Genomic DNA, 55,320 nt, shown 5'->3' with positions numbered 1-55,320 from the left:
CGCGCCATGGCCGATCTTGAAATTCTTGGCGAGAAGATTGAGCGCGAAATCGAGCGGCACGCCGAGCACGGCGGTGAGCGAGCGCGTCAGCCAGGAGAAGTTCGACTTCAGCCAGTTCATCAGCGCGCTGACCCAGTCGGCGACGGGAATGACGGCATTGGCTGGGTAATTGACCGTCCAGGGCAGGCTTTCCTGCAGCAGGAAGACAACAAGCACGGCGGCGAGCGCGCAGGCCCAGATCACCAGCCAGGTCTGACCCTGCCGCGGCCTCACTGCGCTCGCGCTTGCCGTGACCGTCATGCGCCGGCTCCGGGACGTTCGATGCCAGCGAGAAGATCGATCACCGCCTGCGGCGTTACCTCGCCGATCGGCTTGCCGGTGCCGTTGACCACCGCGAAGGGCTTGCCGGCAGAGACGATATCTGCCGAGAAACTGGCGATCTTGGCATCCGGCGCGACCGTGCCGCCATGTTCAGCGCCGTCGCAGGCGCGCATCAGGCTCTTGGCCGAGATCACCTTGGCGCGGTCGACGTCGCGGGTGAATTCGGCGACATAATCCGTCGCCGGGTTGACCACCAGCTCTTCCGGCGTGCCGATCTGGATGACCTCGCCGTCCTTCATGATGGCGATCCGGTCGGCCAGCCGGATGGCCTCGTCGAAATCATGGGTGATGAAGACGATGGTCTTGTGCAGCATGGTCTGCAGCCGCATCAGCTCGTCCTGCATCTCACGGCGGATCAGCGGATCGAGCGCCGAGAATGGCTCGTCGAGGAACCAGATTTCCGGCTTGGTGGCGAGGCTGCGGGCGATGCCGACACGCTGCTGCTGGCCGCCGGAAAGCTCGCGTGGATAGAAATGCTCGCGGCCGCGCAGGCCGACCAACTCGATGACCTCGCGAGCCCGCTTTTCGCGCGTCGGCCGGTCCTGCCCCTGGATGCCCAAGGGAAAGGCGATGTTCTCCAGTACGTTGAGATGCGGCAGCAGGGCAAAATTCTGGAACACCATGCCCATGCGGTGGCGTCGCAGCTCGATCAGCGCGGCATCGGAAATCTTGAGCAGGTCCTTGCCTTCAAACTCGACCTTGCCGTGGGTCGGCTCGATCAGCCGCGACATGCAGCGCACCAGCGTCGACTTGCCTGATCCCGAAAGTCCCATGATGATGAAGATCTCGCCTTGCCGGATTTCGAGATCGACGGCGCGCACCGCGCCAACCAGTCCGGCAGCGGCGATGTCCGCCAGGCTGGCCTTGCCGTCGCGCCGGCGGATGAAATTGGCCGCGTCCGCCCCGAACAGCTTCCAGACATTGCGGCAGGCAAGCTTTATCGGGCGGGCATCGTTGCCCGCTTTCGCCGCGCGTTCAATCGTATCGGTCATGCAATCGTCCTTCTGGAATAGGGATCGAGACCCGGCCACGAATGGCCGGGCCGTCGGATTTCCAGTCAGACGGTCACTCGGCCCAGGCCTTCCAGTCCGCTTCGTGGGCGGCGATCCACGCGGCGGCGACGTCTTCCGGCGTCTTGCCTTCGAGATCGATCTCACCGCTCATCTTGTTGAGCTCGTCGGTGTCGACCGTGTAGTTTTTCGCGACCTTGTAGGCCACCGGCCATTTGTCGTTCATGCCGGCCCAGGAATATTTCCAGATCTCGCCATGCGGCTTGCCACAGTCGTATTTCGCATCGGGGTTCACGCCCCATTTCGGGTCGGTGTAGCACTCTACAGTATAGTCGGGGAATTCGATCCATTCGCCCTTGTATTTGGCCGGTGCCCAATGCGGCGAATAGATCCACAGCATGATCGGCGCCTTGCGCTGATAGGCCGAGTCCAGTTCGGCGAACATCGCTGCATCGGTGCCAGCATGGATGACGGTGAAGGGCAGTTTCAGCGCCTCGACGCGCTCGTCGTCAAAACCTTCCCATGTCACAGGGCCGCCGAGATAGCGCCCCTTCGGTGTTGTTTCCGCCGTCGAAAAGGCCTCGGCGCATTTCGGGTCCTTCAATGCCTCCCAGTTCGGCAGGCCCGGGCATTTCTCTTTCATATATTCGGGAAACCACCATTCCTCCTTGGCCTTGGGCCCGAGCTTGCCGAGGCGTTCGGTCTGGCCGGTTGCATCCGAGGCCTTCATCGCTTCGCCGGCCGTCGTGTCCCAGAACTCCATGCCGACATCGATGTCGCCATTGGTCAGGCCGGTGGTCAGGCTGGAGAGATAGTCGGCGGTCGGGTACTCGACGGTATAGCCGAGCTTTTCGAGGATGCCGCCGAGGATCTTGGCGTTCAGATTGACGCTGGTCCAGTCGAACAGCGCGATCTTGATCGGGTCGTTGGATTCCGGCGCCGCTGCTTGTGCCGGTAGTGTCAGCGCGCTTGCTGCGGCAAGCGCCAAGGCTCCCATTGATAGTTTCGAAATCATGCTCCGAAGTGACATGCTTGTTCTCCTGTCAAGCTCTGGTGGACGTTATCGTTCGTTCCCTTCTTGCGTCTTTTTTTGATTGTGTTGGAAAAGCTGGTCGTTGCGCAAGGCCGTCGGCGCCACAATGCTGCCGAAGCGGATGCAGGCGCAAAACGGCGTGGTGCCCAAATTGGTGAAGATGTGGCGGGACCGGCCGCGTCATGACTGCCGAACGATTGCTGCCGAGGCAGTGATCCACGGATCGATCGCCGGTCTTGAGGTGCAAACCATCAAAGTCCCATGATCTCGGCTGTTGGCTCTGTAATTTGCCAGAGCCACTTTCATGAGATGAAATTATATATACCAACGTTCACGTGGCGCAACGATTAACGCCGGTGCCAATTTCACGGCCCGTCTTTTTGCATGAACCCTTAGATCGGTTCGAAAAAAGCCAAGGTTGCCAGTCATCGGGTTACCAGCCGCGACGACAGGATATCGACACAATGCAGCAGACCAGAGCGCCTTATTTCCTCGCCAACCGCGGTATCGCCGTCGGCTTCTGACCCTTTCAACACCAGATCGTCTCCGAGGCTTGCATGACCTCTTCCTTGAACAGACTGCGCATTGCCGTGCTCTTTGGCGGACGTTCCGCCGAGCATGACGTTTCGGTGCTTTCAGCAACCAATGTCATGCGTGCGCTGCTGCCTGCCAAATACGATGCCGTCCCAATCTTCGTCACGCGCGAAGGACAGTGGCTGCTGAGCAGTTTTGAGGATGGTAAGCTCGCGAAACCTGCAGGCGGCACGGAAGTTTGCCTGCTTCCGGGTGGGCGCGGACGGATGATGGCGATCCCGGCCGACGGCACGTCCTATGATCTGCCAACGATCGACATCCTGTTTCCCGTCCTGCACGGCCCCCATGGCGAAGACGGCTCGGTACAGGGGGTGGCCGAGGTGGCTCTGGTGCCGCTCGCCGGCTGCGGCATCCTGGGTTCAGCAACCGCACTGGACAAGGATATCACCAAGCGGCTCCTGAAAGCGGCGGGTCTGCCAATCGCGCGCTCAGTGACGGTCTATGAAGGTGCGGCGCCTGCCCTCGCCATACTAGAAAGCGAACTCGGCCTGCCGTTCTTCATCAAACCTGCGCGTCAGGGATCGTCTGTCGGCGTCGGAAAGATCAATGCCAGCCAGGAATTCGATGGAGCGCTTGCTGAAGCCTTCCAGCACGATTGCAAGCTGTTGGCCGAGGAATTCGTTCATGGGCGCGAGATCGAATATAGCGTGTTGGAGGACCCGGCAGGCGACCTGTTCGTCTCGCGGCCAGGCGAGATCGTGCCGGCGGAAAGCCACGGTTTCTACAGCTACGATGCCAAATACATCGACGAGAAAGGCGCGGCGCTAAAAGTGCCGGCCGAACTGCCGCCCGAGGTCGAGGCAAGCATGCGGGATGTGGCTGCAAGGGCTTTCAGAGCCGTCGGCTGTGACGGGATGGCGCGCATCGACTTTTTCCTGACACCGGACATGCAATTCTTGGTCAATGAAATCAACACCATCCCCGGCTTCACCGATATCAGCATGTACTCCAAGGCAATGGCGGCAAGCGGCGTCAGCTATTCCGAAATCATCGACCGGCTCGTGGAACATGGATTGGCGCGGGCCGGCCGAGCAGCCTGAATGCAGCGAAGCGGCTTTCAGATCCGGCGGATGGAACGTTGGCCTGTGTCGTATCTCACGACATGATCAGGCCGCCATCGACATTGATGGTCTGCCCGGTGATGTAGGCCGCATCGTCGCTGGCGAGGAAGCTGACCAGGCCGGAGACGTCCTCGCCGCTGCCGGCGCGGCCCATCGGGATGTTCTCCACCCATTCGGCCATCAGCTCGCCGGGCTTGTAGTCGCCCATCAACTTGCCCCACGCGGCGTCGTTATAGGCCCACATATCGGTGTCGATGATGCCGGGGCAGATCGCGTTGACGGTGATCTTCTCCTTGGCCACTTCCTTGGCGAGGCTCTGGGTGATGCCGACGACGCCGAATTTCGAGGCGGCGTAATGCGGCGTGTAGATAAAACCCTGCCGCGCCTGGCCGGATGCCGTGTTGATCAGCCGGCCGCCGTCGCCATGCTTGCGGATGCGCGCGATCGCCTCCTGGCAGCACAGGAACACGCCCTTGGTGTTGACCGCCATCACCTTGTCCCATTCGGCCTCGGTCATCGCCTCGATCCTGGCGATGGTGATGACACCGGCATTCTGCACGGAGATGTCGATGCGGCCGAATTGTTGCTCGGCCAGGTCGTAAAGCGCGACGACCTCTTCCTTTTTGGTCACGTCCATGCGCATCCACGCGACCTTGGCGCCCGCAGTCTTCAGATCGGCGGCAACCTCTTCGACGCGCGCGTCGATGGCGCTGACGACGACCGCAGCACCTTCCGCCGCGAAGCGCCTGGCCATTGCCGCGCCAATGCCGCCGCTCGCGCCGGTGATGACCGCCGTTTTTCCCTGGAATCGCTTCTGCATTTTTTCTCCTACCAGCAGACGAAGCCGCCATCGACGATCAGGTCGATGCCGGTGACGAAACTCGCGGCGCGGCTGGCCAGGAACACGGTCGGGCCGACCATCTCTTCCGGCGCCGCCATGCGGCCCATCGGCGTGTCGCGCTCGAAGATCCTGACCTGGTCGGCGACCTCCGGTCGCTTGTTCATCGGGGTCAGCGTATAGCCGGGGCTGACGACGTTGACGCGTAGACCGCGATCGGCCCATTCCATGGCGAGGCTCTTCGACATGTGGATGACCGCGGCCTTCGACGAGTTGTAATGCGCCTGCGTCAGGCCGCGGTTGACAATCGAGCCCGACATCGAGGCGATGTTGATGATCGAGCCCTTGCGCCGCGTCAGCATGACACGGGCCTCGGCCTGGCAGGACAGGAACACGCCGCTGACATTGACGTCGTAGAGCTTCTGCCACTTTTCCAGCGACAGCGTCTCTGCCGGCTCAGCTCCGGCGATTCCGGCATTGTTGACGGCGACCGTCAGCGCGCCGAGCTCGGCCTCGGTACGCTCGATCGCAGCCGCCAGATCGGCCTCTGAGGTCACCGTTCCAGTCAGCACCAGTGCCTTGCGGCCGCGTGCTGTGATCTGGTGTGCGGTCTCCTCCAGCCCGCCTTTGGAGGCGTGGCCGAAGCAGGCTATGTCGGCGCCGGCCTCGGCCAGGCCGATGGCGATTGCTTGCCCGATGCCGCTGCCGGCGCCTGTCACAAGTGCCACGTCACCATGAAGATCGAATAGTTTCATCGTCGGTCCCTCTCCTCCAACCGCCGTCCTCCGGAAATAAAGGGGCGCCAACTCTGTTGCTGGCGCCCCGCGCGGTCTGGTGCCCGGGAGGATACCACCTGCTGCGCTTTGTTTCGATGGGCTGTCCTAGCTCGTGGCGAGTTCCATGACGGCGACATTGCTCGCGTCACTGCGGTCGAGAATGCCGCGCTGACGGCCGCGGCTCAGCACGAGCACGCGATGCGACAGGCCGAGCACTTCCTCGAGGTCGGAACTCACCACCACCACCGCCATGCCGGAACGGGCAAGGTCGGCGATGACATCGTAGATCGCGGCGCGGGCACCAACGTCGATGCCGCGCGTCGGCTCGTCCAGGATAAACACCTTGGGCGGGCGCGACACCCATTTGGCAATGATCACCTTCTGCTGGTTGCCGCCTGAAAGCTTGCTGACCGCCTGGTTCGGCCGGCCTTTGACGCCGAGCCGGCGAATACCGGCCTCGGCGAATTTCTGCACCGCCTTCGGGAACACCCAGCCATTCGGCGCGACATGGTCGAAATTGCCGATCGCCAGATTCTCGCCGATCGTCTGGTCGAGCACCACGCCTTGCGCCTTGCGGTCTTCCGGCACCAGCACGACGCCGGCCTTGATCGCCGCCGCCGGCCCATTGAGATGCACCGGCTTGCCGGCGACGCGCACCGAGCCCGATGAGATCGGATCGGCACCGGCGATCGCCCGCACCAGCTCCGTGCGGCCGGCACCGATCAGGCCGGCAATGCCGAGGATTTCGCCGGCCCGCACCGAAAAGCTGACATTTTGGAAACTGCGTTCCGGCGAGGACAGGTTCTCGACCTCGAGCAGCGTGTCGTTGCGGGGCGCCGACAAAGTCGGGAACATCCGCTCGACGCTGCGGCCGACCATCTGCTCGACAACGGTGCGCACCGGAATGTCGGCGCGCTCGTGCCGCGCGACGATGCGCCCGTCGCGCATCACCACCACACGGTCGGCGATTTGGGCGATTTCGTCCAGCCGGTGGCTGATATAGATGAAGGACATGCCTTCCGCCTTGAGCTTGCGGATTTGCTGGAACAGGAGCTCCGTTTCCTCGCCGCCAAGGGCGGCCGTCGGTTCATCGAAGATCAGCAGCTCGGCATTGAGCGTCAGCGCCTTGGCAATCTCGACCTGCTGCTGGGCGGCGATACGCAGCGTGCGCACCTTGCGCTCGGGCGAGACATCGAGCCCGAGGCGCTTCAACTGGGCTGATGCCCGTGCATTCATTGCCGCGCGGTCGATGCGGCCGCCGCGCATCGGCAGGCGCCCGACATAGACGTTTTCGGCGACCGACAGATCCGGCAGCAGCTTCAGCTCCTGGTGGATCATGCCGATGCCGGCGTCGATCGCCGCGGCAGGATTGGCGGGGGAATAAGCGTTCCCCCGCCAGGTGATGGTGCCGGCATCGGGCTTGGTCGACCCGGCGATGATGTTCGAGACGGTGGACTTGCCGGCGCCGTTTTCGCCAAGCAGCGCCACGACCTCGCCCGGCCGCACCTCGAAGCTCGCATCGGCCAGGACCTGCACCGGTCCGTAGCTTTTGCAGAGGCCGCTGACGACGAGACCCAGATTGGGGCTGTGCGTGTGGCGAGGTTCGGTGGACATTGTTGCGCTCGTCGACTGCCGGACTGGTCTAAATCAGGGATGCTTGGCGATGAACTGCTCGACATTGTCCTTGGTGGTCAGCGTCGCATCCTGCAGCTGTTCTGCGGGAATGGTCTCGCCGGCCACCAGCTTGATTGCCGCATCGACGGCAAGCCGGCCCATGCCCTGGGTCTGCTGCGTCGCCGTCACGTCGAAGACGCCGTCCTTCAGCGCCTTGAGCGCCGCCACGTCGCCGTCGAAGCCGGCAACCCAGACCTTGTGGCCGGGATTGGCGACCTTGACCGCCTGCGCCGCACCGAGCGCCAGCGCATCGGCCTGGCCGATGACGATCGACACGTCGGGATGCGACTGCAACAGATCCTGCGTCAGCTTGAAACCTTCGTCCTGGTGCCAGCCTTCGCTCCACAATTCGCCGACGACCTTGATGTCGGGATAGCCCTTCAGCGCTTCGCCGCAGCCCTTCGAGCGATCGACCTCGGGCGTCGTACCCTTCTGGCCGTGGATGATGATCAGCTCGCCCTTGCCGCCGGCCTGCTTGGCGATGTAGTCGCAAACCGCTTTCGCCGATGCCACGCTATTGGTGGCGATGAAGGTGTCGCCGGGCGCGCCGTCGGCGTTGCGGTCGACATTGATGACTGGGATGCTGGCAGCCTTGGCCGTCTTGGTCGGCACGGTGGCGGCGGTGGCGCCGGCCGGAATGTAGATCAGCGCATCGATATTCTGCGTGATCAGATCCTGCACCTGGCTGACCTGGGTCGCCGAATCGCCCTTGGCGTCGACGGTGACGACCTCGATGCCCTTTTCCTTGCCGTAGGCTTCGACGGACTGCTTGATCTGGTTGAAGAAGTCGGCCTGCAGATTGGCGACGGCGAGGCCGAGCTTCTTGGCTTCCTTGGCCGAGGCCATGTCGGACAGGCTAAGCAGCGGGATGATGGCCGCGGCGGCAAGCAGCAATGAACGTTTAGTCAGCATGTTATTCCTCCGTTGATGTTCAATCTGTCCTGCCCGCGCATCGCGGCGCCCCGTGGCCGAACAACTCCCAGTTTCGGATCACCGATCCGTTTTCGCCCGAATATCCGGGTGAATCTCATTGAGCCCAATTCTTCATTGTGCCCCATTTTTCATTGTGCTCTGCGCCGCCAGGTGTCGGTGGCCACCGCCAGCGCGATCACCACGCCGATAACCACTTGCTGGATGAAGGGCGAGACACCGAGCAGGTTCAGTCCGTTGCGCAGCACGCCGATGATGAGGACGCCGATGGCTGTGCCGCCGATCGAACCGACGCCGCCCGACAGGCTGGCGCCGCCGATAACCACCGCCGCGATGGTGTCGAGCTCGTAGCCAAGGCCGGAGCTCGGCTGGACGGAATCGAGCCGGGCGGCAAGCACGATGCCGGCGAGACCGGCCAGCACGGCGCAGATCGTATAGACCCAGTTTGTCAGCGACTTGACCGGTATGCCGGACAGCCGGGCGACTTCGGCGCTGCCGCCGATTGCGTAGAGGCTGCGGCCGGTGGCGCGATAATTCAGGAAGATCGCGAAAATGACGGCAAGCACGATCATCAGCCCGACGGTGACCGACAGGAAGCCGAAATGGCGGATGATCGACAGGCTGGTGAACCAGTCGGGAAAGCCGACGATCTGCGAGCCGTCGGTGATCATATTGGCGAGACCGCGCGCCACCGACATCATGGCCAGCGTGGCGATGAAGGGCGGCAGCTTGGTGACCGTCACCAGCAGGCCCGAAACCAGCCCGCAAAGGCCGGCGACGACGAGGGCTGCGGCGATGCCGGCCGGCAGGCCGAGATTGAGATAGTCCGGATGGGCGACGAAGCCCATCACCATGGAAGCCAGCGCCAGCACCGAGCCAACGGACAGGTCGATGCCGCCGATCAGGATGACCAGCGTCATGCCGATCGCCATGATGCCGAGTACGGTAACCTGGTCGAGCACGTTGAGGATGTTGCGGATGGTCAGGAACGTATCGGTGGTCAGCGAGAGCGCCAGGCACAGCAGGACCAGCCCGATCAGCGGGCCCATGGTTCCGGCAAAGACAGCCGAAAACTTTGCGCCCGTCGTGGCCTGCGTACCAGAGCCTGCTTTCAACTCGCTTGCGTCGTTGCTCACAGCCACTTCGTCTCCTCCACAGCAATCCGGCGCTGCATCACCGGGCCACTTTGTTCACCAGGCCCCTCCATGTGAACAATTTATCTTTAACATGCAATTTTGTTCAGCTAAACTGTTCGTCGGAAAATTGTCAAGGCCTGCCGTTTCATTCGACGACGGTTTGCGCTGTCCGCCGGTTTGCCTTACGCAAGGTCTCGGAAATCTTGGGCATTTCGAAGTCGCCGGATTGGAATATCATGAGCAGAGCCGGCGGCTGCGGCAAGGCAAACAGATGACGATCGTAGAGAACGAAAGAGCCTCGCGCTTTCCCGACGCCGAACTCAAGGCCCGCGCCGCCTGGCACTATTATGTCGAGGGTCTTACACAGGAGCGGATTTCCGAAATTCTCGGCGTCGGCCGCATCAAGGTACATCGCATTCTCTCCGCCGCCCGCGAAGAGGGTGTCGTCCAGTTTCGCATCCGCGACAGCGTCGTCGAATGCGTGGTTTTGGAGGAAAGCCTCAAGCAGAGGTTCGGGCTCAGCCAGGCTGTTGTGGTGCCGTCGGCTGCCGACCGAAGCAACGCACCGCTGATGATCGGCCACGCCGCCGCCGCCTATCTGGCCGACCATGTGAATGCCGGCGATGTCATTGCGCTGGGCTGGGGGCGGACGCTGAAATTCGCCATCAATGAGTTGCCAAGGCGGCCTATCGCCAGGACCACGGTGGTTTCGATGCTTGGCGGCCTGACCCATGCACAGCCGCTCAACCCGACAGAAAGCGCCTGGGATTTCGCCGAGAAGATCGGTGCGGAGTGCTTCCTGCTGCCGGTGCCGGTCTATGCCGACCGGCCGGAACAGCGCGACGCGTTCATGAGCCAGCGCAGCGTTCAGGACGTTGTCTTCCGTGCACGCCGGGCAAACATTGCCGTGCTCAGCGTCGGCTCGTTTTCCAACGACAGCCCGATCGCCAATTACGGCTTCATCAAGCCAAGCGAACTCGAGGAACTGCAGGCGGCCGGCGCCGTCGGCGATATTCTGTGTCATTTCATCGACGCCGAGGGCCGCCCGGTCGACCACGAGGTGAACCGCCGCGTCTGTGCCTATCCGCTGCAGGATCTGTCGGATATCCCGAGCATCATCCTGGTGTCGGGAGGGCAGGAAAAGATTGCCATCATGCGGGCAGCACTCGCCAACACCAAGGTATCGGTTCTGATCACCGACGAGGATGCGGCAAAGGGGCTGCTCAACCGCTAGTCGCGTTGAGAGCACTCAGCCGCACGTGGATATCGCGCGTCGCTTGATAGAGATCGCGGTAGATTGCCTTGCGGCCGCGATAGCCGGCAACAAGTCCATCGACCGGGTCGACATGCATGGTGGGAGCGGCAGCCATTGCCTTTGCGGCGGCTTCCGGCGAGGCAAACCAGCCGACCGCGGCGGCCGCCAGCATGGCGGCGCCGAGTGCGGCGGCTTCGTTGACCGGCGAAACCGAGATCGGCCGCTCGAGCACGCTTGCCATGATCTGCATGAGGAGTACGCAATTGGTGCCGCCGCCGGCGGCAATCATCGCCGCCTGTCCGCCGGCCTGGGCTTCCATGGCCTCGGTGGCAACGGCCTGCTCGAAGGCGATGCCTTCCAGGACAGCGCGGAAAAGATGCTCCGGCCGGTGGTCGAGCGACAGGCCGACAATGGCGCCACGCGCGGCACCATCCCAATAGGGGCTCATGACGCCGGCCCAATAGGGCATGACGAGCAGGCCCTCGCTGCCAGCGGCAACCTCCAGCGCCGCTTTCTCCAGTGCTGCCGCCGACGGCGAACCGGTCGTGCGGACAATCCAGTCGACCAGTTGCATGCCCGAACGCAGCACTGTCTCCAGCATGAAACCGGAACCGGTCGGCGAGACCAGCGTGCGAAAGGCGTCCGAGGTTTTCACCTTGCCGGAATAGCAGCCGCTGACCACGCCGGAGCCGAGCGAGAGATAGCTCTTGCCTTCGCCGTAGACGCCCATGCCGAGGCCCATCGCCTGGCCGTCCCCAGCGCCGGCAACGACCGGCGTGCCGGCCCTCAGGCCGGTCAGTTGCGCCGCGGTTGCGGAAAGCCCGCCGCAAATTGCGCCCGGCGCGACCAGGTCGGGCAATTGCTCCATCTGCAGTCCGGCGGCCGCAACGAGGCGGGGATGCCAGGTACCTCTCTCGACGTCGAGGAGCCCGAGCGGATCCGCACTTGCGGTGCAGGTGACCAATCGCCCGGTCAGCCGCTGGACGAAGAAACCGTGCACGTCGACCAGTGCCGCTGCCTGGTGAAGCACCTGAGGCTGGTGTTCGGCAAGCCAGGCGATGGCGTAGAGCGCCGGCGTCGGGTCCGGCGGCTTGCCGCTCCAGTCGCGGATCGCCTCGCGGCCGAGTTCGGCCGAAAGCCTGATAACCTGCGGCCGGGCGCGTTCGTCCAGCCACAGGATCGCCGGAATAAGTGGTTTGCCGGCGCTGTCGACCAGCGTGAAGGTCTCGCGCTGGTGGGCAATGGAGATCGCCGCCACGCGGAAAGCGCCGACCGCCTCAGTGACCTGCTTCAATGCGCCAAGCAGCGCCGTCCACCAATGTTCGGCGTCCTGCTCGAAATGGCTGGGCTTCGGATTTGAAAGCGGATAAGTCTCGCGCGCCTGGAACAGCTCCTCGCCGTCGCGGGTGAAGGCAATCGCCTTCACGGCCGTGGTCGAGGCGTCGATCCCGATTACGATATCGTCCATCAGGCGGAGATCCGGCGGGGTCAAGCCGCGTTGGTAGCGAACCGTCCGTCCGACTGATCGAGACGACGGCGGATCTGGGTTATCACCATCGAATCGTCGGGTACACAATTTTCATAGGTCAGGAAATCGCCGATCTTGAGCGGCTTGACCACCTTGGCCCGTTCGGCAAGGCCGAGCGGCAGCGCGCCCCGGGCGCGTGCATCTTCCCATGTCATGGCGAAGCCGCGATAGTCGTTCTCGCCGATCATGCCGAGCGACTGGCCGACGCCAAGATCGCTCTTGGCAACCGCCACCGCCTCGGCGACCGGACGGTCGAGCGGCTCCATGTCGGCCCGTTTGTAGACGACGGCGCGCGCCGCCGACAGCGGCACTTCCAGGCTGGTCAGATGATAGGGCCGGAAGATCGTGAAATAGGGGCCTTTGCCGACCTTGAGGTCGATCATGCGCTCCAGCACGCGCGGATGCTGGGTCTCGATGATGCAGAACACGCCGGGCGCCACGCCCTTGCCGATCGAATAATCGACCACGCCCTTGCGGTGCAGCACGCCGCCGTCCTCGCGCGGGCAGAGCACGCTGGCGAGCTCCTCCAGCGTTGCGGTTGGGCCGTGCATGCCCGGCACGTCGGGCACCAGGCCGGTGGCATTGGCGATCGCCACCATTTCGATGGCCGTCTTCGAGCCGTCGACGAATTCGACCAGCATGCGCGCATTCATGTTGCGCTCGGCCGCTTCTTTCTCGTAATCGGCCGGCATGGCGTCGATCTTCAGCGGATTGTTCTTGCCCTTGCCGGCGGCGATGATGTTGAAGCCGAGGCTTTTGGCAAAGCCGATGATCTCCAGCGTGCAGGCCGGCTCGTCGCCGGCGGCACCGGTATAGACGACGCCGGCCTTGCGTGCCTCGTCCTTGAGGAAGCGGCCGATCGTGATGTCGGCCTCGACATTGAGCATGACGATGTGCTTGCCGTTCTTCATCACTTCCAGCGCGAACAGCGTGCCGATATTGGGATTGCCCGTCGCGTCGATGATGACGTCGATCCGGCCAGCCGCCGCCAGCGCGTGCAAATCTTCGGTCACCGCAATCTTGCCGGCCTCGATGGCGCGGTCGATCGCCGCCGCATTGCCGGCCTGGACGATGTCGGAACGGTCGTGGCCAGCGAGCAGCGCCGCGTCGATCGCTGCCTGCGGCCTGACCTCGGAAATAGCGCCGATCCGCATGCCCGGCATCAGTGCCACCTGGACGACGATGTCGGTGCCCATCTGACCGGCGCCGGCAAGCCCGATGGTGATCGGCCCCTGCTGTTCAGCGCGCTGCAGAAGTTCCGCTGCAAATTGCGGATGGGACATGTCGCTTCCTCCAGTTCTTGACGCGCCGCAGCGTCCAAATCAACGTTTTGAACATTCCTATTTCCAAATGAAAAATATTTCAACCTGCAATTGGGACATTCCCGCTCTGGAATGGCCGATCGCTTGGGGTCAGCTGCCGGTCAGGGCACGACCTCTGCAGGTAGCCGGACGGCGCCGACCGATGCGGGTTGCTCGACGTTGCCTTGAGGTGGCGCGGTCTCTACCTCAGCTGCCGATCTCGAAGAAGGGCGCGCCGAGCAGGTCGGGAACGACATCGATGCCAAGTCCCGGCCCGTCCGGAATGCCCATGCGGCTGCCCGAGACCGGCGGCATATTGGATGCGGTGCGCACCGTCACCCATTCGTGGAAGGCGATGGCGTGCAGCCGGCGCTCCTCGGGCGTCGACAGCGACAGATGCGCCATGGCCGATGTGTCGATCTCGGCGCCGCCAGTGTCCTCGACGGTGATCATGAAGCCGAGATCGACGGCGAGGTCGCGGATTTGGCGCGTTTTGGTCACTCCTCCGAGCCGCGAGATCTTCAGCGTCAGCCCGTCGGCAGCGCCCTTGCGGTGGATGTCGAGCATGTCGTCCAGCGAGGCGACGGATTCGTCGAGCACCATCGGTTTGTCAAGCGAGCGGCGCACCGACATGCATTCGTCGATCGTCGTGCAGGGCTGTTCGAACGTGTAGTCGATGGTGCGCGTCGCATCCACGAACTGGCGTGCCTGGTAAGGCGTCCAGCCGGCATTGGCGTCGCAGAAGATGACGGTGCCCTTCGGCACCGCGGCGGCGACGGCTGTGACGCGTTCGATGTCGTCATGGACGTTGCCGCCGACCTTGACCTGCAGTCGATGAAAGCCGTCTTTGACGATGCGCTTGGCAAGTGCAGCCATCGCGTCGACCGTGCCATGGGTGACGACCTTGTAGAGTTCGGCCGTCTCGCTCTCGCGTCCGCCAAGCAACGTAACCAGCGGCACGTCGGCGGCGCGCGCCGCGAGATCCGAGCATGCCATGTCGAGCGCCGACTTGACGTAGGGATGGCCCTTGAACACCGTATCCATGAGCCTGTTGATCCCGGCAAGCCCGCGTGGGTCATGGCCCATGAGATGCGGCGCGATCTCGACGACGCCGGCGCGCGTGCCGGCGGCGAACGCCGGCGAGTAAAAATTGCCGAGCGGCGCCATCTCGCCCCAGCCGGTGAGCCCGCTATCTGCGGTGACGGCGACGATCACAGCGTCGAACGCATCGGCGACGCGCCCCTTCGACATCCGGTAAGGTCCGTCCACAAAGGGCTGCACGACATGGTAGGCTTTGATGGTTTTGATCTGCACGTCTTCTGTCCGTTGTCTGTGTTCCGGGATGACCGCCAAACTTGTCGGGCTCAGCCGCCTTTGGGCCGATTGCGCGTTAGGCCGGCACGATCCGCGCCGGCGCCCTTTGAGCCACGCTCTTCCAACTCGCGCGCATAGGCGAGCAGTTCCTCGAAATCCAAATCGATATGCTCCTTGGCGTGGCGCTGTGCAGCGCGCATGTCGCTGCCCTTGAGCAACTGCACATAGCTTTCGTGAGCGTCTTCGGCAGGCACCGGCTCGTTGCGCGCCCGCTGGTGCAGCGCAAAATACATCTGCAGCCGGCTGGCCAGCCGTTGCCAGGTCTCCAGCAGCACCGAATTGTCGGCCCATTCGTGGATCAGGCCATGCAGTTGCAGCGCCGTTTCGATCTGTCGCGTCGTGTCCAGTTCGCGCGTCGCCTGCTTCACCGCCGCATGCCGCCGGTCCATCTCGTCGAAGAAGCGCTGGTCGCGAAGCGGCCAGGTCCGCTCGATAGCGAATTCGTCCAGCACCTTGTTGAACGAATAGGCATCGTCGATGTCCTTGGCGGTCACCTCGATGACGAAGGTTCCGGCGTAGGGGATGCTGGTCAGGATGCCTTCCTGCACCAGTTCGCGCATCGCCTCGCGCAGCGGCGCACGGCTCACCCGCATCTGCTCGGAAATCCTAAGTTCGTTGAGCTTCTGCCCCGGTTCCAGCTGGCCGGTCAGGATCGCGCGCCGGAGCAGCGCCACGATCTCGGCCCGGCGTGTCGTATCCGCGATCGGACTGAAATCCAGCGTTGCCATCCGGCTGCTCCAGGAGACCAAAAGCAACACAGCAGATTGTCGACAATCTAGCAAGAGGTAATTGCGGGTACAGGTTCTCCGCTGGCCAGCTGCTTGCGGCAGACGGGTACGTCACGGCGCGCTCTACTTGCGCCTTCATGGCTCCTGCCAAGGTCGAGTGTGCCGATGAGGCCGATCTTGCCGACCCTGCTCAGCAAAAACGGCGCCCTCGGCGTGGGAGCCGAAGGCGCCGCGGGACCGGACCTGATGGGGGTTATCAGGTGGCCGGTTTCTGGGGTAGCGGCGAGACCGGCATTCCCGGACCGATCTTCTGCAGATTGCCGGTGATCACCTGGTCGCCTTCGGCTACGCCGCTCAAGATGGCCACCTGATCGCCATTGGTCGGTCCGAGCGAAACGATGCGCTGGTCGACGGTGTTGTCCTTGCCGACGACATAGAGGTATTTGCCGAGCTGGCCTGAGCCGAGTGCCGTCTGCGGTACCATCAGCGCATCGGGCTGCTCTTTGACGTGCAGCCGGACGCGGACATACTGGCCGGGCAGCAGGGTGAACTTGCCGTTGCCGACCGTCGCCCGTGCCGTGATCGTGCCGGTCGAGCGATCGATCGTGTTGTCCATGAAGGTAAGATCGCCCTTCTGGCGCGGTTCGGTTTCACCGGGAAGCAGGACGTCGACACTGATCGGTCCCGCGGCCCGAGCTTCCTCGATCTGGGTCAGGTCCGTTTCGCTCGGATTGAAGGTGACGTAGATCGGATCGAGCTGCACCAGCGAGTTGAGCACCGTGCCGGCAACGCTGACCAGCGTTCCGACGGAAGCCTGGCTGCGTCCGATGCGTCCCGCGAATGGAGCACGGATTTCGGTATAGCTCAAATTGAGCTCGGCGGTTCGCAAGGCGGCCTGGTTCACGGCGAGCGAGGCCTGAGCCTCGCGCAAGGTGCTGGTGCGCTGGTCGAACACGTCCTTGGCGAGATAGCCGCTCTTGGCGAGCTCGCTGCCGCGCCCGAGATTGGAGCGCGCATAGTCGAGTGTTGCCGTGTCGCGCTGGATAAGCGCCTTCGCCTGCTCCAGGGCAGCCTGGAAATCCTCCGGGGCGATCTTGTAGAGAAGGTCGCCCTTTGCAACATCGCCGCCGTCGGTGGCGACCTGCTCCTGCAGATAGCCCGGCACGCGCGCCTGCAGCGTAATGCTGCGGATCGGCTCTACCCGGGCGGCGTAGTCGAGATAGATCGGGATCGTCTTCTTGACGACGCTCACCACCGGCACCGGCATGACAAAGGCTTCCGGCTTGGGTGTCGCCGCCCCGGCCGTGCCGGCGTTGAGGCTGAGACTGCCCATGTCGAGCAAGTGAACGCTCGCTATCGAAATCGCCCCAAGGGCGACGGCCGTTCCCAGCGCGATTTTCCATTTACGCATGATCGATTCTCCAGTCCTATTCAGCCGCTTCGGCCAATGGCTCGAAGGCGGGTTCGGCGGTTGGTTGTTCAGTCGTTTCGGAGACCGGTTCGCTCTCGCTGCGGCGCTCGCGCAGCTGCTCGATCACCGCATAGAAGACCGGCACGAACACCAGCGACAGGATGGTCGCTGCGACCATGCCGCCAAAGACGGTGGTGCCGATCGACTGCCGGCTTGCGGCACCCGCACCTGTGGCGAACATCAGCGGCAGCACGCCGAGGATGAAGGCGAAGGCGGTCATCAGAATCGGCCGCAGCCGTAGCCGCGCCGCTTCCATCGCGGCGTCGACGATGCTGAGGCCTTCTTCGCGCCGGCGCCGGGCAAACTCGACGATCAGAATCGCGTTCTTTGCCGCCAGTCCGATCAGCATGACGAAGCCGATCTGCGAATAGACGTCGATCTGCATGCCGCGCAGCCACAGCACGACGAACGCACCGAACAATGCGAGCGGCACCGCCAGCAGCACCATGAACGGCATCGCCCAGCTCTCATATTGCGCGGCAAGAATGAGGAAGACGAAGACGATGGCGAGGCCGAAGACGACGGACGCAATCGATCCCGCCTTGAGCTCCTGATAGGTGATGCCGGTCCATTCGTAGCCGAAATCTCTCGGCAACGCCGTGGCAGCGGCACGTTCCATTGCCGCCACCGCCTGGCCGGACGAAAAGCCGGGGGCGGCGCCGCCATTGATCAGGGCCGACGCATTGTTGTTGTAGTGCGGCACGGTCTCGGGGCCGACGATGGGCACAAGCTTGCCCAGCGTGCTCAGCGGCACCATGCCACCCGACGCATTGCGGACATAGAGCCGCGAAATGTCGGCCGGACCGGCTCGAGAGTCCTTGTCGGCCTGGATCGTCACCCGGAAGGTGCGGCCAAACAGGTTGAAGTCGTTCACATAAAGCGAGCCGAGATAGATCTGCAGCGTGTTGAAGACGTCCGGCAGGTTGAGCCCGAGCAGCTTTGCCTTGGCGCGATCGAGATCGTAGTTGAACTGCGGCGTCGAGGTCGAGAACGACGAGAACAATTGCTGTGGGTTGAGCTCCGGCTGCTTGCGCGCCTCGGCAATCACAGCTTGCGTCGCATCGTTGAGCGCCACGCTGCCGCGGCCGGTCAGATCCTCGACCTGGAACTCGAAGCCACCGGTGGTGCCGATGCCCGGGATCGAAGGCGGGTCGAAGCTCAGCGCAAAAGCCTCCGGAATTTGCAGCAGCTTGTTGCGCACGTCGGCGACGAGCTTCGAGGCGCTCTGGTCGGGGCCGCGTTCGTCCCATGGCTTCAGGATGGCGAATTCGACCGCCGAGTTCGACTGCGCGGCACTGGTCAGGAAGTTCAAGCCGCTGATCGAGCCGACAATGTCGACGCCGGGCGTGTTCTGCAGGATATCGCGTGCCTTTTGCGCCACTGCATCGGTGCGTTCCAGCGAGGCCCCGTCGGGGAGCTGGATAACGACGAAGAAGTAGCCCTGGTCTTCGACCGGAAGGAAGGTCGAGGGCAGGCGCTGCCAGACGAAATAGGTCGCGACAAGTCCGGCCGCGAACAGGCCAAGCATGATCCAGCGCAGACGGATGAGAATGCGCACGCCATTCGCATACGCATGCGACAGCCGTTCGAAGCCCATGTTGAACCAGCGGAACAGCACGAACTGCGTTTCAGGCCGGTGGCGCAGGAACGCCGCGCTGAGCGCCGGAGTAAGCGTGAGCGAGACAAAGGCCGAGATGCCGAAGGAGATCGCGACCGTCAGGGCAAACTGGTTGTAGAGCCGGCCGGAAACGCCGGGGATGAAGGCAACCGGCACAAACACGGCCATCAGCACGGCGGTCGTGGCGATGATCGGTCCGGTGACCTCGGCCATCGCCGTACGCGTGGCAGCCAGCGGTTTGAGGCCGGCCTCGAGCTGGCGTTCGACATTCTCGACGACGACGATCGCGTCGTCGACGACGAGGCCGATCGCCAGCACCATGCCGAGCAGGCTGAGCATGTTCAGGGAGAAGCCGAACATGTACATGACGACTAATGTCGACACCAGCGACACCGGAATCGCGATCGTCGGGATGATCGTGGTGCGCCAGCTTTGCAGGAAGATGAACACCACCGCGACGACCAGGACCAGCGCCTCGCCGAGCGTGATCAGCACGTCATGCATAGACGCCGATACGAAACGTGTCGTATCGTAATGCATGGCATAGCTGACCCCCTTCGGGAAGCGGGCCGACAGCTCCTGCATCTTGTCCTTGACGCGCTGCTGCAGATCGAGCGCGTTGGAGCCCGGCATCTGGTAGACCGCGAGCACCACCGTCGGGTCCTTGCCGAAGAAGGCCGACGACGAATATTGCAGCGCGCCGAGCTCGATGCGCGCAACGTCGCGGAGCCGCACCAACGAGCCGTTGGCGGTATTGGCCCGCACGACGATGTCGCCGAACTCCTTGGGGTCGCTCAGCCTGCCGACGGCGTTGACCTGCATCTCGAAAGCGGTGCCGGCCGGAGCCGGCGATTGCCCGATCTTGCCGGCCGCCACCTGGACGTTCTGCTCGGCGACGGCGTTCTGCACGTCGACGGCGGTGATGCCGAGATTGGCGAGCTTGTCGGGATCGAGCCAAACGCGCATCGAATAGCGCCGCTCGCCGAAGATCTGCACGTCGCCGACGCCAGGCAGGCGCTTCAGCGGATCGACCACCTGCAGGTAGGCTAGGTTGCTCAAAGTGACCGGGTTGACGGAGCCGTCCGGGGAGGTGAGGTCGACGATCAGGACGAAGTTCGGGTTCTGTTTCTTGATCGTCACGCCGCCCTGGTTGACGATGGCCGGCAACGAGGAAGCCGCCTGCGAAACGCGGTTCTGGACGTCGACGGCGGCGGTGCTCAGGGAATAGCCGACCTCGAAAGTGATGGTGATCGTCGAGGAGCCGTCATTGGAGCTCGACGACGACATATAGGTCATGCCCTGGACGCCGTTGATCTGCTGTTCGAGCGGCGTCGTCACCGTGTCGGCGACAACCTGCGCGCTGGCGCCCGGGTAGTGGGCGCTGACCACGACCTGGGGCGGCGTGATGTCGGGAAACTGCGAGACGGGCAGCAGAAAATAACAAATGCCCCCGGCGAGCACCATGATGATGGCGATCGCCGACGCAAAGATCGGACGATGAATGAAGAAGTTTACCATGAGATGCACGCCTCGCCCGATGCTCTGGCCCGGCCAAAGGCCCTGGCCACCCTGGACAGTCGCCGGCTGCGCGTTGAGCCGGAATCTTCGAGAAAGCCGAAATCTTGCAGAGAGCGGCGCGGCGCGTTGCGGCGCTCGGCCTGCTCGTCCGCCAGCGCACGCAGCATCGCCTCGAAAGACCGCGGGTCGACGCGGTCGGCCTTCATCAGCATGCGGATCATCGGATCCTTCACGACTTCATCGATCGTCAGATCATTGCGCTGCGACATCGAAGCGGCTCCTGGTTTTTGGCGATCCGCGGCAGGCCGCGGATCGGGTGTTCTCTTGCTCGCCGGCCGAGGCCGTAAGGTGCGGTTCGTCCCCTTGCCGATTGGGCGGGGCTGATGGCCGGCACTTGCGAGTTTGACATGATGCAATGCGGGTGTTACAGGTAAGTAACATCTCTAACGTTACAGACCGGTAACACCCTAGTCAAGAGGTGCACCGAGGGAATTTCGGGAAACGCAATCACGGAGGTTTTGATGACAGACGGTGTTGTGGAGCGTGTTCGCCCCCGGGACAGGATCCTGGAGACGGCACGGGACATGTTTCACAAGCATGGCATTCGCGGCGTCGGCATCGACGCCATCACCGAGGCCGCCGGTACCAACAAGATGACGCTCTACCGGCATTTCGAGTCCAAGGACGACCTGATCATCGAATGTCTGCGGGCGACCGCCTGCAGCGCCAACGCGATGTGGGAAAAGTTCGAGGCTGAGAATCCGGGCGACAAACTGGCGCAACTGCACGCCTGGGTCCGGATGGCGGCCGATTGCCTGATGTCGGATCGTCGCGGTTGCGACATGGCCAACGCCGCCATCGAGCTGAGCGAGACCGATCATCCGGCAAGGCAAGTGATCAAGGAACTCAAGGAAGCGCAGCGCGAGCGGCTGGTCTCGCTGTGTCGCGATGCCGGCATCGGCCAGGCCGAACTTCTCGCCGACACGCTGTCGCTTCTGCTCGAGGGCGCCCGTGTCAGCCTGCAAAGCGTCGGCGCCGAAGGCCCGAGCGCGCAGTTCGTCCGCATGGCGGAAGGCCTGATCACTTCTTTCAGGGCCAGATAGTCTCGCAAGCGGCGAAACCATTGACAGCTCGTTGGTTACGAGCCGCGCCGCCGAGCGCTCTTTCGTCCCATTCGGATGTGTCGTCACCACACTTCTCCGTCTGCCGCCGCGCCATTCCTTGCGCGGCGTATTGCTTGTTGGTTGTGAGGGCAAGATAGGGCCGGCAGCGAATTGGTGAGAGTGACAAGTGTGACAGGATTCCGCCCGGAAATGCCGTGGCGATCTCAGCGAAGGCCCATCGATTCGCGGATCGGTACTCGTCCCGGTGATGGCCCCAGCCTTGGCCGATACCTCGGAGCTGGAACGAAAAAAGCCCGCTGCCGGGAGGAGGTGGCAGCGGGCTCGATTTCGAATACGGCACGGGAGGAGGTGTACCGCACTCAGCGTCGGCATCGCATCTGGGAGGAGTAGATGGCCGACACCTGCGAAAGTATCGATTGCCCAATGATTCGGCAACCACAAAAGTTGCATAGCTGATGTGCAGATTTGCGGTATCAACCGAATTTTAACGATCGAGGCCGAGCGAACACCGCCCTCGCGCGTCATCACTGCACCGGGACATTTTCCTTGAAGATCAGGCGCGGCTCGATGAATTTCCGCGTCAGATAGGGCGCCGACGAGGCGATCGAGCCGAGCAGGCGAATGACCGACTGTTCGGCGATCAGCCTGGCATTCTGGTCGATGACGACGTCGAGCAGATCGTCGACGAGATAGCCGCGCGTTTCGCGCGTCAGATCATGGCAGATGAACACCGGCTTTTTCTGCGGTCTGGCTTCGAGCAACGCTTTCGCCACGCCTGATCGTCCGGCGCCGATACAGTAGATGCCGAGCAGCTCCGGCTCGTTGTGCAGCGCCTTCATGGTCGCGGTGTAACTGACCTCCGGCTCGTCGTTGATCTCGACGGCACTGGTGACGGTCAGATTGGGGAACTCCTCGCCGAGCACCGAGCGAAAGCCCATTTCACGTTCCTCGTGGCCGCGATAGGAACGTGAGCCGACCACCATCGCCAGATGGCCTTGGCGGCCGCCGAGGAACCGTCCCATCAGCAGCGCCGCGGTACGGCCGGCCACCCGGTTGTCGATGCCGACATAGGCCGAGCGGGGCGCGCCGGGAACGTCGGACACCAGCGTGACCAGGCGGATGCCGGCCTCGACGATCTCGCGCAAGATGTTGCGCGTTCTCGGATGATCGATGGCGATGACGCCGACACCGTTCGCCTTGAGGGAGAGGTTTTCGACGGCCCCTTGTAAGGCGCTCGGCGAGATGCCGGCGAGCTTGTGGATGCGGCAGGAGGCGACCAGCGGCAGGCGCGCCGCATAATCCTCGATGTGCCTGGCCAGATCGGCCATGAAGGCATTGCTGCCGATCGGCAGGAAGAATTCGAGATGTGCCGGCCGTGAGGGCAACGCGACCTGGTCGACAACCGGCAGATAGCCGAGCTGCTTGGCCGCCTCCATTACGCGCTGCCGGTTGGCGGCACTCGCCCCCGGCCGGTTGTTGAGCACACGGTCGACCGTCGCGGTCGACAGGCCGCAGCTCCTGGCAATATCCGAAACGGTGGCTTTCATCTCGCAACCATGTGGCGATGCGATCCAGTGCCTCGGCGGTCAGCCGGCGGTCAGTCGTGCCGCTTTGTGCGCTCGACCAGCGCGTCGTGGATCTCCTTGTCCGACATGCCGGTGATGACGCGTTCGACTTCGGCGACGCTGGTCTTCTTCGGGTCGATATCGTCGGCGACCACCTTGCCGCGGCGCATGACGACGATGCGGTCGACCACCTGGAAGACGTGGTGGATGTTGTGGGCGATGAAGATGCAGGAATGGCCGGAATCGCGGGCGCTGCGCACGAAGCTTAGAACGCCTTGCGTTTCGGCGACGCCGAGATTGTTGGTCGGCTCGTCGAGGATGATGAGGTCGCTGTCGAAATGCATGGCGCGTGCAATCGCCACCGCCTGCCGCTCGCCGCCGGAGAGCGAGCCGATCGGCGTCGTCGGCGGAATGTTCTTCGAGATGCCGACCTGCTTGAGCAGGTCGCGGGCAACCACGTTCATCGCCTCCTGGTCCATGCGGTTGAGGAAACGCGGCGGCTTGATCGGCTCGCGTCCAAGGAACAGGTTGCGGGCGATCGACAGTTGCGTCACCAGCGCCGAGTCCTGGTAGATCGTCTCGATGCCGTGGGCGATGGCGTCGCTGGTGCTGCGCAAATTTACCCTCTTGCCGCGGATGAAGATGTCGCCGCTGGTCAGCGGGACCGCGCCCGACAGCACCTTGATCAGCGTCGACTTGCCGGCGCCATTGTCGCCGAGCAGTCCGACGATCTCCCTTTCGTTGACATGGAAATTGGCATCAACCAGCGCCTGAACGCGGCCATAGGACTTGCGGATGTTCGTCATGCGGATCAGCGGCTCGACCATCGTCTCAAGTCCCTGCCTGATGCCGGCGTTCCAGCCAGGAGTGGAGCGCCATCATGCCGAGGATGATAGCGCCGATGAAGATGTTGTAGGCAAGGCCCGGCACACCGATCAGCACGATGCCGTTGCGCATCACGCGCAGGATCAGGATACCGAGCACTGTGCCGATGATGGTGCCGCGCCCGCCGGTCAGCGCCGTACCGCCGATCACCACCATGGCGATGACTTCGAGCTCGTAGCCGGTGCCGCTGTTGGGGTTGGCCGCCGAGGTGCGCAGCGAGCTGATGACGCCGGCAAGCGAGGCCAGGATCGACGACAGGATGAACAGGCCGATCTTGACGCCGCTGACATTGACGCCGCGCGCCCTTGCGGCACTCGGGTTGCCGCCGGCCGCCTGGATCCAGTTGCCGGTCCGGCTCTGCGTCAGCACGTAGCCGAGCGCGACGGCGGCCGCGATGAACCAGAACAGCGACATATAGATACGGAACGGCCCGATGAAGAAATCGCCGACCAGGGCTTCCGCCAGCCAGCTGCCCTCGGCGCTCCAGGTCCGCTGCGGAAACCCGTTGGTGACGAACAAAGCGGTGCCGCGCACCACCAGCAGCATGCCCAGCGTCACCAGGAAGGACGGGATCTTGAGCTGCGTCACGAACCAGCCATTGACCAGCCCGATGAAGGCGGCAACCACCAGGGCAACGGCGAAGGCGGCTTCGAGCGAGGTGAGACCGCTGTTGAACAGCGTCCACATCAGGACCGGCGAGAAGCCGAACACCGAGCCGACCGAGAGGTCGAATTCGCCCGATGTCATCAGCAGTGTCATCGCCAGCGCGATCAGCCCGAGTTCGACCGTGAAGGCCAGCGTGTTCGAGATGTTCTGCGGCGACAGGAAGTCGTGATTGATGCCCCAGAACACGGCAATCTCGACGACAAGCAGCACGAAAGGCCCGAACTCTGGCCGCGCGATCGAGCGTTGGATAAGGGAACGATTTTCCACCTTGGACCCGCGATAGGATTGGAACTGGCCGAGACGGCAACCGGCTTCGGCGGAATGATGAGACAGTCACGGCCGCCGGAGCGGCCGTGACCAACTCGATCGCGGATTTATTTGCCGGACAGGATCTTGTCGTAGACTGCCGCGGTGTCCTTCTCGTAGAGCGCGCCGGTGATCACGTCGAAGCCGGGCGGAATGCCGCTCGCCGCCATGTTGGCGAGCGAGAGCGCGACGTAGCTGGTCGCCTGCGGATCCTGCCACTGGCCGGCATTGACGTAGCCGTTCAGCACTTCCTGGGTGGTATCGAGCGAGTTGCCCCAGCCGACAACCGGGATTTCGCCCGGCTTGACGCCGACCTGGTCGAACACTCGCTTGATCGAACCGGTGACAAGGTCGCCGAGACCGATGACCGCCTTGACCTTGGCCCTGTTGGCGGTGAGGTAATCGACCATGCGGTTGATCACTTCGGCCTGGTCGAGCGTCGCTTCGGTGATTTCATAGGTGATGCCGAGCGGCTCGAAGACGCTCTTGATGCCTTCCTCTTCCTGGACGCCATAGGTGGCGCCGGGAATTTCGACCGGCATCCAGACGAAGTCGCCCTTCTTCACCAGGCCCTTGTCGACCAGATACTGCGCCCAATGCTTGCCAAAGGTGACGTTGTCGCCGCCGACATAGGCGTTGAAATCCGCCTTCGGGTCGGGCGTGTTGAAGTTGATGATCGGGATGTTCGCCGCCCGCGCTTCCTTGACGATCTCGACAAGGCTGCCCGGATCGGGGCTGGTGGTGGTGATGCCGTCGGCCTTGGCGGCGATTGCGGCGCGAACGGCTTCCTGCTGCGACGCCACGTCACCATTGTGGAACGAGGTGTTGACGGTATTGCCGGTGTCCGTCGCCCATTGCTTGGCGCCGGCAAGGAAGTAGGTCCAGACCGGATCGGCCGGGCCGCCATGCGAAATCCAGTAGAATGTCTTGGCCTGTGCCGCGGCCGGAATGGCCAGCGCCACCACCAAGCCAAGTACAAGCAGTCTTAGCCTCGTCAGCATTTGATTTCCTCCCATTTGAACCGAACTCCTCCTCCCACGACGATCGCGGCGAAAAACCGTGCGCGGCAAAAACCGCGATCGTATTCTGCCAGCGTCGACCTGGGTGCATCAGAGCATCCCCTTTTTCGATCGATGGCAAGCCTTCATCTGCCAGTGGTAGTTGGCGCATCCGCAGGCGCCATCAGCCCTACCATCAGATTGCATCAGTTTGCGTGATATTTTCCAGGCAGGCGATTCCTGGACTGCGTCGGCCGGATTGCTCCCGGCGCCCATCTACTCCAAATGACCATGACGTCCCTTGTCGTGGGCGCTGCGGGCCCGTTTGATACCGAAGACCTCAGGTTCCGGGTGTCAAGATCAGCCCTTGATCCAGGCGGGGTCGCGAAAATTGTCCCATGTGGCACCGATGCCTGCATCGACCGGAATGGCAGCGCCTGTAATGCCATTGGCTATGGGCGAGGCAACGAACGCAATCGCCGCTGCTATGTCACGCGGTGTCAGCACCCGGCCGAGCGGATGCCGCTCGGCGTAGGAGGCGAGGATCTCGTCGCCATTCGGCAGCGCTGCCAGCCGTCCGGCCAGCAGCGGCGTATCGGTCACGCTCGGGCAGACGCAATTGACCGTGACCCGGTCCCGCGCCAGGTCGAGCGCCGCCGCGCGGGCAAGGTTGAGCAGCGCTCCCTTCGACACGCAGTAGGAGAACATGCCGTGCTCGGCCTGCAGCCCATCGAGGCTGGAGAGCAGCACGATGGCGCCGCTCTTTTGCTTGCGCATGCCCTTGGCCGCCTCGCGCACCACCAGGAATGAGCCTCGCACGTTGACGCCCATCACCTGCTCGAAATCCTCGACCGAGGTCTCGAACACCGGCCCGCCGGCGCCGAGCACGCCGGCACAGGCCACGGCGACATCGATTTCGCCAAGCTGCTTGCGCGTCGCCGCAAAGGCATCGGCGACGGTCTTCTCATGACCGGCATCGCCTTCGAAGGCGATCGCTTTCCGACCGATGTGCTTGACCTGCCTGGCGGTGTCTGCAGCAGCGCCCGCGGTCCAGTCGAGGATCGCGACATCGGCGCCGAGATCGGCCAGTGTCAGCGCCGTCTCGCGGCCTATGCCCGAGCCGCCGCCGGTGATGAAGGCGACCTTGCCTTGATAGGAAAGTCCGGGAAACGGTTCGCGCGGGCTCATGCGCCGGCCTTCGTTGCCATTTTGATCGTGCCTTTGTAGGTCGGGGCGCCGCCGCCCGGCACTTTCAGCCGCCACAGGCGCCCGGCATAGGACGGTTTGTCGCTCGATGCCAGCACGCTGGCGTCGGTCACCCACAGCGTCTCGCCATCGAAGGCGAGATTGGTCGGCGCGCCGCCGCACTTGATGAAGCCCTTGATGGCGCCGTCGCGGGCGACGACATGGATGCCGCCGCCGACCAGATCCGTGACCAGCAGCGAACCGTCGGCGGCGATCGTCATGCCGTCGAGGATCGGGTTATCCCCCGGCATGCGGCCGAGATCCTCGATGCTGCCGTCGCCCTTCAGTCGCCTGACACGGCCGGTGTAAGATTCGTCCCAGACGATCGAGCCGTCGGCCTCGACGACGATGCCGTTCGGAAACACCGGTTCTGGGAAGGCCACCTTGATCGTCGCCTTGCCGTCCGGCGCCAGCGCAAAAATGTAGCTCGGGTCGGGACTGGCGGGATTATAGGTGCCGGGGTCGGTCCAGACCAGCGTACCATCCGGCGCAAAGACCAGATCGTTCGGGCCATTGAGTTTGACGCCCTCGACCTCGGTCACCAGAATTTCCGGCCCGGCGCCCGGCCGCACCCGCTGGATCGATGGCACGGTCATCTCAGGCGCGCGCCACGGACCGACGGTGCCGCCGTTCTGGCAGACATAGAGCGCGCCGTCGGAGCCAAGCACGCAGGAGTTCGGCGCGCCGGTGACATAGGCGAATTGCCTTGCCTTGTCGTCCTTGCCAACGATGGTCAGCTGGCTGCGGTAGCTTTCGACGAAGACCAGGCTGCCGTCCGGCATCACGGTCGGCCCTTCCGGCCATCCGAGATTGTCCGTCACCAGTTCCGGCGAAAGATCGTTCTTCATTTCACGGCCCCTGCGGTTAGTCCGCGCACGATGTAGCGCTGGACGAAAAGCGAGAAGAGGAGGATCGGGATGACAGTGACGACGCCGACCGTCGCGGCGATGTTCCAGTCGATCGGTCGCTGCGCGCTGACCAGGGTCGCGGCACCCAGCGATATGGTCTGGAAGGCACGGCTGTCGATGACGTAGAGTGCGACCAGGAACTCGTTCCAGATGAACAGCGCGCCGAACAGCGCTGCCGTCACCAGGCCCGGCCGCACGATCGGCAGCATGACGTGCCACAGCACACCGACGCGCGTGCAGCCGTCGATCATCGCCGCTTCATCGATCTCGCTCGGGATTTCGTCGAAGAAGCCGATCATGATCCACACCACGAGCGGCAGCGAAAAGGCGATATAGGGCAGGATCAGGCCCGGATAACTGTCCTGCAGGCCGGCCGTCTTGACCATCAGAAACAGCGGAATGGCGACCGCGATCGGCGGCATGAAGCGCATCGACAGGATGGTGCTTGCCAGCTGCTCGCTACGCTTGAAGCGCAGCCTTGAAAACGCATAGGCCGCCGGCGTGCCGATCAGAATCGCGGCTGCGGTTGCGATGCCGACCACGATGATGGAGTTGAGGGTGAAGGCCAGCATCCCCTGGCTGAACAGCACCTCATTGTAGTTCTTGACGATCTGCGTCCAGTTGAGGTTGAGCGTCGGTGGCACCTGCGCCAGGATCTCGATGCGCTTCTTGGTAGACAGCACCGCCAGATAGAGGAAGGGCGCGGCGCCGAAGATGCCGAGCACAATGAGGAAGAGGTAGGCGATGACCCGGCCCGGGCGGATACTCATCGCGAGTTCCCGGGCCGGATCTGGACGTATCTGAGCATCACTGTCGTGCCGACGGCGAGGATCAGAAGCATCATGTAGGCGACCGCCGCGGCATAGCCGTAATTCTGGAACTGGAAGCCGTTCTGGAACGAGAAAAAGGACAGCGTCGTCGTGCTGCGCGCTGGCCCGCCATAGCTCAGCCCGTAGATCAGGTCGAACGAACGGAAAGCATCGACGGCGCGGAACACGGCGGCGAAGACGATGGCCGGCGTCAGCATCGGCAGCGTGATGCGCCGGAAGGTGACGAATGGGCCGGCGCCGTCGACCTGGGCGGCTTCGAAGACGTCCTGCGACAGCGCCTGCAGGCGCGCAAAGACGATGATGAAGACGAATGGCGTCCATTGCCAGCAGTCGACGAGGATCACCGTGACCATCGACATGCCGACCGAGCCCAGCCAGTCGGGTGGCGTCAGTCCGATCTGCTTTATCGCCCAGTTGACCAGCCCCCAGTCCGGATTGAGCAGGGCGCGCCACATCACCCCGACGATGATCGGCGTCATCAGCATCGGCAGCAACAGGATGCCGCGCACGATCCAGGCGCCCTTCAGCTGCAGGTTGAAGAACATCGCCAGTGCGACGCCGAGCACGACCTGGATGGAAACCGAGAAAAACACCATGATGGCGCTGTTCATGGCGGCGTTCCAAAACAGCGGATCGACCAGCAGGGCACGGTAATTGGCGAGGCCGACGAAATTGCCAGTGCCGGTCGCGGCGGTCAAATCTGTAAGCGACAGGCGCAGGCTGTGGAACAGCGGATAAATGCTGAAGACGATCAGGTAAAGCAGGCACGGGCCGAGGAGCAGCCACACGGCTCTCCCCGGCTCGTCACGTGTGCCGAAGACGAATTTCGTCTGGGTGGCGGCGGTTGTCGCAAGGCTCATCGAAAATCACATCCACAGCGATCCGCGCGGGCACCGATCAGGCAAGGTGGCCTGCCTTCCGCAAGATCGCCTCCCACTGGGTCTGCACTTTTTCACAGGCAGTCTTGGCATCTTGCGTGCCGATCAGCGCCGCGTTGAACTCGACGTTCATGACATCGTTGAGTTGAAAGAATTCCGGGATCAGCGACGTCGGTATGGTGTCGGCCGTCTCGATCGCCGTCAGCGCGTCCTTGAGGTAGGGGAACTTCGCCACCAGCTCGGGATCTGTGAAAGCCGAGGTGCGGTTCGCATCGATGTTGTATTTCTCGATGGAATAGCGGTTCACCGCCTTGCTGGTGATCCAGGTCAGCGCCAGCCAGGCGGCGTCCTTCTTCGCCGGGTCGATATTCTTCGGGATGCCGACCCCCCAGCCGCCTTGGATTGCCCGCGGCGACTTGCCGTCGCCGGAAGGAACCGGGGTGGTCGCGGTGGTCTCGGCGACCATGGAATTCTCGCTGTTCAGGATCGGCCCGGCAATTGTAGACCAGAAGATCATCTGCGCGATCTTGCCGGTGGAGAAGCCGTCGACGTTTTCGGCAAAGCCGTATTTGGTCACATTCTTCGGCGCATAGGGCAGCAGGTCGATCAGCATCTGCAAGGCGCCGATGCCTTCCTTGGAATTGACCTGCGGCTTAAAATTCTTCTCCTTGGCGCTGCCGGTCATCAGCACGCCGCCAGTGGTGATGAAGCGAGTGTACCAGTCGACCGCGGCGAGCGAGAAATCGTTGGCGCCGATGAAGGAGCAACCGGCCACGTCGTCGGTGTTGAGCTTCTCGGCGGCAGCCTTGAACTCGTCCCAGGTCTTGGCCGGCTGCAGGCCTGCCGCGTCGAACAGGTCCTTGCGATAGAAATAGATGACCGACCCGGAATGCAGGCCGGGTATGCCGTAGACGTCCTTGCCTTTGCCAACCGTGCCGGAGGCCATGTCGAAAATGCCGACATTCTTCATCGCCGCCGGGATGAGATCGGCGAAATCCCAGTCCGGCGGCGTTTTTGCGGGATCGTCGATATAGGCGTTGAGCTGCTCGTAATAGCCGCCGCCGACCTGCTGGGTCGTCAGGAACCCAAGATACTCGATCAATTCGAACGAGGATTTGTCTGCCTTGAGGTTCTGCAATGTCTTTTCGATCAGCGCGCCGAGTGCCGGCGAGGTGATCTCCAGTTCCATGCCGGTCTCCTCGACGAATTTCGGCAGCATGTCGGCGAGCGCGCGATGGTCGTTCTCATCGCCGGTCATCAGGATGTTGATTTTGGTGCCGGCGAACTTCTTCATGTCGAAACCGGCGGCGTAGAGCGGCACGGTGCCGCCAAGTCCTCCAAACGCCGTTGCCAGGCCCAGCATGCCGGCGCGCTGCATCAGGTCGCGGCGCGTCAGGCCGCCTGTATCCACGGCGGCGTTTTCGCCGGGCCGCGGGTGATCCGTCTGCTCTTTTCCGCTCATGTCTCACTCCCCAGTTTCTTCTTTGTTCTGCCGACGGGACTGCATCGGTCCGGACGGCAGATTGCATCCGGCGATCTAAATAGTCAATCGATTGCTTAATGATCGCTCAAACGATTGCTTGAACAAACACGTCGTGTTATCGATGCCGTGCTCTATGGGTGAAAATTGTCTCGGGCGCAGGCGCTTGACAGCTGTCGCGCACGGCCTCTACACGCTGGCAAACAACAATGTGCCAGGCGACTGAATGGCGGCCTTCCAGCGCATCCGAAGCCCGAACCGACAGGGAGGTCGTCGATGAGCCTGGGAAGCGTTGTCGTGACAGGTGCGGGCGACGGCATAGGACGCGCCATAGCGATCCGATTGGCCGCCGACGGCTGGAATGTCGTCGGCCTCGAACTTGACCGGGCGGCAGCCGAGGCGCTTGGCAAGACGCTTGGCAACGGCCATCATGCGGTGTGCGGCGACGCATCCGACCGCTCGGTGCTGAAAGCCGCCCGCGAGGCGGCGGAACAACTCGCGCCGTTGCGCGGATGGGTCAACAATGTCGGCATCGCCTTGATGGGCAATCTGCATGAACCCAATGAGCCCGAGGTCGAGCGTTTGTTCGCCGTCAACCTGATGTCGCATTTCTGGGGCTCGTCCGAAGCCATCCGGACGTGGGTTCGAGACCGGGCGACCGGTTCGATCGTCAATGTCTCCTCGGTGCATGGCCGCTCGGCCTTCAACATGTGGGCGGCCTATGATGTGGCCAAGGCCGGCATCGATGCGCTGACCCGCTATATCGCGGTCGAATACGGGCCGATCGGCATCCGCGCCAATGCGGTCGCGCCCGGCGCCGTCCGTACGGCGCTGGTGCAACGCGTGATCCGCGACAGCCCCGACAGCGCGGTGGCTGAAAAGGAAATGTCGATTCAGCATCCGCTCGAGCGCATCGGCGAGCCGGAGGAGATCGCGGCCGCCGTCTCGTGGCTGATTTCGTCCGAGGCCTCGTTCGTCACCGGCCAGTCGCTGGCCGTCGATGGCGGCTTGACCTCGCGCTGCTACCGCTATGCGCCCGACGCGCAACTGCTCGCCATGTACGGAAAGGGCTGAAGCCTTTGAAGCCAATCAGCCCGCCGGGGCGCGCCACGCTGAAGGACATTGCCCGCACTGTCGGCGTCGACGTTTCCACCGTTTCCAAGGTGCTCAACGACGGCGGCATCAGCGTGCGGCCGCAGACGCGCCAAGCAATCATCGACGAGGCAAGCCGGGTCAACTATCGCCCACATGCGCTTGCTCGCAACCTGCGCACCCAGCGCACCGGCGCACTCGGCATTCTGCTGCCCGACCTCACCAATCCAATCTATGCCGAGACGGTGCATGGTGCGATGCGCCAGGCCGAACGGTCCGGCTACGTCATGCTCATTGCCGAGGTTGCGGACGAGCGCACCTCCGCCGCCGCCTATATGCGGTTGGTCAGCGAACGCCGCATCGACGGGCTGATCATCGCCGTCAGCGCCGAAACCAGCGAGATGATCGCTGCCATCGAGAACAATCCGGTGCCGCACGTCTTCGTCAACCGCCGTTCCAGCATCGGCCGCAGCGTCACCGTCGACGACCAGGCTTCGGGACGGCTTGCCGCGCAGACCCTGATCGAGGCCGGCCATCGGCGCCTCGGCTTCATCGGCGCGTTGCCCGAACTCGACACCTCGCGACGCCGGCGCCATGGCTTCGTCGAAGTCTGCCAGGCTGCCGGCCTGCCGGCCGTCGTCGAAATCGCCGGCCCGGTCTCGCGCCGCGGTGGCTACGATGCCTTGCACAGGCTGCTCGATGAGGCGCAACGCCCGACCGGCGTCTTCGCCTTCAACATGCTGGTCGGCATCGGTGCGCTGGCGGCGGCCCGTGTGCGCGGCGTGCGCGTGCCGGACGATCTTTCGGTGGTCACGCTCGACGGCGAGGACGCCATCTTTACCGCGCCGCCGCTGACCGCCATCATTACCCCGCTCGCCGAAATGGGCGCGCGCGCCGTCGTCGAGCTCGAAGCCATGATCCAGGGGCGCGAACCGCAGGATGTCGTCATCGATATCCCGCCGAAGCTGGTTTACCGCGAATCCGTGGCGCCGCCGCCTCGCTAAAGCGGTTCATCGTTTCACGGAAACGCCGAACCGCTCTATCTCTTTGTTTCTACGCAATTCCGGACGGAAAACCGTTTCACACCTTTCCTGGAATTGCGCTAAAGCCTTCGCGGCTCAAGCCGTCGCCGGACCGGCGACGATGCCGCGGTCGTGCAGGCTTCCGATCTCGCCGTCGCTCAACCCCAGTTCGGTCAGGATCTCGTCGGTGTGCTCGCCAAGTACGGGCGCGCGGACTGCAGGAAGCCGTTCCACCGAGGAGAAATCCAGTGGCGAAGTCGGCGTCAGCAGCGATCCGAGACCGGGGTGATCGACCTTTGCGAACATCGGGTTGTCCGTCGAGCAGCGCGGATCCTCGACCAACAATTGCCGGAATGTCTGGTAAGGCCCCCACGAGACGCCGGATGCCGTGAAGATGCGCCGCACGTCGGCGAAGCTCCGTGCCGAAAACCACGGCGCCAGTAGGGCGGCGATCGCCTCGCGCGCCGCATAACGCCCGCCTTCGCTGTCGAGGTCGGCGCCGCTTGTTGCCGCGAGCTTTGCCGTGTCCAGCCCGGTCGCCTGCAGCAGTACGGCCCATTGCCGGCCGGTCAGCGCCATCACCATGACGCGGCGGTCGTCGGCGGTGAGGAAATCCCGCCCGAACGCACCATAGAGATAGTTGCCGTCCTTTTCGGCACTGCCTCCAAGTTCGGCCTGCGCCAGCCGACCGAGATTGCCGGTCATGGCCAGCGCTACGTCCGATAGCGCCAGTTTCACCAATGACCCGTTGCCGGTGCGGCTGCGGTGGCGGTCGGCGGCAAGCACGCCCACCGCCGCCATCTCGCCCATCGCGATGTCCCAGGCCGGCAGCACGCTATTGGTAGGCTCCGTGGCGCCGCGCGCGCCGGTGATTTCGGCAAAGCCGGTTGCCGCGTTGACGGTATAGTCGACCTCGCTGGTTCCATCATTGTTGCCGGTCAGCGCGATCATGATGACGTCGTTGCGCCGGTGCTTCAGGGCCTCGTAGGAGAGGGCGCCGCGCGCCGCAAAATTGGTCAGGAAGATGCCGTTGCCCGGCCCCGGTCTCGCGATCAGACTGGCCACGACGTCCTGCCCTTCGGGCGACTGCAGGTTGATCTGGATCGAACGCTTGCCCTTGTTCATGCCGGCCCAGAACAGGCTCTGGCCGTTGTCCGCCACTGGCCACCGGCCATGGTCGAGCCCACCGCCGATCTGGTCGTAGCGGATCACGTCGGCCCCCAATTGTGCCAGCGTCATGCCGCCGAGCGGTGCCGCCACGAAGGCCGAGCCCTCGACGATGCTAAGGCCGGCGAGAATGCCGCCGCTCATGCGAACAGCCCCACTGATCGCCAGTCGAGCACGTCGGAAATCCCGCCATCGGAAGCGGTCGCCCGCACCAGTGAGCGCAAATGCACCAGCCCACCGCCGCCGGGCAGAGGCTCGCAGTGCCCGATGCCGATTTCGGAGTGCAGCGTGTCGCCCTCGTGCACCGGCCCCAGATGATCGCAGTCCTGCCAGCCCAAAATGGTTACCAGCGACGGCAGTGCACGGGTCAACTGTGCCGCTGCCAGCCCGATCGTATGGCCGCCATAGACGAGGCGCTGCCCCGTCTGGGTGCGGTCATGGTGGATCGTCGCCAGGTTCATCGTCAGCCGCGCCAGCTCCGGCGCGCTGCTCACCACATCGCCGCCGGCAAGGCGATGGATGGTGCCGGCGCTGAGATCGTTGAAATGCGGGCCAGGCACCGCCTTGCGGTAAGCGTCGAGGTTCCATCCGCCGATCGCCGCCGGCGCTCCCATGAACTCGGATCGCGGCGGATCGGTTTCGCCCTGCGCGGCACCATCCCCTGCCTGTCTGGCCGGTAGTAGCGCGCACCGGCAGAAATCGAGTACCGGTCGGTCCTCCTGATCGCTGGTGGCGATCCGCATGGTGACCAGGCCGCGCGACGCACGCCCCGGCCTGGCGGCGGCGGACCGCAGCCCGATGATGGTGGTAACGGTCTTCAAACTGTCGCCGATCGCCGGCGCCCGGCGAAAGATCAGACCGCGGTAGAAGAGGTTGGCGATCGCCCGCTGCGTCACCAGCGTCGACTGGCCGATCGCCACGTCCCAGGCCAGCGCCGGCGCGGCAAAAGGCTGCTTTAGTCCGGTCACGGATGCCGACAGTGCCGCATCGAAGGCCAGCCTCAGCCTGCCGCCGACGATTGCATGGTGGGCAGCGGCAAGGCCATCGCTCAGCCGCATCACCGGCGCTCCGTCGAAGCGGTCGCCGATGCGGAGATCCTCGTAGAACGGACCGTCGATGCCTGTTGCGGGGGGAGACGTGCTCACGCTGCTGATCCTTCGTCAGCTTCGGCCCGGATCAGAAGGATGCGCTGCCAGCGGCCGCACCACCACCTTCAGCCAGGGGTAGAACGGCAGCGACGCGATCGCCTCATGCAGCGCGGTCGCGTCGGGCGCCTCCCAGATGCCGAAATTCGCCCATCGGCCCGGCTGACGCCACAGCCGGCGCACGATGCCGGCCGCGGCCAGTTCCTTGGCGCGACGGCCTTCTGCCGCGATCAGCTCCGCCTTTTGCAGGGGGTCGCCGTCGGGCGGGAAATTTACCTCTATTTCGACCAGAAATTCCATCTCTGGTCCCCTCCAGCCGAATGGGCGCCGACATGCGCCAGGATTTCGCCGAGATCCGGCGCCGGTGAGTCCAGCACCTCCATTGTCGCCCGCTCCACGGCATCGCTTATGTCGGCCTTAAGCTGGTCGAGACCGCCCGGCGCCAATATTTTTTCGCCGGCCAGCCGCTCTGCCAGGATGTCGATCGGGTCACGCTTCAGCCAGGCATCGAGCTCGCCGGCCGGCCGATAGGTCGCCGGGTCCGAACGTGAATGGCCGGAATAGCGATAGGTCTTCATTTCGATCAGTGTCGGCCCTTCGCCGCGGCGGGCGCGGGCGACGGCGGTCGCCATCGCCTCCGCCACCTTGTCGACATCCTGCCCGTCGGCGACGACGCCCGGCATATTGTAGCTCGCTGCACGTATGGCGATGTCCTCGACCGGGGTCGACAGCTGGATACGGGTGTATTCGCCGTAGAGATTGTTCTCGCAGACGAAGACCACCGGCAGCTTGCGGATCGCCGCGAAATTGAGCGACTCGTGGAAGGCGCCGATATTGGCCGAGCCGTCGCCGAAAATGGATACGGCGATGCGGTCCTTGCCGCGGGCGCGTGCCGCCATCGCCGCGCCGCAGGCGATCGGCAGGCCGGCGCCGACAATGGCGGCGGTCGGCAGCAGCCCGACCTCTGGCTCGACCAGATGCATGGAACCGCCGAGGCCACCGGCACAACCGATGACGCGGCCGCAGATCTCGCCGATAACCGCCGTTGGCGACACGCCGAGCGCCAACGCGTGGCCATGGCCGCGATAGGTGCAGGTCACGATGTCGTCGGGATCGATCGAGCGCGCGATGCCGACCGAGACGGCCTCCTGTCCACAGGCAAGATGTGTGCTGCCGCGGACATGTCCTTCGGCGAAGAGTTTCTGGATGCGCTCCTCGACCGCGCGGATCTCGACCATGCGCGTGAGCTGCTCCAGCCTGTTCTTCAAGGCCTCGCGCCGCACGATCGGCACATTCGAATTGGAGAGCGTCATGCTGCGTTCCTCCACCACGGCAGGGGTGGCTTGTTGGTCGAGACAAGCGTCGCGATCTGCTCGGCCACATAGGCCGGGCTCGGCAGGAAACGGGCTTCCAGCGCGCCGCTATAAGGTACGGGCGCTTCGGGAAGAGTGATACGATGCGGCGGCGCCTTCAGCCGGCCGAACGCTTCGATGGCGATCGACGAGACGACATCGCCGCCCCAGCCGCTGCCGGCCGGCGCCTCCTCGAGTGTCACCAGGCGGCCTGTGCGCGCAACCGATTCGGCAACACTCCGGCGGTCCCATGGCCACAGCGTCAGAAGGTCGACGACCTCGATATTGGCGTGGCTGGTTTCCGCTGCCGCGAGCGCCACCCGCCGCATCGCGCCGCAGGTGACGAGCGTCACGTCGCTGCCGGGCCGCGCGATCTCGGCCTGGCCGAGCGGAATGCGGTAGTTGCGGTCGAATTCGTATTCCTCGCGCTCGGCGTAAAGCACGCGCGGTTCGAGCACCACCACCGGATCCGGATCTTCGATCGCCGACCGCAGCAGGCCATAGGTCGTGCGCGCATTGCTGGTCACCGCGACCTTGAGGCCGGGCGTGCCGCGGAACCAGTGGTCGAGCATCTGCGAATGCTGGCAGCCAAACCCCTGGCCGGCGCCGGCTGACGCGCGCACGACGAGCGGCGTCGTCAGTCGGCCGCGCGACAGATAGCGCATCGTTGCCGCCTGCGTCGTCAACTGGTCGAGCGCGACGCCGATGAATTCGATGAACATCATCTCGACCACCGGCTTCAGGCCGCAGACGGCAGCACCGACCGCGGCACCCATGAACGCCATTTCCGAAATCGGTGTGTCGATCACCCGTTCGGGGCCGTGCGTGGCAAGCAGCCCCTCGGTCACCTTGAACGGACCGCCGGCGGCGGCGATGTCTTCACCCATGACGATGACGCTGGGGTCATCCGTCATTGCATCGTCAAGCGCCCGCAGAACCGCTTGCCGTATCCAGATTTTAGCCAAGGTTCAGACCTCCCAATGCACTGCTCGGATCGTCGATAGCGTCGGCGAAATCATCGCAGCGGAAAAGATTTGGAAACGTTTTTATCGGCACTGGCGTCATTCCGGTTTGTAGCTGCCGAAGACTTGGGCACTTTCGATGAGCTCGACGCGGAAGCCGTCCGGGTCGATCAGGTAAACCGCCTTGCCGCCCTTGTTCGGCCCGATCGTCGGTGTCACCGGCGGCGACACGGATTTGACGCCCATCGCCGTCAGTTTTTCGTAGAACGACATGAGGTCATCGACGTTGAAGGCGATGTGGCCATTGCCGACATTGCCGTTATGCATGTCGACGGGAATCTGCTCGACATTGCGGTATTCCAGAAGCTCGAGGCAGACGTCGGTACCGGGCAGGCGCAGGATGGCGCTGTGCAGGTCGACTTCTGGATAGCCGACCAATTCGCCGATATAGGGCGCACGCGGGTTCCATTGGAACGCCAGCTCGAATCCGAGCACGTCGCGATAGAACGCGATCGAGCGGTCGAGCGAGCGCACGGTGAAGCCGGTGTGATGGGCTTTCGTGATCCTGGCCATTCCGTCTGCGCTCCTTTGGTCAGGCGTTCAGATAGCCGTCGTCGCACATGACGACATGGCCGGTGACCAGTTCCGAGGCGTCGCTGGCGAGGAACACCGCCGTGCCGATCAGTTCGCGCGGCAAGCCGAGTCGCGGCCGCGGCATACGCGCCTTGATGAAATCGGCGGTGATCGAGCTTGTCGCTCCCGCCGCCCTGGTCAGCGGCGATTCCATCAGTGTCGGCCCGATGCCGTTGACCCTGACGCCGCGGTCGCGCCACTCGAGCGCCAGTGCGCGGGTGACCTGCAGGACGCCGCCCTTCGACGCGAGATAGGCGCTCGCCCAGGGATAGGCTTTGAACGAGCCGATCGAGGCGATGTTGATGATCGAGCCCTTGTTCTGGCCGAGCATCACTCCGCCAAAGGCCTGGCAGCAGAAATACGTGCCCTTCAGGTTGAGGTCGAGGATGAAGTTGAATTTGTCCTCGGGGAACTCCTCGGCCGGGCTGCGGAAGGCCGAGCCGGCGCTGTTGACCAGTATGTCGACATGGCCGTGACCGCGCTTGACCGCCTCGGCCAAGGCGAAGCACTGGTCGCGCTTGGTGACATCGAGGCTGGCGACCTCGGCTTTGCCACCCTGTTCGGCGATCGTTGCGCGCGTCGCTTCGGCGCCGGCCATGTTGATGTCGGCAACGATGACGGTGACGCCCAATTGCGCGTAGCCGATCGCGATCGCGGCACCCAGCCCGCTGCCGCCGCCGGTGACGACGGCGACGCGGCCGGAGAGGTCGAAGAGGCCCGCTGCATAATTGGCGGGAACGGTCTGGTCGTCGGTCATCGCTATGCCCGTGTCTAGGCCGCTCCACGGCGGCTTTGGTCAGTCGAGAATGTGGTCGGGATCCTGGTGCGGCTGGCTCAGCGCCCATTCCCGGTTGATCATGTCGCCGAAGCCGGGTTTGGCAGGAAGCGGCTTCATCAGCCCGCCCTTGATGATTTCCGGTTGCACCAGGCTGTCCGCATAGGGGTCGACGCCGCTCCACGGCACGCCCCATTCGACCGGCTTGTCGGAAAAGCCCCAGGCGCTGAACACCTGGCTGTGCACATGCGCGAACATGTGCGGACCGAAATCGACGCCCGCGGCAAGGCACTCGTCGATGATGGCGCGGCCGCCGGTAATCCCACCCATGCAGGTCAGGTCGACGCGCACGCGGTCGACGGAGCCGGCCATGATCAGCGCTTCGGGATAGTAGGAGCCGCCCTGTTCGTCGCCTTGCCAGATCGGCATCGGCACGCGTTTGCGCAGTTCGGCGAGCTTCCTGGCGTTTCCCGGCGGGAAGATGTCTTCGATGCAGCCCATATTGAGATCGGCGAGGCGGTTGGCGTAGGCGGCAGCGGCGTCGACATCGGAGAACATCCAGACCAGATCGGTGCCGAGCCAGGCGTCCGGCGCGTTCTTGCGCGCGGCGCGCAGCCGCGCTTCGGATTCATCCAGCGTGACGCCCATTGGCGCCTTGAACCGGCGCCAGCCCGCGGCATAGAGCCCTTTCACCTGCTCGCCGATCTGCTGCGGGTTCATCAGCGCCGGCGGGTAGCCGACGATCGCGGTTGCCGGCATTGGCGCGGTCGTTCCGCCGAGGAACTCGGCGATCGACTTGTCGGCTATCTTTGCTGCCGCGTCCCATGCGGCGAGGTCGACCTGCGACAGCGCGCGCAAGCCGACGCCAGCGCTGTGCGAACCGTAGCTGCGCCCCTTGGCTGTCTTGAAGGTCTTCACGCGGTCGCCAACGTCGGTACCGATATAAACTGGGGCGATGCTCTTGCGGATCTGCTCGGCGCAGGCGCCATCCCGCGTCAGCGTGAACGACCAGCCCTCATGGCCGGACTGCGTGCGCAGCCGCACTACGACGAATTCCCTTTGCTTCATCACCCAGTCGCCAAAGATCACCGGCGCCGGCAATTGGCCCTGTATGGCGGCGACGCTGATATCGACGATAGTTGAAGGACCAGGCATTCCATCCCCTCCCAAGGACCCCGGCCGACCCGGGAAAGCGGAGCAACCATAGCCCCGCGAGGCGGTTTGGTCAACCGATTGATCTGGTCTGGTCAAACGATTGACATAGATTCTCGAATTGCCTAGTCTCGCGCCACAATTTCTGGTGCGGGACCGCTTTTGTCGGCAGTCGCCAACGGTGCGAAATGCGCTCCTGCATCGCCCGCGCCTGGCTGCTTGCAGGCCGTTGCGCAGGGAAGGGTGTTGATGGGATCGATCAGCCTGCAGAAGGTCGGCAAGCTCTATGGCGCCGTTTCGGCGGTCCATGGCGTCGACCTTGAGGTCGAGGACGGCGAGTTCGTCGTCTTCGTCGGCCCGTCCGGCTGCGGCAAGTCGACATTATTGCGCATGATCGCTGGGCTGGAATCCATCACCACCGGCAAGATCAGCATCAATGGCAAGGTGATGAACGAGGTGTCGCCGCGCGATCGCGACATTGCCATGGTCTTCCAGAACTATGCGCTCTACCCGCAAATGACGGTGCACGAGAACATCGCCTTCGCGCTGCAGTTGCGTAAATTTGCCAGGGCCGAGATCGACCGCCGCGTCAGCGAAGCGGCGCGCATTCTCGACCTCACCGATCTGCTTGAGCGTAAGCCGCGCGAGCTCTCCGGCGGCCAGCGGCAGCGTGTCGCCATGGGCCGCGCCATTGTGCGCGATCCGGAGGCCTTTTTGCTCGACGAGCCGCTCTCCAATCTTGACGCGAAATTGCGCGTCCAGCTACGCGCCGAGCTCAGCCGCCTGCATGCGCGGCTCGGCGTCACCACAATCCATGTCACCCACGACCAGGTCGAAGCGATGACGCTCGGCAGCCGCGTCGCCGTCTTTTCGCGCGGCGCGCTGCAGCAGTACGACACGCCGCACGCGCTCTATCACGCGCCGTCCAACATTTTCGTTGCCGGTTTCATCGGCAGCCCGGCGATGAATTTCCTGGAGGCAACGGTAGTCGATGCCGGGCGCGGCAAGATGGTCGTGTCCATCGGCGACGGTCGGCTGGTTGTGACACCGAAGTCGGATGCCCACGACCTCCCGGCCGGCAGAACATTGCTGGTCGGCCTCCGGCCGGAGCACCTGTCATGGCGGCCTGCAGGCGAAGCTTCGGCCAGCGGGGGGGCAGCAAGCTGTCTGGCCGGCCGTGTCGAGCTGGTCGAACAGCTCGAACCTGAATCCTTCATCGCGGTGGCTCCAGCCAATCCCCAGGTCGTCATCCGCACCGCTGATGATTATTCGATCGGCACTCCCGCCGATCCGGCCGAGCTGGTGCGCCGGGATGCCCGCCTGATCGTGCTTCGCGTCAGCGCCGACAAGGTGCCGCGCCGCGACACGATGCTGGAACTCGTCATCGATGGTAGCCGCGCGCATCTCTTCGACGGCACCACGGGCAAGGCGCTGTGATGAGAACGCGTGCCGCCTCGAATTTCACCGAAGTCTTTGCGCTCGATCTTGGCGGGGGTCTTGTCGTCTGGCAACGAAGAAGTGGGTGTTTTCAAGCGCCCATCCGCCGCGAAGCCTGGCTGCCAGCCGGCGGACTTCCTTCAACCCTCGCCTTGCGGACGGAGAACTGACGATGCGTTCCACACTCAAGATGCCCAAGGTCGGCGATGCCGTCGATGAAGTCGTCATCAGCGAAATCCAGGCCAGCATCGGTGCCAAGATCACCGAGGGGCAAACCCTCTTCACGGTGGAGACCGACAAAACCCAGGTCGAAGTTCCCGCACCCTTCGCCGGAACCGTCATCGAGATATTGATCGCTGTCGGCGATGACGTGAGGACCGGCGCCCCGACCCTGGTGCTCGAGGTCTGACATGCCGAGGGTTCATTCGGCCCGCGACGAAAGGTTTGGCTCGTATCTCGACGACTACGAGATCGGCGACGTGTTCAAGCACTGGCCGGGCAAGACCGTTACCGAGGCCGATGACCACCTTTTTTGCCTGCTGACCATGGCGGCCAGCCCGCTCCACATTGACCGCCATTTCGCCGTGACCGAAATGGCGCAAGGCCGCAATGTCGTCGTCGGCACCTATGTCTACTCGCTGCTTCTCGGCATGAGCGTACCCGACATTTCCGGACGCGCGGTCGCCAATCTCGGCCTTAGCGAGCTGCGCCATCTCGCTCCGTTGTTCCATGGCGATACGCTCTATGGCGAGACCGAAATACTGGCGCAGCGTCCATCCGCCTCCAGGCAGGGCGAGGGGGTTTTGACCGTTCGCACGGATGGGTTCAACCAGGACCGGCTCAAAGTCTGCACATTCACGCGCTCGGTCCTGCTGCCGCTGCGCCCCGGGAAGGACGCGTGATGGACAAGCCGGCTCCGCCAGCGACCAAGACCGTGCCGAAGGCCGAAGCGTCGGGGCCGCTCGACGGCGTCCGCGTCATCGAGCTGGCCACCGTCGTAGCCGGGCCGGGTGCCGGCCGTTATCTTGCTGATTTCGGCGCGGAGGTCATCAAGGTCGAGGGGCCGGGCGGCGATCCGACCCGCCGCATGGGGTGGACCGGTCCGGGGGAAACGGATTCCTATTTCTGGAAACTGGTCAACCGAAACAAGCAGGTCATTGCGCTCGACCTCAAGACCGATACCGGCAAGGAAAATCTCTGGTCGCTGCTGCTCGACGCCAACGTACTGATCGAGAACATGCGGCCGGGCAAGCTCGAGGCGCTGGGTTTTGCGCCGGACGAACTGCTGCGCCGCAATCCCAGGCTGGTGATCCTGCGCATCACCGGTTTCGGCCAGGATGGTCCCTATGCCATGCATCCGGGCTTCGCCACGATTGCCGAGGCGATGAGTGGGTTTTCCGGGCTCCTCGGCGAGGCCGGGGGCCCGCCGCTTCTGCCGCCGATCGCCATGACCGACGAAGTCACCGCCCTTGTCGGCGCCTTTGCGGCACTGGCGGCGCTGCGTCATGCCGAGCGGACAGGCGAAGGCCAGACAGTCGACGTCAATCTGCTCAACTCGATGTTCCAGATCATGGGGCCGTTACCGTCCGCCTATGCCCATCTCGGCTATCTGCAGCCGCGGCTCGGCTCCGGCATCCCCTACACCGTCCCGCGCGGCACCTATCGCTGCGCCGATGGCGTGTGGGTGGCGATTTCGAGCTCGTCCGATTCAGTCGCCCGCCGCGTCCTGGCCTTGATCGGTCACGGTGACGATCCCCGCTTTGCCGGCTTCCAGGCCCGCAGCCAGAACCGCGAGGCATTGGAGGCCTATGTCGCCGCCTGGGTCGCCGGCCGGCCATCCGAGGAGGTGCTGCGCGAGTTCCGCCGCGTCGATGCGGCAATCGCCAAGGTCCTCGACATGAAGGACATCTTTGACGACGAGCATTTCCGCGCCCGCGGTATGATCGCCGAAGTGGACGGCGTGGTGATGCAGAATGTCGTTGCCGGCATGTCGAAGACACCCGGCCGCCTGCGTCATCAGGGCCGTCCGTTCGACGCCGATACCGAGGCGGTGCTCGCCCGCTTCGCTGGGGGTCGGGGAGCCGCAAAGAAGCCGACGCAGAAGACCTGAACCACTTCAGTCCGGCGCGAGATTTCGGCGCAGCAATTTGCCGTTGGCGCTGCGCGGCAGGCTCGGCACGAAGAACACCTGTTTCGGCCGTTTGTAGGCGGCGAGCCTTTGCCCCGCCAGGGCGACGATATCTTCGGCGCTGACGCTGACGCCTGCCTTGCGCACGACATAGGCCGCGATGACCGAGACATCGTCGCGCACCCGGTGTTCGGCAACGGCGATCTCGGCGACGCCGGGGCAGGGCGCAAGCGCTGCCTCGACTTCCAGCGGCGAGACGCGGAAGTCGCCAGCATTCATCATGTCGCGTTCGATTTTCAGTTTCGCGACATGGAAAACCCGGATTCTGGCGGCGACAATACGCGACGTGGCGCGCGTTTCCGGCGTGTCCGTCGGAACCGTTTCACGGAGCTTGAACGCGCCTGAGACTGTCAGGCCGGAGACGTTGGGGAAGGTACGCGCGGCAATCCAGTCGCTCGGCTTCCAGCCCGATTCGCGCGCCCAGAACATGCGCCGTCGAAACACCATGACGGTTGGTTTCGTCATCGACGACATTGCCAGTCCCTGGCATGCCAGTTGCTTCAAGGCGGTGGACGCGGAAATGCGCCAGCGCGGCTATTCGCTTTACCTGATGAGCACCAACGGCCGCGCCACCGAGGAGGCGGCGGCGATCGGCATGCTGCAGCATGGGCGGGCCGACGGCATGATCATGACCATTAACAACGAACAGGATGCGCGCACCATCAAGCGCTTGAAGGAGTTGCGGATTCCATCAGCACTGCTCGATCGCGACGTTCCGCTCGAGATCGACGCGGTGCTGACCGAGCACGCCACCGGGTTACGGCAGGCGACAAGCTATCTGATCGAACTCGGGCACCGTCGCATTGCCATCATCACGGCCGGCAGCGACATCAGGCCGGGCCGTGAACGGGTGCGCGCTTCGTCGAGGCGTTCCAGCGCAGCGGCCTGCCGGTGACGCAGGATCTGATCCGCTCGCAAAGCCTCTCGGTGGACTTCGGTTTCCGCGAGGCCACCGCCCTGTTGCAGATGAAGGAGCGTCCAACCGCCATCATCGCCGCCGGCAACCGCATTCTGGTCGGCGTGCTGCGCGCCATCCAGCAGCAAGGCGTTTCGGTCCCGGGCGATATCTCGCTGATTGGCTGCGACAGGTCGGACGTCGCGTTGCTTTATCCCTGCCCGATCACGCTCATCGACCGGGCCGTCGAGGAGATCGGCCGCACCGCGGCACAGCTTCTGCTGGAGCGGCTCGGCGGCCAGAGCGAGCGGCCGGCGCAACGCATCGCCTTTCCGACCCATCTGATCCTCGGCGGCTCCTGCTTGCCCGTCCCGAAATAGAGGCGGTTCACGGCCTGGTTACTGCCGAATTGGATCGTTCTCTATTCAGATCAGGTCGGCTCTGGCGAGGTCGCGCATCAGATGGCTGGCGCCATAGGTCCAGTGCGGGCAGTCGGGTGACAGCCGCACGCGGTTGACCAAGGCGCCGAACTTCTCCGACGAGATGGTGACGATGTCGCCGACCTTGTGGGTAAAACCCTTGCCTTTTTCGCCGCGATCCTTCGACGGCACGAACATCGTGCCGAGATAGAGCGCGAGCCCGTCCGGGTACTGGTGGTGCGGCCCCATGGCGGCTGCGACCAGCTCTTCCGGCGAACGGCTGATCTCGGCCATCGAACTGGCGCCCTCCAGCGAGAACCCGTCCTCGCCCTCGACCTTCAGCCGTACGACCGCCTTCTTCACGTCGCCGATGGAAAATGTCTCGTCGAACAGCCGGATAAAGGGGCCAAGTGCTGCCGAAGCGTTGTTGTCCTTGGCTTTGCCGAGCAGGAGCGCCGAGCGTCCCTCGACGTCGCGCAGATTGACGTCGTTGCCGATCGTCGCCCCGACAATCCTGCCGCTGCTGGCGGCAATCATGGCGATCTCCGGCTCCGGATTGTTCCATGTCGAAACCGGATGCAGGCCAACATCGGCGCCGAAGCCGACCGAGGCCATCGGCTGGCATTTGGTGAAGATCTCGGCATCGGGCCCGATGCCGACTTCCAGATATTGCGACCAGGCGCCGCGCGCGATCAGCTTGGCCTTGATCTCCATCGCTTCCGGCGAGCCGGGTTTGAGCTTCGACAGATCGTGGCCGATCAGCCCGGCGATGTCGGCTCGAATGGCGTCCGCCTTCTCCGCCGAGCCGCGCGCCTGTTCCTCGATGACGCGCTCGAGCAGGCTGACGACAAAGGTAACGCCAGACGCCTTGATCGCCTGCAGGTCGACGGGGGACAGCAGGTACGGCGTTCCCGGATCGCGCGCTGTCTCGAAACTGTTGGCGGCAATGGCTTCGAGCGGGCCGATCGGCCGCCCCTTGGCCGAGCGGACGTGTCCTGCCGGATCCGGCAATTCGCAAATGTCGCGTACGGTCGGTGCCACATTTGACGTGATGTCGAAGACCGTGCCGTCGCGCACCGTGACCACCAGCGGATGGGAAGCATCGCTCGTCCGGGCGCGGCCTACGAAGAGGCCCTCGGCGGGCAAATGTGTGGCGTTCGTCATGACTTACGTTTCCTGTTGTCTTGTCCTTTGGCCGCGGCACTTTCAACAAATTCCCGCCAAACGTCTATCCCGCTTCCAGGGTGAGCTTTGTCAATTCTTTCCAGCGGTCTTCGCATCGCTGGACCTTGATCGAGCCTGACGTGCGCCAATGGCCATGGAAAACGCTCTTTCAAAATAATGAAACCGTCGCTAGGGTTTTCACTTACTGAAATCTCCAGGTGACGCTTGCGCTTACGGTTTTCCGATCCAATCTGGCAAAAGCCGCGGACAGCAACCGCGTTCCAGTCGCTTTTTCCAGCCGGCCGACGCGTCGATGTCGTCATCGTCGGCGGCGGCATCATGGGGCTGTCGACGGCCTTGCACGCCGCCCGGCTCGGTCTTGCCGTCCAGGTGGTGGACGCCGGCGAAATCGGCAATGGCGCATCCGGCCTGAACGGCGGTCAGGTCATTCCCGGCCTGAAATACGATCCGGACTGGCTGCTGGAGCATTTTGGTCTGGAGCGCGGCGAAGCGCTCGTCAACTTTGCCGCCTCGACCGCTGACACCGTCTTCGAATTGATCCGCGACGAAGGACTGGCGGTGCCGTTCGTCCGTAATGGCTGGATCCAGGCGGCGCATACCGAGACCGCGCTAAAAGCGGCGGCAAACCGGGATCGGCAGTGGCGCGCCCGCGGCGCCGATGTCCGGCTGCTGAGCGCGACGGAGATTGCGACGATGACCGGCGCGCAAGGCTATCTCGGCGGCTGGCTCGATCGCCGCGCCGGTGTCATCGATCCGCTCGCCTACACGTCGGAACTGGCGCGCGTCGCTGCCGCGGCGGGCGTGAAGATCGCCGAACGCCAGAACGTGATGCAGATCAGCAAGGATGCTGGCATTTGGCACGTTTCGGCGGAAAGCGGCGCCGAACTGAAGGCCAAGGTGGTCGTTCTGGCGACCAACGCCTATACCGGCGGCCTGCTCCCCGGCCTCGCCGAGACGATCGTTCCGCTGCATTCCTTCCAGATCGCGACAGCGCCGCTATCGTCCAATCTCGCTGCGGCGATCCTGCCGGAAGGGCAGGCGGTTTCGGATTCGCGCCGCATCCTCGTCTATTACCGCAAGAGTGCCGACGGCCGGCTGGTGCTCGGCGGGCGCGGCCGCATGGCTTTGCCGAACGGCCCGGCCGACTGGGCGCATCTTGAACGCGCTCTGCTGCGGCTTTATCCGGCGCTGTCAGACATTGCCATTGAAAAGCGGTGGTTCGGCAGGGTGGCAATGACGCCGGACCATCTCCCGCATATCCACGAGCCAGAGAAGGGTCTCCTGGCGGTCGTCGGCTGCCAGGGCCGCGGCATCGGCCTGATGACCGCGCTTGGCGAGCGCATCGCCTCCTATCTGTCGAGCGGCGACACCAGGCAATTGCCGTTCCCGATATCGCCGATCCGGCCGATCCCTTTTCACGCGTTTCGGCAGGTCGGCGTTGCCGCGACCATCGCCTGGTACCGGATGCTGGACGCGTTCGAACGCTGACTTTCATTCCCAAACGTGAAACAGCTTGACAGTTTCACCAATATGAAAAAAGCTTAGTCGATTTCAAATTTCGACGGACAGTCAATGTCGACCATTGCCGCAACGCAGCCGCTGCCGGAAACCCGGTCTTCGCCGGGCTTCCGCTTCGCTATGCTGCTGCCCGGCGGGCTGGTCACCTTTCTGCTGATCCTTTTCGCCCTTGGCTTGGTGTTCTTCCTCGCCTTCCGCGGCAATGACGGCTCGCTGCTGGGGGCCGGTTTTACGCTTGCGAATTTCGTCACTGTGGCCACCGATCCGCTGTACTGGACGGTGACGCTGCGCTCGCTGGGCGTCGCCGGCCTGGTCACGCTGGCAACCGTCGTCACCGCCTATCCCGTTGCGTATTATCTCGCTTTCCATGCCGGGCGGCGGCGTGGGCTGCTGCTGTTCCTGCTGACCCTGCCGTTCTGGACCAGCTATCTTCTGCGCGTCTTCGCCTGGAAGATCGTGCTTGCCTATAATGGCGTGCTGAACTCGGCGCTGATTGAAAGCGGCATCTGGTCGGAGCCGACATTGGCCTTCCTCAATACGCCGACAGCAGTCGTTGTCACGCTCGCCCACGCTTATGCGCCGTTCGCTATCCTGCCCATCTATGTGGCGCTGGACACCATCCCGAGATCGCTGCTCGAAGCCGCTTCCGATCTCGGCGCAAAACCGTTCACCAGCTTCCGCCGCATCGTGCTGCCAAATTCGATGCCTGGCGTGCTGGCCGCGGCCCTCGTCGTTTTTGTGCCGACGGTCGGCGACTACGTCACGCCGGCGCTGGTCGGCGGCCCGGCCAGCACCATGATCGGCACGCTTATCCAGGCCGAGTTCGGCAAGGCCAATGACTGGCCGTTCGGCGCCGCACTCGCCGTCGCCGTCATGCTGGTCATTCTCGCCGTGGTGCTGGTGGTGCGCTTCGCCGACCGCCGATACGGCAGCCGCACATGAACGGGACGCGTATCGATGCAAGGCAGGGCGGCGGCTGGCTGGGAGCCTACGTCCTTGCCTATCTGGTGTTCCTGTATCTGCCGATATTGCTGATCCCGCTGTTTTCCTTCAACAATTCCGTCCAGGCGGCATTTCCCCTGCAAGGCTTTACGCTTGAATGGTACGGCACGCTGTTAGGCAATTCGGCGCTGTCCGGTGCGCTCGCCAACAGCCTCGTCATCGGCGCCATTGCCGCCACCGGCGCCACGCTCTGTGGCATTACCGTGTCCTATATGGACCTCTACGGCCGCTCGCCGCTGGCCGCCACGATCAGTGCCATTGCCCGGCTGCCGATCCTGATCCCAGGCGTCATCGTCGGCATATCGCTGCTCATCCTGGTCAACCTCGCCGGCTTTGGGCCGTCGCGCATTGCCATTGTGCTCGGCCACATATTGATGGCGCTGCCGACGACGGTGGTGGTCATGCGCAGCCGCTTCGCCGCCATTCCGAAGACCATCCGTGAGGCAGCACTCGACCTCGGCGCCTCCGACTGGACGACCTTCAGGCGGGTGATGCTGCCACTCAGCCTGCCCGCCATGATTTCGGCGTTCATGCTGGCCTTCCTGACCTCGTTCGACGAGTTCATCGTCGCCTTCTTCCTCGCCGGCACCGAGCCGACGCTGCCGCTTTATATCTGGAGCCAGCTGCGCTTTCCGAAATCGCTGCCGACCGTCATGGCGCTGGGCACGGCAATCCTGGCCGTGTCCTTCGTCATCGCCGCACTCGCCGAAATCCTGCGCCATCGCGGGCATGCCGCCGCTCAGCGGCCAGCGCCCGCCAGCCCGTCAAAACCAGAAGAAACCGAAAGAGGAGAACTGCAATGGCATTCGACCTGAAATCGATAACGACAAAGACAGCGAAAACCGGACTGGCCGCCTTCGCGCTGGCGCTTGCGTCGACTGTCGCCTTTGCCGGCGACAAGCTGCAATATTTCACCTGGTCGGGCTATGAACTGCCCGACTTCAACAAGAGCTTCCTCGCCGCGCACCCGGATGGTGTAGAAGCCTCGATGTTCGGCGACGACGATGACGCTTTCACCAAGGTCAAGGCTGGCTTCCGCCCCGATGTCGCGCACCCATGCTATGACAAGGTGGCGCGCTGGAACAAGGAAGGCCTGCTGCAGCCGATCGACACCAAGCGCATCAAGAACTGGGATTCGATCTTCCCGGTCTTCAAGAACCTGCCCGACCTGCAGGCCGGCGACGGCAAGGTCTGGATGGTGCCATGGGACTGGGGCAACACCTCGATTCTCTACCGCACCGATCTGGTGAAGAACCCGGAAGCGAGCTGGAGCCTGCTCTGGGACAAGCAATATGCCGGGCGCATGGCGACCATCGATGCCGTCCACGACACGCCGGTGGTGGCGGCCCTTCTTGCCGGCGTCAATCCATTCGACATGACGGCGGAACAGATGGACAAGGTTGCGGAGAAACTGCGCGAGCAGCGCCCGCTGCTCTCGAACTATACCACGGACATGACATCGGTTGAACAGGCGCTGGCGAGCGGGCAGTTGGTCGCCGCCATGACCTGGAATGCCTCGGCCACGTCGCTGAAGAAGCAAGGCGTGCCTGTCGAGTTCATGAAGCCGAAGGAAGGCATGCTGACCTGGGCTTGCGGTTTCGTCATGCTCAAGGACGCAAAGAACGTCGACCTCGCCTATGACTTCATCAACAGCCGGCTGGAAACGGACTCGGGCAAATACCTGATCCAGGCCTATGGGTATGGCAGCTCGACCAGCTCGGCTTTCGCTGCCGTGCCGAAGGAGGAGCTGGAGAAATTGCAGCTGCCGTCCGATCCGGAAGTGATGCTGAAGACCACCATCTTCACCGGGCCGATGAAACAGAATGATGAACTCGCCAAGATGTTCGAGAAGGTCAAGGCGGGCGGCTGAGCCTGCTTCTTCCTTCTCCCCTTGTGGGAGAAGGTGTCGCCGAAGGCGACGGATGAGGGGTGTTCCAGATGGCACCGACGGCACTCCGCCCAACACCCCTCATCCGTTTCGGCGCTTCGCGCCTATCCACCTCCTCCCACAAGGGGAGAAGGGGAAACCTTACCAAACAAGGACGAACGAATGGACATGCTGGACGAAGCGGCTGAGAAGCCGAAGGACGACGCCGACGTCAGGGTCGGCCGGCGCGTGCGGGCGCTAAGGCTGGAGCGTAATCTCTCGCTGGCCGAACTTGCAGCCAAAGCCGGCGTCTCGATCGGAGCGCTGAGCCAGATCGAGCGCGGCATGTCGTCATTGCGGGTCCGAGTGATCTGGCCGCTCGCCGCCGCCCTCGACATCGAGCCGTCCGCGCTGATCGCCGACGGCAACGACGCCGGCAACGATCTTTATTGTGTGCGCGCCAACAGCCGGCGGCAGATCCCGGTCAAGTCGGAAGGCATTGCCAAGGCACTGCTGTCGCCGCCGGCCGCTACGCTGACCGGCATGCTGGTGACGGTGGAGGCCGGTGGCGGCACCGCCGAAGCCTACGCCCATGCAGGCCATGAATTCGGGTTCGTCCTTTCGGGCGAGGTCGAGCTGGTGGTCGATTCGACCAGATACGGCCTGAAGGCCGGCGACAGCTTCGCCTTCAAGAGCACCTTGCTGCATGCCTTCCGCAATCCGGGCAGCGAGCGCTGCCAGATCCTGTGGGTCAACACGACCAAACCGTCCGAGGTTCGCGATGGCGCCTGATCCGCTCGTCCGGCTGGACAAGGTCTCCAAGATATTCCCCGGCGGCATCGTCGGGCTCGACGCCGTCGATCTCGATATTTCGCGCGGCGAGTTCCTGACCCTGCTCGGACCATCCGGCTGCGGCAAGACCACCAGCCTGCGGGTCATCGCCGGCTTCGAAAGCCCGTCGAGCGGCAAGGTTCTGCTCGAAGGCCGCGACATCAGCGCGCTCAGGCCCTTCGACCGTCCGGTCAATACCGTATTCCAGGACTACGCGCTGTTCCCGCACATGAACGTCGCCGAAAATGTCGGCTTCGGCCTGTCGCTGCGCAAGCTCGCCGGTGCCGAACAGGCGAAGCGCGTCGGCGCAGCGCTCGACATGGTCGGCCTTGCCGAGAAGCTCGGCGCCCGCGTGTCCGAATTGTCGGGTGGCCAGCGCCAGCGCGTCGCGCTTGCCCGCGCCATCGTCTGCGAACCGCGCGTGCTGCTGCTCGATGAGCCGCTGTCGGCGCTCGATGCGCATCTGCGCGAACAGATGCAGGTCGAATTGAAGCGGCTGCAGTCGCGCCTCGGCACCACTTTCGTCATGGTCACGCACGACCAGACCGAGGCGCTGTCGATCTCTGATCGCATCGTCGTCATGAACAAAGGCCGCATCGAGCAGATTGCGCCGCCGGCGACCCTCTACGACCGGCCCGCCACCAAATTCGTTGCCAGCTTCATCGGCACGATGAACCTTCTGCAGTCGCGCTTCGTCGGCCGTGACGGCGAGCGCTTGCGGTTCGCCGCCGGCGCCCTGCCGCTGGAAGCGGTTTCGGAGACGGGCGAACTGCCTGGCGAGGGCACGGTGCGCACCATCGGCGTGCGTCCGGAGGACCTTTTGGCGACGACAGAGGCCGCGGCCGGTACTGCACCGGTGCGGGTGAACAGCATCGTCTTTCACGGCCGCACCTTGCGCCTTCATGCAGAGCTGGGGCAGGGGACACAGGTGGTGATCGACGCGCCGCGCCGGGCGGAGGGTTTTCAATTCAGCGTCGGCGACGTGGCGCATATCAGCCTGCGCCGTGGCGCCAACTGCCCTATGCTGTCCAGCTAGGCAACGGCCGCGAATACGCCGACCGGGCGATCCACGATTTCCTCGAGATCAAGGGCATCATCGGCTACGGCGACTGAGCCATCAACATACGGCCGACCGAAATGTGGTTGCGAGCGTTGGTGCTGCCAGTACCGGCGCTCGTATCATTTCCGTTTGACTTGTTCCCTTTTTGTTCTATTCTGCTTGGCTGGGCGGCAATGGCTTTTAGAGGAGCAATGAACATGAATGAGCTGCCCGCATTCAGGATCACCGAAAACGGCCAAGCCGTGTTCAACTGGCAGGAGCTGGATCGGCGCTGGAATGACCGGCTGTTCTTCGCCATTCTTCTTGAAAGTACGATCGCCGTGCCGCTTGCACGCCGGGCCGCCGTCTGGCGGCGAGAATCGGGATTGCGAGGGCAAGTGTTTCCGGCGGAACGCCTGCACATCTCGCTTATTGGGCTCGGCGACTATGATGGACTGCCGGAGGAATTGGTCAAAATCGCCCGCCACGTCGCCTCGATGGTCCAGGCGAACCGTTTGAGGTGTCGTTCGATCGGTTGTCGGCTTTCGGCGGCGGTGCGTTGGTGCTGCGTGGCAGCGACGGCGTCCCGCCGCTGCAAGCGTTCTGGCGCAATCTTACCGCCCTGATCGCCGACAGCCCGCTGAAGCCCTTTGTGGGGAGCTCCTTTGAACCTCATGTTACATTGCTTCGTGACAAATTGCGGGTTCAAAGGGTTCGAGAACGGGCGATCGAACCGATCAGCTGGACCGTACGTGACTTTGTGCTCATCCGCAGTCTGATCCGGCAAGGCCGGTACGAAGAGCTCGGGCGCTGGCGGTTGAACGGCCACGACGATTCCGTGGCCGCAATGTGAGCCAAGCCAGGGTCCCCTCAGATCGTCTTGACGTAGCCCGCCAACTGATCCGCCACCGTGCCCCAGCCGCCGTAAAAGCCCATCTCCTCGTGGCTGTTGCGCGTGGCTTCGTCGCGGTGGATAGCGGTCGCGGTGTAGCGCGTCGCCTCGCCCTGCGATTGCAGCGATATGACCGCTGTGATGAATGGGTCGCCTGACGGCCGGTAGCCGGGCAGCAGCGCATCGGTCCACACCAGCCGCTCGTTCTGAACAATCTCGAGGTAGCAGCAACGCCTGTCGTTGACCTCCTTGCCGTCGGGCGACTGCATGCGGGTGCGGAACAGACCGCCGGGCCGCAGGTCGATCTCGCAATCGGTGATGATCCACGGCTTCGGCGTGAACCATTGGCGGACATGCTCGGGCCTCGTCAGGGCCGTCCACAGCAGTTCTCGCGGCGCCTCGATCGTCCGTTCGAGCACGAGGTCGAGCTTCGGATCGGGTTGGAACAACGGGACCATATTCATCTGTCTTTCTCCTTGAGTTTCAGCACGTAATCGTCGAACTGGTCGAGACGGCGCTCCCACAGCGCCCGCTGCTCGGCCAGCCAGTTTTCCGCGAGCGTCAGCGGCTCCGGCGCAAGCCGGTAGGTCCTGACGCGGCCGGCCTTCTCCGAACGCACCAGCCCGCAGCCTTCCAGAACCCTGAGATGCTCGATGAAGGAGGGCAGCGCCATCTCGAAGGGCTGGGCAAGCTCGCTGACCGAGGCAGGGCTTCGGTTCAGCCGCTCGACCACGCGCCGCCGGGTCGGATCGGCGAGCGCCCGGAAAATGCCGTCGATCGGCGGGGGGCTTTCGGTCTGCAGGCTCGTCATGGTCATTTCCTTGCCTCGGCCATTCCGCGTGACCAAAATTAGCTCGGGAAAATAGTTAGGAAAATTCCTTACTATTGGCAAGCGCAAAAATCAGGATGCCCGGCAAGGCCGCTGGAAAAGTGAGAGGCGCGGTTTTAGGGTGCCGTCAGCTTCGACCGGTGCGAGGACGCGTTTTGACGATCACCATGTACGGCATCACCAACTGCGATACGGTCAAGAAGGCGCGTGTCTGGCTGGCAAACCACAATATCGCTTACCGCTTTCACGACTATAGAGTCGAGGGGCTGGATGCGGATCGGCTGAACGGCTGGTCAGGCAAGGTCGGCTGGGAAATTCTGCTCAACAAGGCGAGCACGACGTTTCGCGAACTGTCTGAGGAGGACAGACTGGGCCTGGGCGAGAAGAAGGCCAAGGCGCTGATGCTGGCCAAGCCGACGATGATCAAGCGTCCGGTGCTGGAACTTGGCGAGCGCATCCTGGTCGGCTTCAAGCCTGATGTTTATCAGCAGGCGGTGCGTGGGAAATAGGACCGACCCGCCGCGATCCGTCGCGCCCCCCTCTGTCCTGCCGGACATCTCCCTCTCTAGTGGGGAGATTGGATGTCACTTCGGCTTTCGCTAGTCTCCAAAGAAGGGCGCTTTCGGCGAAGCTGCCAATCTCCCCCCTTGAGGGCAGGGGAATCGCATATGGCGATTTTGGGGTTGAGTTTAGGCTGAGAAAGGATTCTTTGGAGAGGCAGGTGAGCGAAGGAGCGACTGCCATTTCCTGCCTTGAGAGCTACTTTGGCGCGGTGCCTGATCCACGCGCGCCCAACGCCACGCACCG

Annotated in this window: 57 protein-coding genes and 1 pseudogene (1 of these 58 only partly in view); 22 read left to right on the top strand and 36 right to left on the bottom strand. The window is 63.7% G+C overall.

Annotated features, from left to right (window positions below):
- The 3 genes from NKH01_RS27440 to NKH01_RS27430 form a co-directional block, all read right to left on the bottom strand.
- A protein-coding gene (locus NKH01_RS27440) for an ABC transporter permease (RefSeq protein WP_353023308.1) crosses the window boundary here: on the bottom strand, positions 1-300 show its 5' end (the start). The gene continues 1,683 nt to the left of window position 1, outside the view; only the first 300 of its 1,983 coding nucleotides appear in the window; its start codon is at positions 298-300; its stop codon lies off the left edge, out of view.
- The gene (locus tag NKH01_RS27435; protein WP_023716786.1) at positions 297-1,373 is read right to left on the bottom strand and encodes a quaternary amine ABC transporter ATP-binding protein; all 1,077 of its coding nucleotides are present in this window, start codon (positions 1,371-1,373) and stop codon (positions 297-299) included. Before NKH01_RS27435 ends, NKH01_RS27440 begins: the two co-directional genes overlap by 4 nt.
- A gap of 73 nt (positions 1,374-1,446) precedes the next feature.
- Positions 1,447-2,421 carry an ABC transporter substrate-binding protein gene (locus NKH01_RS27430; protein ID WP_353023306.1) on the bottom strand — a complete coding sequence of 325 codons (975 nt, stop codon included), beginning with the start codon at positions 2,419-2,421 and terminating at the stop codon, positions 1,447-1,449.
- Between the two features lie 85 nt (positions 2,422-2,506).
- Here NKH01_RS27430 and NKH01_RS27425 point away from each other — a divergent pair, with 85 nt between their 5' ends.
- Both NKH01_RS27425 and NKH01_RS27420 read left to right on the top strand, forming a co-directional pair.
- Complete coding sequence (locus NKH01_RS27425; protein ID WP_352850419.1) at positions 2,507-2,689, top strand: hypothetical protein; 183 nt, start codon at positions 2,507-2,509, stop codon at positions 2,687-2,689.
- A gap of 292 nt (positions 2,690-2,981) precedes the next feature.
- On the top strand, positions 2,982-4,058 hold the full coding sequence (locus NKH01_RS27420; RefSeq protein ID WP_352850417.1) for a D-alanine--D-alanine ligase family protein: 1,077 nt from the start codon (positions 2,982-2,984) through the stop codon (positions 4,056-4,058).
- 55 nt (positions 4,059-4,113) lie between these two features.
- Here NKH01_RS27420 and NKH01_RS27415 read toward each other — a convergent pair whose 3' ends face one another.
- The 5 genes from NKH01_RS27415 to NKH01_RS27395 form a co-directional block, all read right to left on the bottom strand.
- The gene (locus tag NKH01_RS27415; protein WP_352845922.1) at positions 4,114-4,899 is read right to left on the bottom strand and encodes a glucose 1-dehydrogenase; all 786 of its coding nucleotides are present in this window, start codon (positions 4,897-4,899) and stop codon (positions 4,114-4,116) included.
- A gap of 8 nt (positions 4,900-4,907) precedes the next feature.
- Positions 4,908-5,672, bottom strand: a complete 765-nt coding sequence (locus NKH01_RS27410; RefSeq protein WP_353023303.1) for an SDR family oxidoreductase — start codon at positions 5,670-5,672, stop codon at positions 4,908-4,910.
- A 126-nt stretch (positions 5,673-5,798) separates the two neighbouring features.
- Positions 5,799-7,307, bottom strand: coding sequence for a sugar ABC transporter ATP-binding protein (locus NKH01_RS27405; protein WP_023716792.1), 1,509 nt, complete (start codon positions 7,305-7,307; stop codon positions 5,799-5,801).
- Positions 7,308-7,340: 33 nt separating this feature from the next.
- The gene (locus tag NKH01_RS27400) at positions 7,341-8,279 is read right to left on the bottom strand and encodes a sugar ABC transporter substrate-binding protein (RefSeq protein WP_352484098.1); all 939 of its coding nucleotides are present in this window, start codon (positions 8,277-8,279) and stop codon (positions 7,341-7,343) included.
- A gap of 149 nt (positions 8,280-8,428) precedes the next feature.
- Complete coding sequence (locus NKH01_RS27395) at positions 8,429-9,412, bottom strand: ABC transporter permease (protein WP_502895879.1); 984 nt, start codon at positions 9,410-9,412, stop codon at positions 8,429-8,431.
- A 292-nt stretch (positions 9,413-9,704) separates the two neighbouring features.
- On the opposite strand from NKH01_RS27395, the gene NKH01_RS27390 reads away from it, so the two are divergent.
- Positions 9,705-10,667, top strand: coding sequence for a sugar-binding transcriptional regulator (locus tag NKH01_RS27390; RefSeq protein ID WP_031193335.1), 963 nt, complete (start codon positions 9,705-9,707; stop codon positions 10,665-10,667).
- On the opposite strand, the gene NKH01_RS27385 is transcribed toward NKH01_RS27390, so the two are convergent.
- From NKH01_RS27385 to NKH01_RS27355, 7 genes are all read right to left on the bottom strand, one after another.
- The gene (locus NKH01_RS27385) at positions 10,657-12,156 is read right to left on the bottom strand and encodes a xylulokinase (protein ID WP_353023301.1); all 1,500 of its coding nucleotides are present in this window, start codon (positions 12,154-12,156) and stop codon (positions 10,657-10,659) included. The genes NKH01_RS27390 and NKH01_RS27385 overlap by 11 nt on opposite strands.
- A gap of 20 nt (positions 12,157-12,176) precedes the next feature.
- Entirely contained in the window at positions 12,177-13,499 is a 1,323-nt protein-coding gene (locus NKH01_RS27380; RefSeq protein WP_023716797.1) for an NAD(P)H-dependent oxidoreductase, read from the bottom strand.
- A 225-nt stretch (positions 13,500-13,724) separates the two neighbouring features.
- Positions 13,725-14,831, bottom strand: coding sequence for a mandelate racemase/muconate lactonizing enzyme family protein (locus tag NKH01_RS27375; protein ID WP_352855969.1), 1,107 nt, complete (start codon positions 14,829-14,831; stop codon positions 13,725-13,727).
- A gap of 50 nt (positions 14,832-14,881) precedes the next feature.
- Positions 14,882-15,619 carry a GntR family transcriptional regulator gene (locus NKH01_RS27370; RefSeq protein ID WP_353023298.1) on the bottom strand — a complete coding sequence of 246 codons (738 nt, stop codon included), beginning with the start codon at positions 15,617-15,619 and terminating at the stop codon, positions 14,882-14,884.
- 256 nt (positions 15,620-15,875) lie between these two features.
- The gene (locus NKH01_RS27365; protein WP_023716800.1) at positions 15,876-17,030 is read right to left on the bottom strand and encodes an efflux RND transporter periplasmic adaptor subunit; all 1,155 of its coding nucleotides are present in this window, start codon (positions 17,028-17,030) and stop codon (positions 15,876-15,878) included.
- 16 nt (positions 17,031-17,046) lie between these two features.
- A complete protein-coding gene (locus NKH01_RS27360) occupies positions 17,047-20,226 on the bottom strand; it encodes an efflux RND transporter permease subunit (protein WP_023716801.1) in 3,180 nt (1,059 codons plus the stop codon).
- Positions 20,220-20,495: a hypothetical protein gene (locus NKH01_RS27355; protein WP_353023296.1), complete on the bottom strand. Its 276-nt coding sequence runs from the start codon at positions 20,493-20,495 to the stop codon at positions 20,220-20,222. Before NKH01_RS27355 ends, NKH01_RS27360 begins: the two co-directional genes overlap by 7 nt.
- Positions 20,496-20,747: 252 nt before the next feature.
- Between NKH01_RS27355 and NKH01_RS27350 the strand changes: the two genes are divergently transcribed.
- Positions 20,748-21,329: a TetR/AcrR family transcriptional regulator gene (locus tag NKH01_RS27350; protein ID WP_023716803.1), complete on the top strand. Its 582-nt coding sequence runs from the start codon at positions 20,748-20,750 to the stop codon at positions 21,327-21,329.
- 545 nt (positions 21,330-21,874) lie between these two features.
- On the opposite strand, the gene NKH01_RS27345 is transcribed toward NKH01_RS27350, so the two are convergent.
- From NKH01_RS27345 to NKH01_RS27305, 9 genes are all read right to left on the bottom strand, one after another.
- Positions 21,875-22,897, bottom strand: a complete 1,023-nt coding sequence (locus tag NKH01_RS27345; RefSeq protein WP_352548708.1) for a LacI family DNA-binding transcriptional regulator — start codon at positions 22,895-22,897, stop codon at positions 21,875-21,877.
- A 50-nt stretch (positions 22,898-22,947) separates the two neighbouring features.
- Positions 22,948-23,742: an ATP-binding cassette domain-containing protein gene (locus NKH01_RS27340; protein ID WP_023716805.1), complete on the bottom strand. Its 795-nt coding sequence runs from the start codon at positions 23,740-23,742 to the stop codon at positions 22,948-22,950.
- Positions 23,743-23,746: 4 nt separating this feature from the next.
- A complete protein-coding gene (locus tag NKH01_RS27335; protein WP_023716806.1) occupies positions 23,747-24,733 on the bottom strand; it encodes an ABC transporter permease in 987 nt (328 codons plus the stop codon).
- 107 nt (positions 24,734-24,840) lie between these two features.
- Positions 24,841-25,773, bottom strand: coding sequence for a substrate-binding domain-containing protein (locus NKH01_RS27330; protein ID WP_023716807.1), 933 nt, complete (start codon positions 25,771-25,773; stop codon positions 24,841-24,843).
- 357 nt (positions 25,774-26,130) lie between these two features.
- On the bottom strand, positions 26,131-26,958 hold the full coding sequence (locus NKH01_RS27325; RefSeq protein ID WP_352789887.1) for an SDR family NAD(P)-dependent oxidoreductase: 828 nt from the start codon (positions 26,956-26,958) through the stop codon (positions 26,131-26,133).
- The gene (locus NKH01_RS27320) at positions 26,955-27,863 is read right to left on the bottom strand and encodes an SMP-30/gluconolactonase/LRE family protein (protein ID WP_352484092.1); all 909 of its coding nucleotides are present in this window, start codon (positions 27,861-27,863) and stop codon (positions 26,955-26,957) included. Before NKH01_RS27320 ends, NKH01_RS27325 begins: the two co-directional genes overlap by 4 nt.
- Entirely contained in the window at positions 27,860-28,693 is an 834-nt protein-coding gene (locus NKH01_RS27315; protein WP_352850407.1) for a carbohydrate ABC transporter permease, read from the bottom strand. Before NKH01_RS27315 ends, NKH01_RS27320 begins: the two co-directional genes overlap by 4 nt.
- Positions 28,690-29,613: a carbohydrate ABC transporter permease gene (locus tag NKH01_RS27310; protein WP_352484091.1), complete on the bottom strand. Its 924-nt coding sequence runs from the start codon at positions 29,611-29,613 to the stop codon at positions 28,690-28,692. The genes NKH01_RS27315 and NKH01_RS27310 overlap by 4 nt, the downstream gene beginning before the upstream one ends.
- A 37-nt stretch (positions 29,614-29,650) precedes the next feature.
- Positions 29,651-31,093: an extracellular solute-binding protein gene (locus NKH01_RS27305; RefSeq protein ID WP_352494002.1), complete on the bottom strand. Its 1,443-nt coding sequence runs from the start codon at positions 31,091-31,093 to the stop codon at positions 29,651-29,653.
- 294 nt (positions 31,094-31,387) lie between these two features.
- Here NKH01_RS27305 and NKH01_RS27300 point away from each other — a divergent pair, with 294 nt between their 5' ends.
- Positions 31,388-32,185, top strand: a complete 798-nt coding sequence (locus NKH01_RS27300; RefSeq protein WP_023716813.1) for an SDR family NAD(P)-dependent oxidoreductase — start codon at positions 31,388-31,390, stop codon at positions 32,183-32,185.
- A 5-nt stretch (positions 32,186-32,190) separates the two neighbouring features.
- Positions 32,191-33,207 carry a LacI family DNA-binding transcriptional regulator gene (locus tag NKH01_RS27295; RefSeq protein ID WP_352484090.1) on the top strand — a complete coding sequence of 339 codons (1,017 nt, stop codon included), beginning with the start codon at positions 32,191-32,193 and terminating at the stop codon, positions 33,205-33,207.
- A gap of 114 nt (positions 33,208-33,321) precedes the next feature.
- On the opposite strand, the gene NKH01_RS27290 is transcribed toward NKH01_RS27295, so the two are convergent.
- From NKH01_RS27290 to NKH01_RS27255, 8 genes are all read right to left on the bottom strand, one after another.
- Entirely contained in the window at positions 33,322-34,536 is a 1,215-nt protein-coding gene (locus tag NKH01_RS27290) for a CoA transferase (protein WP_352494003.1), read from the bottom strand.
- Complete coding sequence (locus NKH01_RS27285) at positions 34,533-35,537, bottom strand: MaoC family dehydratase (RefSeq protein ID WP_353023292.1); 1,005 nt, start codon at positions 35,535-35,537, stop codon at positions 34,533-34,535. The genes NKH01_RS27290 and NKH01_RS27285 overlap by 4 nt, the downstream gene beginning before the upstream one ends.
- A 15-nt stretch (positions 35,538-35,552) precedes the next feature.
- Complete coding sequence (locus NKH01_RS27280; protein WP_352494005.1) at positions 35,553-35,837, bottom strand: muconolactone Delta-isomerase family protein; 285 nt, start codon at positions 35,835-35,837, stop codon at positions 35,553-35,555.
- Positions 35,816-36,850, bottom strand: a complete 1,035-nt coding sequence (locus NKH01_RS27275) for a thiamine pyrophosphate-dependent dehydrogenase E1 component subunit alpha (protein WP_352494006.1) — start codon at positions 36,848-36,850, stop codon at positions 35,816-35,818. Before NKH01_RS27275 ends, NKH01_RS27280 begins: the two co-directional genes overlap by 22 nt.
- On the bottom strand, positions 36,847-37,854 hold the full coding sequence (locus NKH01_RS27270) for an alpha-ketoacid dehydrogenase subunit beta (RefSeq protein ID WP_352588926.1): 1,008 nt from the start codon (positions 37,852-37,854) through the stop codon (positions 36,847-36,849). The genes NKH01_RS27275 and NKH01_RS27270 overlap by 4 nt, the downstream gene beginning before the upstream one ends.
- Positions 37,855-37,950: 96 nt before the next feature.
- Positions 37,951-38,424, bottom strand: coding sequence for a VOC family protein (locus tag NKH01_RS27265; RefSeq protein WP_353023291.1), 474 nt, complete (start codon positions 38,422-38,424; stop codon positions 37,951-37,953).
- Between the two features lie 19 nt (positions 38,425-38,443).
- Positions 38,444-39,241: an SDR family NAD(P)-dependent oxidoreductase gene (locus tag NKH01_RS27260; RefSeq protein WP_352494009.1), complete on the bottom strand. Its 798-nt coding sequence runs from the start codon at positions 39,239-39,241 to the stop codon at positions 38,444-38,446.
- A 39-nt stretch (positions 39,242-39,280) separates the two neighbouring features.
- Positions 39,281-40,414 carry an enolase C-terminal domain-like protein gene (locus NKH01_RS27255; RefSeq protein ID WP_353023289.1) on the bottom strand — a complete coding sequence of 378 codons (1,134 nt, stop codon included), beginning with the start codon at positions 40,412-40,414 and terminating at the stop codon, positions 39,281-39,283.
- A 246-nt stretch (positions 40,415-40,660) separates the two neighbouring features.
- On the opposite strand from NKH01_RS27255, the gene NKH01_RS27250 reads away from it, so the two are divergent.
- The 4 genes from NKH01_RS27250 (at position 40,661) to NKH01_RS27235 (ending at position 43,958) form a co-directional block, all read left to right on the top strand.
- Positions 40,661-41,848, top strand: a complete 1,188-nt coding sequence (locus NKH01_RS27250; protein WP_352789871.1) for an ABC transporter ATP-binding protein — start codon at positions 40,661-40,663, stop codon at positions 41,846-41,848.
- Positions 41,849-42,020: 172 nt separating this feature from the next.
- Positions 42,021-42,257, top strand: a complete 237-nt coding sequence (locus NKH01_RS27245; RefSeq protein ID WP_023716824.1) for a biotin/lipoyl-containing protein — start codon at positions 42,021-42,023, stop codon at positions 42,255-42,257.
- Between the two features lies 1 nt (position 42,258).
- Positions 42,259-42,750, top strand: a complete 492-nt coding sequence (locus tag NKH01_RS27240) for a MaoC family dehydratase (protein WP_352494012.1) — start codon at positions 42,259-42,261, stop codon at positions 42,748-42,750.
- A complete protein-coding gene (locus tag NKH01_RS27235) occupies positions 42,750-43,958 on the top strand; it encodes a CaiB/BaiF CoA transferase family protein (protein ID WP_352588938.1) in 1,209 nt (402 codons plus the stop codon). Before NKH01_RS27240 ends, NKH01_RS27235 begins: the two co-directional genes overlap by 1 nt.
- 6 nt (positions 43,959-43,964) lie before the next feature.
- On the opposite strand, the gene NKH01_RS27230 is transcribed toward NKH01_RS27235, so the two are convergent.
- The gene (locus NKH01_RS27230) at positions 43,965-44,255 is read right to left on the bottom strand and encodes an AMP-binding enzyme (RefSeq protein ID WP_352515654.1); all 291 of its coding nucleotides are present in this window, start codon (positions 44,253-44,255) and stop codon (positions 43,965-43,967) included.
- Here NKH01_RS27230 and NKH01_RS27225 point away from each other — a divergent pair.
- From NKH01_RS27225 to NKH01_RS27215, 3 genes and pseudogenes are all read left to right on the top strand, one after another.
- A pseudogene (locus NKH01_RS27225) lies at positions 44,137-44,388 on the top strand (LacI family DNA-binding transcriptional regulator); the annotation flags it as partial. The gene NKH01_RS27230 and the pseudogene NKH01_RS27225 sit on opposite strands and share 119 nt — an antisense overlap.
- A 93-nt stretch (positions 44,389-44,481) precedes the next feature.
- Positions 44,482-44,931, top strand: coding sequence for a type 1 periplasmic-binding domain-containing protein (locus NKH01_RS27220; RefSeq protein ID WP_353023338.1), 450 nt, complete (start codon positions 44,482-44,484; stop codon positions 44,929-44,931).
- A complete protein-coding gene (locus tag NKH01_RS27215; protein ID WP_023716829.1) occupies positions 44,928-45,311 on the top strand; it encodes a substrate-binding domain-containing protein in 384 nt (127 codons plus the stop codon). Before NKH01_RS27220 ends, NKH01_RS27215 begins: the two co-directional genes overlap by 4 nt.
- A 45-nt stretch (positions 45,312-45,356) precedes the next feature.
- Here the strand turns inward: NKH01_RS27215 and NKH01_RS27210 are convergent, their stop codons facing one another.
- Positions 45,357-46,514 carry a fumarylacetoacetate hydrolase family protein gene (locus NKH01_RS27210; protein ID WP_023716830.1) on the bottom strand — a complete coding sequence of 386 codons (1,158 nt, stop codon included), beginning with the start codon at positions 46,512-46,514 and terminating at the stop codon, positions 45,357-45,359.
- A 225-nt stretch (positions 46,515-46,739) separates the two neighbouring features.
- Between NKH01_RS27210 and NKH01_RS27205 the strand changes: the two genes are divergently transcribed.
- The 8 genes from NKH01_RS27205 to NKH01_RS27170 all read left to right on the top strand — a co-directional run bounded on the left by NKH01_RS27205 (position 46,740) and on the right by NKH01_RS27170 (position 53,645).
- On the top strand, positions 46,740-48,023 hold the full coding sequence (locus NKH01_RS27205) for an NAD(P)/FAD-dependent oxidoreductase (RefSeq protein ID WP_352850380.1): 1,284 nt from the start codon (positions 46,740-46,742) through the stop codon (positions 48,021-48,023).
- 84 nt (positions 48,024-48,107) lie between these two features.
- A complete protein-coding gene (locus tag NKH01_RS27200; protein ID WP_353023285.1) occupies positions 48,108-48,995 on the top strand; it encodes an ABC transporter permease in 888 nt (295 codons plus the stop codon).
- Positions 48,992-49,870: an ABC transporter permease gene (locus NKH01_RS27195; RefSeq protein WP_353023283.1), complete on the top strand. Its 879-nt coding sequence runs from the start codon at positions 48,992-48,994 to the stop codon at positions 49,868-49,870. The genes NKH01_RS27200 and NKH01_RS27195 overlap by 4 nt, the downstream gene beginning before the upstream one ends.
- Positions 49,855-50,925: an ABC transporter substrate-binding protein gene (locus NKH01_RS27190; protein ID WP_352789854.1), complete on the top strand. Its 1,071-nt coding sequence runs from the start codon at positions 49,855-49,857 to the stop codon at positions 50,923-50,925. The genes NKH01_RS27195 and NKH01_RS27190 overlap by 16 nt, the downstream gene beginning before the upstream one ends.
- A gap of 180 nt (positions 50,926-51,105) precedes the next feature.
- Entirely contained in the window at positions 51,106-51,714 is a 609-nt protein-coding gene (locus tag NKH01_RS27185) for a cupin domain-containing protein (protein ID WP_352548691.1), read from the top strand.
- On the top strand, positions 51,704-52,789 hold the full coding sequence (locus tag NKH01_RS27180) for an ABC transporter ATP-binding protein (protein ID WP_352885494.1): 1,086 nt from the start codon (positions 51,704-51,706) through the stop codon (positions 52,787-52,789). The genes NKH01_RS27185 and NKH01_RS27180 overlap by 11 nt, the downstream gene beginning before the upstream one ends.
- Positions 52,790-52,905: 116 nt before the next feature.
- On the top strand, positions 52,906-53,418 hold the full coding sequence (locus NKH01_RS27175; RefSeq protein WP_353023340.1) for a hypothetical protein: 513 nt from the start codon (positions 52,906-52,908) through the stop codon (positions 53,416-53,418).
- Positions 53,313-53,645 (top strand): 2'-5' RNA ligase family protein, encoded by a 333-nt coding sequence (locus NKH01_RS27170; protein WP_352682591.1) that lies wholly within the window; start codon positions 53,313-53,315, stop codon positions 53,643-53,645. Before NKH01_RS27175 ends, NKH01_RS27170 begins: the two co-directional genes overlap by 106 nt.
- 17 nt (positions 53,646-53,662) lie before the next feature.
- On the opposite strand, the gene NKH01_RS27165 is transcribed toward NKH01_RS27170, so the two are convergent.
- A complete protein-coding gene (locus NKH01_RS27165) occupies positions 53,663-54,148 on the bottom strand; it encodes an SRPBCC family protein (protein ID WP_502912682.1) in 486 nt (161 codons plus the stop codon).
- Positions 54,145-54,495, bottom strand: coding sequence for an ArsR/SmtB family transcription factor (locus NKH01_RS27160; protein WP_353023280.1), 351 nt, complete (start codon positions 54,493-54,495; stop codon positions 54,145-54,147). The genes NKH01_RS27165 and NKH01_RS27160 overlap by 4 nt, the downstream gene beginning before the upstream one ends.
- Positions 54,496-54,668: 173 nt before the next feature.
- Between NKH01_RS27160 and NKH01_RS27155 the strand changes: the two genes are divergently transcribed.
- Positions 54,669-55,022 (top strand): ArsC family reductase, encoded by a 354-nt coding sequence (locus NKH01_RS27155; protein ID WP_353023278.1) that lies wholly within the window; start codon positions 54,669-54,671, stop codon positions 55,020-55,022.
- Positions 55,023-55,320: the final 298 nt, after the last annotated feature.

The organism is Mesorhizobium sp. M1403 (assembly GCF_040317695.1).
GTDB lineage: Bacteria > Pseudomonadota > Alphaproteobacteria > Rhizobiales > Rhizobiaceae > Mesorhizobium.
The sequence above is the reverse complement of the archived record's forward strand: the minus strand, read 5'-3'. Positions and strand labels throughout refer to the sequence as shown.

Excerpts from the sequence above, each read along its gene's own strand:
- NKH01_RS27430 (WP_353023306.1), bottom strand. The coding sequence starts at position 2,421 with ATGTCACTTCGGAGCATGATTTCGAAACTATCAATGGGAGCCTTGGCG.
- NKH01_RS27315 (WP_352850407.1), bottom strand. The coding sequence starts at position 28,693 with ATGAGTATCCGCCCGGGCCGGGTCATCGCCTACCTCTTCCTCATTGTG.
- NKH01_RS27350 (WP_023716803.1), top strand. The coding sequence starts at position 20,748 with ATGACAGACGGTGTTGTGGAGCGTGTTCGCCCCCGGGACAGGATCCTG.
- NKH01_RS27240 (WP_352494012.1), top strand. The coding sequence starts at position 42,259 with ATGCCGAGGGTTCATTCGGCCCGCGACGAAAGGTTTGGCTCGTATCTC.
- NKH01_RS27245 (WP_023716824.1), top strand. The coding sequence starts at position 42,021 with ATGCGTTCCACACTCAAGATGCCCAAGGTCGGCGATGCCGTCGATGAA.
- NKH01_RS27200 (WP_353023285.1), top strand. The coding sequence starts at position 48,108 with ATGTCGACCATTGCCGCAACGCAGCCGCTGCCGGAAACCCGGTCTTCG.
- NKH01_RS27325 (WP_352789887.1), bottom strand. The coding sequence starts at position 26,958 with ATGAGCCCGCGCGAACCGTTTCCCGGACTTTCCTATCAAGGCAAGGTC.
- NKH01_RS27305 (WP_352494002.1), bottom strand. The coding sequence starts at position 31,093 with ATGAGCGGAAAAGAGCAGACGGATCACCCGCGGCCCGGCGAAAACGCC.
- NKH01_RS27275 (WP_352494006.1), bottom strand. The coding sequence starts at position 36,850 with ATGACGCTCTCCAATTCGAATGTGCCGATCGTGCGGCGCGAGGCCTTG.
- NKH01_RS27195 (WP_353023283.1), top strand. The coding sequence starts at position 48,992 with ATGAACGGGACGCGTATCGATGCAAGGCAGGGCGGCGGCTGGCTGGGA.
- NKH01_RS27280 (WP_352494005.1), bottom strand. The coding sequence starts at position 35,837 with ATGGAATTTCTGGTCGAAATAGAGGTAAATTTCCCGCCCGACGGCGAC.
- NKH01_RS27365 (WP_023716800.1), bottom strand. The coding sequence starts at position 17,030 with ATGCGTAAATGGAAAATCGCGCTGGGAACGGCCGTCGCCCTTGGGGCG.
- NKH01_RS27260 (WP_352494009.1), bottom strand. The coding sequence starts at position 39,241 with ATGACCGACGACCAGACCGTTCCCGCCAATTATGCAGCGGGCCTCTTC.
- NKH01_RS27265 (WP_353023291.1), bottom strand. The coding sequence starts at position 38,424 with ATGGCCAGGATCACGAAAGCCCATCACACCGGCTTCACCGTGCGCTCG.
- NKH01_RS27380 (WP_023716797.1), bottom strand. The coding sequence starts at position 13,499 with ATGTCCCATCCGCAATTTGCAGCGGAACTTCTGCAGCGCGCTGAACAG.
- NKH01_RS27385 (WP_353023301.1), bottom strand. The coding sequence starts at position 12,156 with ATGGACGATATCGTAATCGGGATCGACGCCTCGACCACGGCCGTGAAG.
- NKH01_RS27435 (WP_023716786.1), bottom strand. The coding sequence starts at position 1,373 with ATGACCGATACGATTGAACGCGCGGCGAAAGCGGGCAACGATGCCCGC.
- NKH01_RS27330 (WP_023716807.1), bottom strand. The coding sequence starts at position 25,773 with ATGCTGACGAGGCTAAGACTGCTTGTACTTGGCTTGGTGGTGGCGCTG.
- NKH01_RS27355 (WP_353023296.1), bottom strand. The coding sequence starts at position 20,495 with ATGTCGCAGCGCAATGATCTGACGATCGATGAAGTCGTGAAGGATCCG.
- NKH01_RS27190 (WP_352789854.1), top strand. The coding sequence starts at position 49,855 with ATGGCATTCGACCTGAAATCGATAACGACAAAGACAGCGAAAACCGGA.
- NKH01_RS27370 (WP_353023298.1), bottom strand. The coding sequence starts at position 15,619 with ATGGCAACGCTGGATTTCAGTCCGATCGCGGATACGACACGCCGGGCC.
- NKH01_RS27255 (WP_353023289.1), bottom strand. The coding sequence starts at position 40,414 with ATGCCTGGTCCTTCAACTATCGTCGATATCAGCGTCGCCGCCATACAG.
- NKH01_RS27320 (WP_352484092.1), bottom strand. The coding sequence starts at position 27,863 with ATGAAGAACGATCTTTCGCCGGAACTGGTGACGGACAATCTCGGATGG.
- NKH01_RS27360 (WP_023716801.1), bottom strand. The coding sequence starts at position 20,226 with ATGGTAAACTTCTTCATTCATCGTCCGATCTTTGCGTCGGCGATCGCC.
- NKH01_RS27235 (WP_352588938.1), top strand. The coding sequence starts at position 42,750 with ATGGACAAGCCGGCTCCGCCAGCGACCAAGACCGTGCCGAAGGCCGAA.
- NKH01_RS27210 (WP_023716830.1), bottom strand. The coding sequence starts at position 46,514 with ATGACGAACGCCACACATTTGCCCGCCGAGGGCCTCTTCGTAGGCCGC.
- NKH01_RS27180 (WP_352885494.1), top strand. The coding sequence starts at position 51,704 with ATGGCGCCTGATCCGCTCGTCCGGCTGGACAAGGTCTCCAAGATATTC.
- NKH01_RS27420 (WP_352850417.1), top strand. The coding sequence starts at position 2,982 with ATGACCTCTTCCTTGAACAGACTGCGCATTGCCGTGCTCTTTGGCGGA.
- NKH01_RS27300 (WP_023716813.1), top strand. The coding sequence starts at position 31,388 with ATGAGCCTGGGAAGCGTTGTCGTGACAGGTGCGGGCGACGGCATAGGA.
- NKH01_RS27310 (WP_352484091.1), bottom strand. The coding sequence starts at position 29,613 with ATGAGCCTTGCGACAACCGCCGCCACCCAGACGAAATTCGTCTTCGGC.
- NKH01_RS27220 (WP_353023338.1), top strand. The coding sequence starts at position 44,482 with ATGACGGTTGGTTTCGTCATCGACGACATTGCCAGTCCCTGGCATGCC.
- NKH01_RS27410 (WP_353023303.1), bottom strand. The coding sequence starts at position 5,672 with ATGAAACTATTCGATCTTCATGGTGACGTGGCACTTGTGACAGGCGCC.
- NKH01_RS27185 (WP_352548691.1), top strand. The coding sequence starts at position 51,106 with ATGGACATGCTGGACGAAGCGGCTGAGAAGCCGAAGGACGACGCCGAC.
- NKH01_RS27415 (WP_352845922.1), bottom strand. The coding sequence starts at position 4,899 with ATGCAGAAGCGATTCCAGGGAAAAACGGCGGTCATCACCGGCGCGAGC.
- NKH01_RS27345 (WP_352548708.1), bottom strand. The coding sequence starts at position 22,897 with ATGAAAGCCACCGTTTCGGATATTGCCAGGAGCTGCGGCCTGTCGACC.
- NKH01_RS27400 (WP_352484098.1), bottom strand. The coding sequence starts at position 8,279 with ATGCTGACTAAACGTTCATTGCTGCTTGCCGCCGCGGCCATCATCCCG.
- NKH01_RS27160 (WP_353023280.1), bottom strand. The coding sequence starts at position 54,495 with ATGACGAGCCTGCAGACCGAAAGCCCCCCGCCGATCGACGGCATTTTC.
- NKH01_RS27290 (WP_352494003.1), bottom strand. The coding sequence starts at position 34,536 with ATGAGCGGCGGCATTCTCGCCGGCCTTAGCATCGTCGAGGGCTCGGCC.
- NKH01_RS27165 (WP_502912682.1), bottom strand. The coding sequence starts at position 54,148 with ATGAATATGGTCCCGTTGTTCCAACCCGATCCGAAGCTCGACCTCGTG.
- NKH01_RS27340 (WP_023716805.1), bottom strand. The coding sequence starts at position 23,742 with ATGGTCGAGCCGCTGATCCGCATGACGAACATCCGCAAGTCCTATGGC.
- NKH01_RS27250 (WP_352789871.1), top strand. The coding sequence starts at position 40,661 with ATGGGATCGATCAGCCTGCAGAAGGTCGGCAAGCTCTATGGCGCCGTT.
- NKH01_RS27390 (WP_031193335.1), top strand. The coding sequence starts at position 9,705 with ATGACGATCGTAGAGAACGAAAGAGCCTCGCGCTTTCCCGACGCCGAA.
- NKH01_RS27405 (WP_023716792.1), bottom strand. The coding sequence starts at position 7,307 with ATGTCCACCGAACCTCGCCACACGCACAGCCCCAATCTGGGTCTCGTC.
- NKH01_RS27230 (WP_352515654.1), bottom strand. The coding sequence starts at position 44,255 with ATGAATGCTGGCGACTTCCGCGTCTCGCCGCTGGAAGTCGAGGCAGCG.